Genomic DNA, 57,671 nt, shown 5'->3' with positions numbered 1-57,671 from the left:
GCTGGGCTTCGTCGGCGCGGGGCTGATCATCTTCCTGCTCGGCGTGGTGCTGTGGCGCGCCTGCCGGATCGCCCGCGACTCGACCGAGCTGTACGGCACGATCGTCGCCGCCGGAATCGTCGCCTGGTTCGCCTTCCAGACCTTCGAGAACATCGGCATGACCCTCGGCATCATGCCGGTCACCGGCCTGCCGCTGCCCTTCGTGTCGTACGGCGGCTCGTCGATGTTCGCGGTGTGGATGGCGGTGGGGCTGCTGCAGTCGATCAGGGTGCAGAGGCCCATGTCGGCGTAGGCCTCCGGCGGTTGCGGCGGGAACGGTGCGGGCGGGTGGGGGTTGCGGCCCTGGGGGCTGTGCCCCAGACCCCCTTCGGCCTGAACGGCCTCGTCCTCAAACGCCGGACGGGCTGGGGCCGCGCCCCCTGTCGTACCAGTTCCGCAGCAACTAGATTCGGTTCATGGCGGACACAAAGCGGGAGATCGAGCGGAAGTACGAGTCCGACGACAGCGGCCTGCCCGACCTGACAGGCGTCGCCGGTGTCGACGCGGTCGTCGACAAAGGGGTCGCGCATCTGGACGCCACCTACTACGACACCTCCGACGAACGCCTCGCCGCGTCCGCGATCACCCTGCGCCGCCGCACCGGCGGCGCCGACGCGGGCTGGCACCTGAAGTTCCCGGTCGCCCCCGGCGTCCGCGACGAGATCCAGGCGCCGCTCTCCGACACCGTCCCGCGCAGCCTCGCCGGCCTGGTCCGCTCCCGGGTCCGCGACGCCGAGCTGCTGCCCGTGGTCCGGCTGCGCTCCGACCGCGACGTCCGCGACCTCGTCGACGCCGGGGGCCGGCTGCTCGCGGAGGTCAGCGTGGACGCCGTACGCGCCGAACGGCTCACCGGCGACGGCGGTTCGGCCCAGTGGACCGAGCTGGAGGTGGAACTCGCCGACGGCGGCGACCCCGCCTTCCTCGACAAGGTCGACAAGCGGCTGCGCAAGGCGGGCGTACGACCCTCCGCATCGGCCTCCAAGCTGGCCCGGGCCCTGGCGGAGACCGCGCCGAAGAAGAAGCGCAGGAAGAAGCAGCAGGTGAAGCCGCCGGTGACGGCCGGCGACCACGTCCTCGCCTACGTCCGCGAGCAGCGCGACGCGATCATCGAACTCGACCCTGCCGTACGCCAGGACGTGTACGACTCCGTGCACCGCATGCGCGTCGCCACCCGCCGTATGCGCAGCGCCTTCCGCTCGTACGGCAAGGTCCTCGACCGGACCGTCACCGACCCCATCGGCGTCGAACTGAAGTGGCTGGCCGGCGAGCTCGGTGTGGACCGGGACCGGGAGGTGCTGACCGAGCGGCTGTCGGCGGCCCTGGACGAACTGCCCAGGACACTGCTCTCCGGGCCCATCCGCACCCGGCTGCGCACCTGGATGAACGCCCGCCGCGGCGGATCGCGCCGCCGTCTGACCGGCGTCCTGGACTCCCAGCGCTATCTGAAGCTGCTCGACAGCCTGGACGCGCTGGTCGCGGACCCGCCGGTGCTGGAGGCGGCCGCCGGAAAGCCGGAGAAGGTGATCGCCAAGGCCGTACGGAAGGACTTCGCAAAGCTGTCCGAGCTGGTCGAGCAGGCCATCGCCCTGGAACCCGGCCACGAACGCGACCTCGCCCTGCACGAGGCCCGCAAGAAGGCCAAGCGGACGCGGTACTCGGCGGAGGCCGCCACACCGGCCCTCGGCAGCCCGGCGACCGCGCTGACCAAATCGATGAAGTCCCTCCAGAACCTGCTCGGCGACCACCAGGACAGCTTCATGACCCGCCAGACCCTGCGCGAGCTGTCCGCCGTGGCCCACGCGGCGGGGGAGAGCTCGTTCACGTACGGAGTGCTCTACGGCCGCGAGGAGGCGCGCGCCACGGCCGTGGAGACACAGGTGCCGGGGGCCTGGCGGGAGGTCAAGGACGGGATGCAGGTCTGAGCGGTCGGGGCGGGTGCACGGCCGCGTTAGGCTAGATGGTCACCCCTGTCAGTTCAGGTCGTCCCATCAGCCCATTCCCACGAAGGTTCGAGATGTCTGCCGAAGTCGCTGCGGCCGCCGAGTCTGTGTTCCCGCAGCTCGAAGCTCTGCTCCCGCATGTGCAGAAGCCGATCCAGTACGTCGGCGGAGAGCTCAACTCCACGGTCAAGCCGTGGGAGTCCTGTGACGTCCGCTGGGCGCTCATGTACCCGGACGCCTACGAGGTCGGGCTGCCCAACCAGGGCGTCATGATCCTCTACGAGGTCCTGAACGAGCAGGAGGGCGTTCTCGCCGAGCGCACCTACAGCGTGTGGCCGGACCTGGAGGCGCTGATGCGGGAGCACGCCGTCCCGCAGTTCACGGTGGACAGCCACCGGCCGGTGAAGGCCTTCGACGTGTTCGGGCTGAGCTTCTCCACGGAGCTCGGCTACACGAACATGCTGACGGCGCTGGACCTGGCCGGAATCCCCCTGGAGTCCAAGGACAGGGGGCTCGACGACCCGATCGTCCTGGCCGGCGGCCACGCGGCCTTCAACCCCGAGCCGATCGCGGACTTCATCGACGCGGCGATCATCGGCGACGGCGAGCAGGCCGTGCTGGACATGACGAAGATCATCCGTGACTGGAAGGCGGAGGGCCGCCCCGGCGGCCGCGAGGAGGTCCTGTTCCGCCTCGCGAAGACGGGCTCGGTCTACATCCCCGCGTTCTACGACGTGGAGTACCTCCCCGACGGCCGTATCGCCCGTGTCGTACCGAACAAGTCGGGCGTCCCGTGGCGCGTGTCGAAGCACACGGTCATGGACCTCGACGAGTGGCCCTACCCCAAGCAGCCCCTGGTCCCGCTCGCCGAGACCGTCCACGAGCGCATGTCGGTGGAGATCTTCCGCGGCTGCACCCGCGGCTGCCGCTTCTGCCAGGCCGGCATGATCACGCGCCCGGTCCGCGAGCGCTCCATCACGGGCATCGGCGACATGGTGGAGAAGGGCCTGAAGGCGACGGGCTTCGAGGAGGTCGGCCTCCTCTCCCTGTCCTCCGCGGACCACAGCGAGATCGGTGACATCGCCAAGGGGCTGGCGGACCGGTACGAGGAGGACAAGATCGGCCTGTCCCTCCCCTCCACGCGTGTGGACGCCTTCAACGTCGACCTGGCGAACGAGCTCACGCGCAACGGCCGCCGCTCCGGCCTCACCTTCGCCCCCGAGGGCGGCTCGGAGCGCATGCGCAAGGTCATCAACAAGATGGTCTCGGAAGAGGACCTGATCAGGACGGTCTCCACCGCCTACGGCAACGGCTGGCGCCAGGTGAAGCTGTACTTCATGTGCGGCCTGCCCACGGAGACGGACGAGGACGTCCTGCAGATCGCCGACATGGCGATGAAGGTGATCGCCGAGGGCCGCAAGGTCTCCGGCCAGAACGACATCCGCTGCACGGTCTCGATCGGCGGCTTCGTCCCCAAGCCCCACACTCCCTTCCAGTGGGCGCCGCAGCTCTCCGCCGAGGAGACGGACGCCCGCCTCGAAAAGCTCCGGGACAAGATCCGCGGCGACAAGAAGTACGGCCGCTCGATCGGCTTCCGCTACCACGACGGCAAGCCCGGCATCGTAGAGGGCCTCCTCTCCCGCGGCGACCGCCGCATCGGCGCCGTCATCCGCGCCGTCTACGAGGACGGCGGCCGCTTCGACGGCTGGCGCGAGCACTTCTCCTACGACCGCTGGATGAGCTGCGCGGACAAGGTGCTGCCGGCCTTCGGCGTGGACGTGGACTGGTACACCACGCGCGAGAAGACGTACGAGGAGGTCCTGCCCTGGGACCACCTCGACTCGGGCCTCGACAAGGACTGGCTCTGGGAGGACTGGCAGGACGCCCTCGACGAGACGGAGGTCGAGGACTGCCGGTGGACGCCGTGCTTCGACTGTGGGGTGTGCCCGCAGATGGACACGCACATCCAGATCGGCCCGACGGGCAAGAAGCTGCTGCCGCTGACGGTCAAGAACGCAGGCCCGGCGCCCGCTTCGAGTGATCACGCGCACTGACGTGAACCCCGTCGTCTCCGTCGTCACGCCGGTGCACGGCGGCGCTGTCCGTTTCCTTCCCGACGCCTACGCCTCTCTCCTCCAGCAGGATCTTCCTGACGGGTGGTCATGGGAGTGGTGCGTACAGGAGGACGGCAGCGACGTGCGTGCACAGTCGTATCTGCCGGCCGACGATCCACGGATCCGGGTTGCGGCGTCCCGCGCCGGCGGCCCGCACGTGGCACGGACCATGGCGTTCGCGCGCTCGACCGGTGCCTATGTGAAGACGCTGGACGCCGATGACCAGCTCACCGCCGGAACTCTCGCCCGGGACATCGCCGTGCTGGAGGAGGACGCCTCGGTCGGCTGGACCACGTCGCGGGTCGTCGATCTCCTCGAGGACGGCAGCACCGTCTCGTTCGAATCGAGCGACCCGCAACCGGGCCGGCTCCCCAGGGGAAGCGAGTTCGGCTTCTGGGCCGAACACCACCGGCCGCAGGTCCACCCCGCCACCCTGTGCGTGAGGCGCTCCCTGCTGGCGCTGCTGGGCGGCTGGATGGCCCTGCCCGCCTCGGGCGACACCGGGCTCCTGCTCGGTCTGGACGCCTTGGCGGACGGATGGTTCATCGGCGAGACCGGACTTGCCTACCGCAAGCACGGCGGCCAGATCACCGCCCACCCCGACCATCGCAGCGGGGCGGAATGGGAGGCCCGTATGTCCCTGATCCGTGAGCATGCGGAGGCCATCCGGGCGTGGGCCGACACCGGGGTTCAGCTGTCGCCGGAGCCCGGGCCGTAGAGCGCAGCGATGTCCTTGGACGATGCCCACCGGCTGTAGGTGGGGGACTGGGGCCAGCCCTCGGGAGAGTCCTGCCATTCCTCCTGGCGGCCGTACGGGAGGAGATCGATCAGCGCGAAGCTGTGACCGATCTGCTCGGTGCCGCGGCCGTTGGTGTGCCAGGTGCGATAGACGGTGTCGCCGTGGCGCAGGAAGACGTTGACCGCGAATCCGCCGCCGGGCGGTGCGCCGACGTCGGTCCCGAAGGAGCTGTCGGCGGTCGAGTACCAGGCCATGCGGTTGCCGACGCGCCGCTTGTAGGCGAGTGCCTCTTCGATGGGGCCCTGGGTGACGACGACGAAGCGCGCGTCGTAGTTGTCCAGGAACTCCAGGCGGGTGTACTGCGAGGTGAAGCCCGTGCAGCCCGGGCACTGCCATTCCTGGCCGGCGAACCACATGTGGTTGTAGACGATCAGCTGCCTCCTGCCTTCGAAGACGTCCGCCAGCCGGACCGGGCCGTCCTCGCCCTCGAGGGTGTAGTCGGGCATCTCGACCATCGGCAGCCGTCGGCGCTCGGCGGCGATGGCGTCGAGCTCCCGCGTCGCGGCCTTCTCCCGGGCGCGCAGTGTCTGCAGCCTGTGCTCCCAGGTGGCGGCGTCGACGACGGGTGGTAGTGCGTGGGTGGTCATGGTCCCCTCACAGAGCTCGCGCGTGACTTTCGCTGGTGTGGAGGTAGACCCCGCCGGGCTCCGGAACTCATCGGCGCTCCGACGAGGGATCCGGACGGGCGGCCCCGGCGTCTGTGGGGGTATGGATCTGCAGAAGCCGCCCGCCGAACACCCCGGACAGCAGCCCGCGCGACAGTCGCCCGAAGGGTGCCTCGTCGTTGCGATCCGCCTTCCCGTGCGGATCGTCGTGCTTGTGCTGGTCGTGCCGGTACGGATGGCGTGGGATGCGCTCGTGGTCGCCGGGCGGTTTCTGAACAGCACCGTGTTCCGGCCGGTGGGACGGGCGTTGTTGTGGGTGGCGCGGGCCGTGTTCGTATGGCCCTTCGTGGGGCTTTGGCGCTATGTCGTCGTGCCGCTCGGCAGGGCGTTGGGGTGGCTCGGGAACGTGCTCGTGGTTGTGCCGCTGAAGTGGTTCCACCGCTACGCCCTGACTCCGTTGGGGCAGGCCCTGGTGTGGGTGTACGCGCGCCTTCTCACGCCTGTCGGGCATGGCGTGATGTGGGTGCTCAGCGGGATCGGGGCGGTGCTCGCCCTGCTCGGGGCCGGTGTGTACGCCGGTGCCGCGTGGCTGGTGCGGTATCTCGTCGTCGTTCCCGCGATGTGGGTGTACGAGTGGGTGCTCGCGCCGGTCGGCCGGGCGATCGCCTGGGTCGCGCGCACCGTCGCCACCGGGGTCGGGATCGGGCTGTACTGGGTGGGGCGGGTGCTGTTCGTGCTGCCCGCGCTCGCGCTGTGGCGGTGGGTGCTGGTGCCCGTCGGGCGGTTCCTCGCCGTCGTCGGGCGCGAGGTGGGGCAGGCGATCGGGCATGCCTGGCGGGTGGCCGGGCGGATCTCGCTCGCCGTGGGGCGGGCTCTCGGGACCCTCTTCCGGTGGATCTTCGTGGAGCCGGTGCGCTGGGTCTACCGGACCGTGCTCACTCCCGTCGGACATGTCGTACGGGATGCCGTGCTGCGGCCCGCCGCCGAGGCGGCGCGCAGTGTGGGGCGGGCCACCCGGCTGGCGCTCGCCTCCGCCCGGGAGTCCGCGCGACAGGCGCGCGCCGAGTTCCGGCGGATGCTCTTCGGGGAGCCCGATCGGACCGAGGCAGTGGACCGGCGGGAACCTCCGGGCCGCGAGACACGTACTCTTGGTAGCAGTACGACCGCTCTCACGAAGGACTGAACGACACTGGGCAAGCGACAGCCCGAAGGCCCGCCGCCCGCACCCGCGGTGCAGCGCATCCGACTGCGCTACACCAAGCGCGGCCGCCTCCGGTTCACCAGCCACCGTGACTTCCAGCGCGCCTTCGAGCGTGCGCTGCGCCGTGCCGAGGTGCCCATGGCGTACTCGGCGGGGTTCACGCCGCATCCGAAGGTGTCGTACGCCAATGCCGCACCCACCGGCACGGGCAGTGAGGCGGAGTATCTGGAGATCGCCCTCACCGAGGCGCGGGATCCGGAGAAGTTGAGGATCCTGCTCGACGAGTCGCTGCCCGCCGGGCTCGATGTCGTCGACGCGGTCGAGGCCCGGATGTCCGGGCTCGCCGACCGGCTCACGGCTTCCGTGTGGGAGCTGCGACTGGACGGCGTGGACCCGGCCGAGGCGGAGCGGGCCGTTTCGGCCTTCAACACCGCCGAGGCCGTCGAGGTCCAGCGCATGACCAAGAACGGCGTGCGGACATTCGACGCCCGCCCCGCGGTCGTACATCTTGAAACGCATAGTGATCCGGCTGATAGGCCGACCGACCAGCCCTGTGCGATACTGCGGCTGGTTGTTCGGCACGTGACGCCTGCCGTACGACCCGACGACGTCCTGTCCGGTCTCCGCGCCGTGGCCGACCTGGCGCCGCCGGTCCCCGCTGCGGTGACCAGGCTGGCGCAGGGGCTGCTCGATGAAGAGACCGGCACGGTGACCGACCCGCTCGCGCCCGACCGCGAGGCAGCGACGGCCCGACCCACGGCCGATTCCGCTGCCGCCGCGAAGGCGTCGGCGTAAGGAAGGTCCCGCGAAGGACGGACGTCGAAGCGCCGCCCTCGTACTCGGGAGCCACCTGGGTCGGGCAGCGCACCGACACAGAAGACTTTCGCCAGGCCGTATGCATTCGGTGTACGGAACCGGCGAGACAGGACACAGAGAGCTCCCGTGCGGCGCCCGCGCCCCGGACGGCGGCACCGCGCATCGCGCGAGCCGCGGACGTCACCGGCGATCAACGCCGGACCGGGCGCGGCGCCCGGGAGCCTGACGGGAGAAATGCCCGCATGCTCGAGCCGACCGAACCCACTGAGGGTTCCGAACTGAACACCCCCAGCGACACCTTGCCGCCGCGTCGTCGGCGCCGTGCCGCTTCACGCCCGGCGGGTCCCCCCGCCGCGGGCGCCTCCGAGACCCCGGAGGAGATCGTCGCGCCGGCCATACCGGCCGACAGCGACAGCGAAAAGAAGCCCGACGATTCCGAAGAGTTCGCTGAGGCGCCTGCGGTTGTCGAGGAGGCCGCGCCTGCCGGGCGTACGCGTCGTCGTGCGACCCGCCGGGTGTCCGCGCCTGCCGGGGCGACCGCTGCCGCCGAGGCCGCCGAGACCGTGGTGGCCGCTGCCGCTCCGGTCGAGGAGCGGGAGAGCGCGGCCGTCGCCGAGGTTCCTGCCGAGGCGGCCGCTGAGCCCGACGAGGACGCCGCTCCGCGTCGTACCCGTCGTCGTGCCACGCGCCGTGTGTCGGCGCCCGGCGAGGCGCCCGTGACCACCGAGGCGCCCGCCGCCGAGGACACCGAGACGACCGCCGTGGCCGAGGCGCCCGCCGCCGAGGCTGCAGAGCCGGCCGAGGACGCCGCTCCGCGTCGTACCCGTCGTCGTGCCACGCGCCGTGTGGCCACGACGGTCGAGGAGACCCCCGGTGCCGAAGAGGTGCCGGCTGTTGAGGAGCCCGTCGCCGCTCCGGCTGCCGAGCAGGCCGAGGAGGACGGCGCGCCGCGGCGTACGCGTCGCCGGACCGCCCGTAAGGCCGCCACCGGGTTCGCCGAGCCCGCGCAGACCGCCGGTGCCGCCGAGAGCGTCGAGGACGAGGGTCCGCGGCGGCCGGCCAGGCCCGCCGTCGCCGTGTTCCAGGCGCCCGTGTTCACCGAGCCGCAGTTCCAGACCCCGCAGCGCGCCGCCGCCGAAGCGGCCGCCGAGGCCGAGACCGTCGAGCCGGAGGAGCTCCCCGAGGAGCAGGCCGGGGCGCGGCGCCGTCGCCGTCGCCGCGGTGCCGCCGCCGGCGAGGAGGCCGAACCGCAGGCCGTGGAGACCACCGTGGAGGACGAGGCGGAGGAGGCCGACGAGTCGGCCGAGGACGCCGCCGAGGGCGACGAGTCGGAGGAGACCGGTTCGCGCCGTCGCCGTCGCCGTGGCGGCCGTCGCCGTCGTCGTGGCGAGTCCGCCGAGTCCGCCGGTGAGGACGAGTTGGAGGAGTCCGACGAGCTCGCCGCCGTACAGGCCGGGCGGGCCGATGAGGACGCTGCGGACACCGCCGAGCAGGTCGAGGACGACGAGGAGGACGAGGCCGGCGAGAGCGGCGGCTCCAGCTCCAGCAGCCGTCGGCGCCGGCGCCGTCGTCGTCGTGCCGGTGACACCTCCGCGGACATCGAGCCCGGCGACGGTGACCCCGAGCGCACGGTCGTCAAGGTCCGCGAGCCCCGCCCGAAGGCCGAGCCGTCCGACGAGGTGCAGTCCATCAAGGGCTCCACGCGTCTGGAGGCCAAGAAGCAGCGCCGCCGCGAGGGCCGTGAGCAGGGCCGCCGACGCGTCCCGATCATCACCGAGGCCGAGTTCCTGGCCCGCCGTGAGGCCGTCGAGCGCGTGATGGTCGTCCGGCAGAGCGGTGAGCGCACGCAGATCGGCGTCCTGGAGGACGGCGTGCTCGTCGAGCACTACGTCAACAAGGAGCAGTCGACCTCGTACGTCGGCAACGTGTACCTCGGCAAGGTGCAGAACGTACTGCCCTCGATGGAGGCCGCCTTCATCGACATCGGCAAGGGCCGCAACGCCGTCCTGTACGCCGGTGAGGTCAACTTCGAGGCGCTCGGCATGGCCAACGGGCCGCGCCGTATCGAGTCCGCCCTGAAGTCCGGCCAGTCCGTGCTCGTCCAGGTCACCAAGGACCCGATCGGGCACAAGGGCGCGCGTCTGACCAGCCAGGTGTCCCTCCCGGGCCGCTATCTCGTGTACGTCCCCGAGGGCTCGATGACCGGCATCAGCCGCAAGCTGCCCGACACCGAGCGGGCCCGGCTGAAGACCATCCTCAAGAAGATCGTCCCCGAGGACGCGGGCGTCATCGTGCGCACCGCCGCCGAGGGCGCGAGCGAGGACGAGCTGCGCCGCGACGTCGAGCGACTGCAGGCGCAGTGGGAGGACATCCAGAAGAAGTCGAAGAACGGCAACGCCCCGACGCTGCTGTACGGCGAGCCGGACATGACCGTCCGCGTCGTCCGCGACATCTTCAACGAGGACTTCACCAAGGTCGTCGTCAGCGGCGACGACGCCTGGGAGACCATCCACGGATACGTCTCGCACGTCGCACCCGACCTCGCCGACCGGCTGTCGAAGTGGACCAGTGAGGTCGACGTCTTCGCCACGTACCGGATCGACGAGCAGCTCGCCAAGGCCCTGGACCGCAAGGTCTGGCTGCCCAGCGGTGGTTCGCTGGTGATCGACCGGACCGAGGCGATGGTCGTCGTCGACGTCAACACCGGCAAGTTCACCGGCCAGGGCGGCAACCTCGAGGAGACCGTCACCAGGAACAACCTGGAGGCGGCCGAGGAGATCGTCCGCCAGCTGCGGCTGCGCGACCTCGGCGGCATCATCGTCATCGACTTCATCGACATGGTGCTCGAGTCCAACCGGGACCTGGTGCTGCGGCGCCTGCTGGAGTGCCTGGGCCGGGACCGTACGAAGCACCAGGTCGCGGAGGTCACCTCGCTGGGCCTGGTCCAGATGACCCGCAAGCGGGTCGGCCAGGGCCTGCTGGAGTCCTTCTCCGAGACCTGCGTCCACTGCAACGGCCGCGGTGTCATCGTGCACATGGAGCAGCCGAGCGCCCCCGGTGGCGGCGGCAAGCGCAAGAAGCGCGGGCGTGGCGGCGACGGGCACGTGCACGAGCACGAGGCCGTGGCGGCCGTCGAGGCTCCGGAGGCCGTCGAGGAGACCGAGGCCGAGGTCGCTGCCGAGGCCGCGGCACCGGTCGCGCTGTCCGAGCCGGCCTTCGCGCCGGACGAGGAGCTGTACAGCAGCGTCGCCGAGGCTGAGGCCGCGGTCGGCCGTGGCCGTTCGCGGCGCCGCGCGAGCCGTCGTGCGTCCGCTCCGGCGGGTGCGCCCCGGCGTGAGGCACCGCGTTACGAGGAGGCCGAGGCGCCGACCGCTCAGGACGTGACGGTCGAGGCTGAGGTGGAGCGTCCGGTGCAGCCGGAACCCGCCGCCGAGGCGCTGGCCGAGCCCGCTGCCGTCGAGGACGCGGTCGTCCAGACCGCCCCCGCCGAGGCTCCGGCCGTCGAGGAGGCCGCGCCCAAGGGGCGTACGCGCCGTCGCGCGACCCGCAAGGTGTCCGCGCCGGCCGGGTCGCCCGCGGGCGCCGAGGCCGCCGTGGTGACGGTCGCCGAGACGGCCCCCGTGGCCGAGGCTCCGGTGGTGGCCGAGGCGGAGACGGCGGCCGAGACGCCCGCCGAGAGCGCCGCTCCGGCCCGCCCGCGGCGCCGTGCGGTGCGCAAGGAGACCGCGCCGACCGCGTCCGAGGAGACGGCCGTCGTGGTCGTCCCGTCGGGTGCGGAGGAGCCGGCGGCCGCGGAGGAGAGCGCCGAGGAGGCGGCTCCGGCCAAGAAGACGGCCGCTCGCAAGACGGCCAAGAAGGCCACCGCGAAGAAGGCCGCCACCAAGAAGACCGCGGCCAAGAAGACGGCAGCGAAGAAGGTCACGGCCAAGAAGGCGGCGACGACCGCCAAGACGGCCGCGGCCAAGTCGACGGCGAAGAAGACCACGGTCTCGGCCGCCGCCGACGAGAGCTGAGCAGTGCCGCGTGCGGCCGGTCCCTGTGACCGGCCGCACGCGTGCGGGGCCCGGCCCGGTTTGACCCCTCCGGCCACGGCCCCGTAACCTTGACCGTCGGCGTGTCCTTGGATATGGGCGCGCCACATCCCCGTAAACCTCATTCCTCCAGGGCACTGGGTGCTCCGGAGAGGCTGCCCGTGCCGGGTGGCTGGACTGCGGGGGTGCCGTTCCCGAGCGAGAGAGTGAGATCCGCGTGTACGCCATCGTGCGCAGCGGTGGTCGCCAGCACAAGGTTGCTGTCGGCGACATCGTTGAGGTTGACAAGATTTCCACTGCCAAGGTTGGCGACACGGTCGAGCTCTCGACCCTGCTCGTTGTCGACGGCGAAGCTGTCACCAGCGACCCGTGGGTGCTGGCCGGCATCAAGGTCCAGGCCGAGGTCGTGGACCACCACAAGGGCGTCAAGATCGACATCCTTCGCTACAAGAACAAGACCGGCTACCGCCGTCGTCAGGGCCACCGCCAGCAGTACACGGCGATCAAGGTCACTGAGATCCCCACGGCTGCGAAGTAAGGGACTGAGGAGAGATGGCACACAAGAAGGGCGCATCGTCCACCCGGAACGGTCGCGACTCGAACGCCCAGCGGCTCGGCGTGAAGCGCTTCGGCGGTCAGGTCGTCAACGCGGGTGAGATCCTGGTCCGCCAGCGCGGCACCCACTTCCACCCCGGCACGGGCGTCGGCCGTGGCGGCGACGACACGCTGTTCGCGCTGAACGCCGGCGCGGTGGAGTTCGGTACCCACCGTGGCCGCAAGGTCGTGAACATCGTTCCGGTCGCCTGAGTCTGTTCCTGATTCAGGGCTGAAGCCCGAACGCTTCGCGAGGCGGACCTCACTTCCCGTGTGGGAAGGCGGGTCCGCCTTTCGCGTGTTGACATGAGTAACACCCGTACGTAACTGGAGGCACCAACCATGACCACCTTCGTGGACCGCGTCGAACTGCACGTCGCCGCGGGTAACGGAGGCCACGGCTGTGCCTCCGTCCACCGTGAGAAGTTCAAGCCGCTCGGCGGACCCGACGGCGGCAACGGCGGGCGCGGCGGTGACGTCATCCTCACCGTCGACCAGTCCGTGACGACTCTTCTCGACTACCACCACTCCCCGCACCGCAAGGCCACCAACGGCAAGCCCGGTGAGGGCGGCAACCGGTCGGGCAAGGACGGCCAGGACCTCGTGCTGCCCGTGCCGGACGGCACCGTCGTCCTCGACAAGGCCGGCAATGTGCTCGCCGACCTGGTCGGACACGGCACCTCGTACGTCGCTGCGCAGGGCGGCCGCGGCGGGCTCGGCAACGCGGCGCTCGCCTCGGCGCGGCGCAAGGCGCCGGGGTTCGCGCTGCTCGGCGTCCCCGGCGATCTGCAGGACATCGTCCTGGAGCTGAAGACGGTCGCGGACGTGGCGCTGGTGGGGTACCCGAGTGCCGGTAAGTCCTCGCTGATCTCGGTGCTGTCGGCCGCCAAGCCGAAGATCGCCGACTACCCGTTCACGACCCTCGTCCCCAACCTGGGTGTCGTGACGGCCGGTTCCACCGTGTACACCATCGCGGATGTGCCGGGGCTGATCCCGGGCGCCAGCCAGGGCAAGGGGCTGGGGCTGGAGTTCCTGCGGCACGTCGAGCGGTGCAGTGTGCTGGTGCATGTGCTGGACACGGCGACGCTGGAGTCCGAGCGGGACCCCGTCTCCGACCTCGATGTCATCGAGGAGGAGCTGAAGCAGTACGGCGGGCTCGACCGGCGGCCGCGGATGGTCGTACTGAACAAGATCGACGTACCGGACGGCAAGGACCTCGCCGAGATGGTGCGGCCGGATCTGGAGGCGCGCGGGTACCGGGTCTTCGAGGTGTCGGCCGTCGCTCATCTCGGGCTGAAGGAACTGTCGTTCGCGCTGGCCGACGTGGTGGCGAAGGCGCGCGCCGCGAAGCCGAAGGAGGAGGCGACGCGGATCGTCATCCGGCCCAAGGCCGTCGACGACACCGGCTTCACGGTGACCCGCGAGGACGACGGGCTGTTCCGGGTGCGGGGCGAGAAGCCCGAGCGCTGGGTGCGGCAGACCGACTTCAGCAACGACGAGGCCGTGGGCTATCTCGCGGACCGCCTCAACCGCCTCGGTGTGGAAGAGGAGTTGATGAAGGCGGGGGCCCGGTCGGGCGACGGTGTCGCCATCGGACCCGAGGAGAACGCCGTCGTCTTCGACTGGGAGCCGACGGTGATGGCCGGGGCGGAGATGCTGGGCCGTCGCGGTGAGGACCACCGGTTCGAGGCGCCCAGGCCTGCGGCGCAGCGGCGTCGCGACCGGGACGCGGAGCGGGACGAGGCCCTCCGGGAGTACGGGGGCTTCGAACCCTTCGGTGAGTAGGCGCTCCGCGGGATTGGTGCCGTCTGGGGGCTCCGCCCCCAGGCCCCGGTCGGCCTGAACGGCCTCGTCCTCAAACGCCGGACGGGCTGGAGGTAGTTGCCGCCGGGAGACGTGCCACGTCGTTGAGGGCCCCTCACTCATCGGCAGTGTGGCGGCGGCCGGTCAGGTGACCGTGTTGAAGGGCGGCGCGTCCGGGCTCACCGGGACCTGTGCCGGTGCCGTGGCCTTCGACCAGAACACCGCGGGCGTGCCGGGCACCGCCGAGCAGAACGACTTCTTCGGGCGCAGCACCGTCCTGGTCGACACCGACCAGAACGGCCGTGCCGAGCTCTACGTGCGCCCACCGGGCGAAAACGTTTTCGACGGCGCCGTCTGCGCGCCCTCGGCACGTTCGCGGCCGACTCCGGACTCGGCTTGAACTTCGCTCACCGAACAGCCTCCTGCCCAGTGTCAATTGAGGGCATGTAAGGCCCGTTGCGGCAAAATCACGTTCGTCGTGTTGTTCCCGTGTCGCAACGGGTCTTCTGTTGTCTGCCCATTTGTCATGCACGCGAAGGCCTCCGTTCAGCGGGTGGACCGCCCGGCTGCGTGAGCTTTCACGTGTCCAAGAGGCTTGCGAGACAGGGGAGTTCGCGATGACCGGAGCAATCTCGCCCGACCGACGCCGCTTTCTGACCGCCGGTGCCGCCGTCCTCGGCGCCGCCGCGTCCGCCCAGCTCTGGCTTCCGGGCACTGCACGCGCGGCCGAAGCCACCCTGCCCGACGGCGTGTTCAGCCTCGGCATCGCCTCCGGCGACCCGCTGCCCGACGGCATCGTGCTGTGGACCCGGCTCGCCCCCGATCCCCTGAACGGCGGCGGCATGCCGGACACCGCGGTGCCGGTGGAGTGGGAGATGGCCGAGGACGAGCGGTTCAGAAAGCCCGTGCGCCGGGGCGTCGCCCAGGCCCGGCCCGAGTACGGGCACAGCGTTCACGTGGACGTACGGGGCCTGCGCCCGGACCGCTCGTACTGGTACCGCTTCCGCACGAGCGGCCAGATCTCGCCCGTCGGCCGCACCCGCACCGCCCCGCACCCGCACAGCCGGGGTGGCTCGCTGCGTGTCGCTCTCGCCTCCTGCCAGAACTGGCAGCACGGCTATTTCACGCCGTACGCCGACATGCTGGACCAGGACCCCGACGTCGTTCTGTTCGTCGGCGACTACATCTACGAGTCCACGCCGTCGTCCACGGGCGTGCGCAGGCACGAGGGCACGGGGGAGCCGTACACCCTGGAGCAGTACCGCAACCGGTACGCGCAGTACAAGACCGACCCCGACCTCGCCGCGATGCACGCGAACACTCCCTGGGTGGTCACCTTCGACGACCACGAGGTCGACAACGACTGGGCCGGGGAGATCCCGCAGGACCCCGACAAGCAGTCGCACGACGCGTTCGTGGCCCGGCTGACGGCGGCCTTCCAGGCGTACTACGAGCACATGCCGGTCCGTGCCTCCGCGATCCCGAACGGCCCGCACATCCAGATGTACCGGCGGCTGGAGTTCGGCCGTCTCGCCCGTCTGAACGTCCTGGACACCCGGCAGTTCCGCAGCGACCAGGTGACCAGCCAGGCGGCCGCCGAGAACCCGGCGCTCACGATGCTCGGCGCGGAGCAGAAGGAGTGGCTCCTGGACGGGCTGCAGGACTCGCCGGCCCGCTGGAACCTGATCGCCTCGCAGATAATGATGGCCGAGACCGATCTGCAGATCGGCGAGGGCAAGCTCTGGTACTACGACGCCTGGGACGGCTACCAGGCCGAACGCAACGCCCTGCTCGAGGACTTCGCCGACATCCGCAACCCGGTCGTGTTCAGCGGCGACCGCCACCTCACGATGATCAGCGACCTCAGGACGGACTACGGCGACCCGGACTCCGACGTCGTCGGCGCCGAGTTCGTCGGTACGTCCATCTCCAGCAACGGCGACCAGGACCAGGCCGCCTTCCATGCCGAGTGGGACCCCCGGATGCCGGACAACCCGCACTGGAAGCTGATCGACGCCCACCGCGGCTACCACCTCTTCGACATCGACCGCGACGGCATCGACGCTCAGGTGAGGGTGGTGGACACGGTCCGGCAGCCGACGGCGACGGCGAGCACGCTGGCGCGGCTGCGGGTGGAATCGGGCGAACCCGGCGTGCGGCTGGTCTGACGGTCCGCACCGGCCCCGTGGGACTCACCGGAGTCCCACGGGGCTCTCAGGTAAGTCCCAGGTAAGTCTCTTACCGTCCGTTGACCATGGAGACGGACTGCACGACCACCCCCGCGCCGCTGCCGCACGGCACCCGGCTGCTGCACATCGGCCCGCACAAAACCGGGACGACCTCGATCCAGGGTGCGCTGTTCGCCGCGAAGGACCGACTGCCCGCGCACGGCGTCGAGTTCCCCGGCCACACCCGGCACCCCATGGAGGCCGCGCTGGCCGCCTGCGCGCGGCCCGCGATGATGGGCGACACCGTGCCCACCGACCGGCACTGGACGAAGCTGCTGCAGCAGGTGCACGCCACCGACGGGCGCACCTTGGTGGTCAGCAGCGAGTTCTTCGCCGACGCCGAGGGCGACGACACGATCGGGCGGATCGTCGAGCAGCTCGGCGGGGACCGCGTGCACATCCTCGTCACCCTGCGCCCGCTGACGAAGATCATGCCCTCGCAGTGGCAGCAGTACGTGCAGAACGGACTGCGGACGGGCTACGAGGACTGGCTCGGGCACATGCTGAAGAAGGCGCCCTACGAGCAGCCCACCCCCAGCTTCTGGCGCCGGCACCGGCACGACCGGCTGGTGGAGCGGTGGGCGCGGGCGGTCGGGCCGGAGCGGGTCACCGTCGCCGTGGTGGACGACCGGGACCGGGGCGGACTGATGCGCACCTTCGAGGCGCTGCTGGGGCTGCCGGAGAATCTCCTGCAGCCCGTTCCGGACACGGCGAATCGATCCCTTACCCTCGCCGAGACCGAAATGCTGCGGAATCTTAATAGGGAATTCCGGGGCAATGGACTGCCGGACGAGCTGTATTCCACGCTCGTTCGCAACGGCGCGGTCATGCATATGAAGAACGCGTGCAGCCCGACGCCGCAGGACGTGAAGATCCCGACACCGCAGTGGGCGGTGGAGGCCGCCGCCGGGATCGGCGCCGAGATGGTTGACCGCATCGCTCATACGGGCGTACGGGTCCTCGGCGATCCGGCGTTGCTGTCCGCCGTGCCCACGTCCTCCGGTCAGGGGCCCCGCGAGCCGCGCATCGATCCCGAGGTGGCCGCCCAGGCCCTCTACGGCGCCCTCGCCGCGGCCGCCGCGGTGCCGGTGCGGCACAGCACCCCGGCCAAGGCCCGCACGGTTCATCAGACGCCTTCTGTGGAACTCGTGAAGGTGCTCGGCCACCGCTGCCTGAAGAAGCTGCGGCGGCACTGAACCCCTGTGCAGTTACTCACAGCAATTCCGAGGGAGCTGAGGGAGGCGGTCCCACCGTCACCAGCAGTGCCAGGTGAATGACAGGTAGCGCGCACATATGCAGCGAACGGCGCTCACCTTGCACAGCGGTAACCGCAAGTGGGACCATTTCCGCGTTCCCTGTCGCCCCAAGGTAGGTCCTCTGTGTCCCAGCACATAGCCAAGCCCCGTACCACCGCAGTCGTCCTGGCCGGCGGTACCGGCCAGCGTGTGGGTCTTTCGATCCCCAAGCAGCTGCTGAAGATCGCCGGCAAGGCAGTCATCGAGCACACCCTGACCACCTTCGAGAAGGCCGACTCGATCGACGACGTCATCGTGCTGATGGCGCCGGGATACGTGCCCGACGTCGAGAAGATCGTCGCCAAGGCCGGGTTCAAGAAGGTCAAGAAGATCATCGAGGGCGGCTCGACCCGGAACGAAACGACCGAGCGCGCCATCGAGGCCCTCGGCGAGGGCCTGGCCGAGGGCGAGGACCTCAACGTCCTGTTCCACGATGCCGTACGCCCCCTGCTCGCGCAGCGCGTGATCGACGACTGCGTGGTCGCGCTGGAGCGCTACCAGGCCGTCGACGTCGCCATCCCGTCCGCGGACACCATCATCGTGACGCGCACGCACGGCGAGGACGGCGAGTTCATCACCGAGATCCCGGACCGCTCCCGGCTGCGCCGCGGCCAGACCCCGCAGGCCTTCAAGCTGTCCACGATCAAGCGCGCCTACGAGGTCGCGGCCGGCGACCCCAACTTCCAGGCCACGGACGACTGCTCCGTCGTACTGAAGTACCTGCCGGACGTGCCGATCCACGTCGTCGCGGGCGACGAGTACAACATGAAGGTCACCCAGCCGGTCGACGTCTTCATCGCCGACAAGCTGTTCCAGCTCGCCTCCACGGCCGCGCCCGAACAGGTGAGCGAGGAGGCCTACCGCGAGCTGCTGACCGGCAAGACGGTCGTGATCTTCGGCGGCTCGTACGGCATCGGCAAGGACATCGCCGAACTCGCCGAGTCCTACGGCTCCAAGGTGTACGCGCTGGGCCGCTCCACCACCGGCACGCACGTGGAGAACCCGGAGGAGGTCGACGACGCGCTGTCCAAGGCGTACGCGGAGACCGGCCGGATCGACTACGTCGTCAACACCGCGGGCGTGCTGCGCATCGGCAAGCTGGCCGAGACCGACAACGCGACCATCGAGGAGGCGCTGAAGGTCAACTACCTGGCCCCGGTGCAGATCGCTCGTTCCGCGTACAAGTACCTGGCGGAGACCAAGGGCCAGCTGCTGCTGTACACCTCCAGCAGCTACACCCGCGGCCGTGCCGAGTACAGCCTCTACTCCTCGACCAAGGCCGCCATGGTGAACCTCACCCAGGCCCTGTCCGACGAGTGGGCCGGTGACGGCATCCGCGTCAACTGCGTCAACCCGGAGCGCACCGCGACGCCCATGCGCACCAAGGCCTTCGGCCAGGAGCCCGAGGGTTCCCTGCTCTCCTCCGAGGCCGTGGCCCGCACCTCGCTGGACGTGCTGCTGTCCGAGCTGACCGGCCATGTCATCGACGTCCGCCAGCAGGACCCGACGGCGGGCGCGGCCAAGGCCTCCGGCTTCGAGCAGGCGCTGGCCTCGGTGCTTGACCGACAGGACGGCGTGTAATAATCGACGGGAATTAGTCTTCCGTTATTCAGGCCTCTGCTTTCCGGTGTCAATGCAGTGTATTGACCGGGTGCTCGCAGGGGCCTGAATCCGTACACCCGACGAATTCCCATCGAATTGCCACAAATCCTGCGCACTCCAGAACAAAACCGGCACTCCCCCTCTCAGAGCAGGTTCTCCGTGATATCCACCGCTATTCGCGTCGCCCGGGTGGGCAGCGCGGCCGAGCTGGCCGCGGCGGTCCTCATGATGCTGGGCTTCCCGGCGATCATGGTGGCCGCGCTCGTCCCGAGCGTCTACGCCTTCGCGGCAGCGGCCGCCGTGACGTACCTGGCGGACCACTATCTGCACCGCAAGGGCAGCTACCTCGTCAACCGGCTCAGCAAGGTCCGCGCCGGCCTCTCGATCCGCTTCCTGATCCGAGAGCTGCTGCTGATCCTGCTGCTGGCCCGGCTGTCCCTCGCGGACAACCTGATCTACTACGGCGCGGTCGCCTGCTTCATCGCCTTCTACGGCCTCCAGGCCCCGCACGGCGCCCTGGTCACCCTGATCCGCAACCGCCGCCGGATGCCGGTCGCCACCCGCAACGTCGACCTGGCCTCGCGCATCCGCATCCCGGACGCGCCGCCGCGCGTGCTGCTGAACCGTTCGGCCGAGAAGATGCTCCACCTCGACCTCGCGGCCGTCGCGGGCATTCTGGTCGCCGCGGCCATGGAGTCGTCCGTGCCGGGCTTCATCGGCATCGGCATCACCATCTTCCTGGGCTGCCTGTACGTCCTCGCACTGGTGCCGTACGTCCGCGGCAACAAGGTCCCGCCGAACGCCGAGAAGGTGCTGGCGGCCGTCGACGACTGGCTGCGGGAGTACAAGCCGGAGACGGTTCTGTACTTCTCGGGCTCCAAGGACTCCGCGTACCAGGTCAACATGTGGCTGGAGACGATGGAGCAGCTCGGCTCCAAGCCGCTGGTCATCCTGCGCGAGCGGGTCATCCTGGCCAACCTGGCGCCCACCACGGCCCCCGTCATCTGCGTGCCCGGCGGTGTGCACCTGATGAACATGGACCTCAGCAACGTGCGCGTGGCGCTGTACGCGGCGAACGTCGGCAAGAACATCCACCTGCTGCGCGTCCCCACCATGAAGCACGTCTTCATCGGCCACGGCGACAGCGACAAGCTCGCCAGCGTGAACCCGTTCAGCAAGGTGTACGACGAGGTGTGGACCGCGGGCCGTGCCGGCCGCGACCGCTATGCCATAGCCGATGTCGGCGTCCGCGACGAAGACATCGTGGAGGTCGGCCGCCCGCAGCTGGCGCCGATCCAGGGGTGGCAGGGTGTGTCGGAGGGACGGATCCCCACGGTGCTGTACGCGCCGACCTGGGAGGGCTGGGACGGCGACCCGGGCAACACCTCGCTCGTGCTCGCGGGCGAGAACATCGTGAAGAGGCTGGTGAAGGCCGACCCGCCGGTCCGCGTCCTCTACAAGGCGCACCCGTTCACCGGCACCGTCAGCAAGGAGGCCGGCGCCGCGCACCGTCGCATCGTCGCGCTGGTCGAGAAGGCCGCCGCCGCCCGTGCCGCCGACTCCCGCTTCACCGCCGACGCGGCCGAGCAGACGAAGGCCAGGGCCGAACTCGCCCGTGTCGAGGCCCGCCTCGCCGAGCTGTCCGGCGCCGCGAACGACCGGGGCGACGAGGCCGAGGCCACCCGTGACGGCGTGGTCGACGTCGCCAAGCACGAAGAGATCGCCCGGCTGCGGGCCGAGTGGAACGACGCGTACTGGCGCTCCTTCTCCGCCTGGGAGCACCGCGTCATCACGGGCGCCGAGCCGCGCCTGTACGACTGCTTCAACGTCTCCGACGCGATGGTCTCCGACATCTCCAGCGTGGTCTCCGACTTCATCGCGAGCGGCAAGCCGTACGCGGTCACGGACTCCGCCGAGCTGGGGGTCGAGGAGTTCAAGCGGCAGAACACCGCCGTGCGCGCCGCGGTGATCCTCTCCAACAGCGCCGCGGAACTGGGCGAACTGCTGGCCGCGGTCCGCGACCCGGCCGCCGACGCCCTGGCGGAGGACCGCAAGGAGCTGAAGCAGTACCTGCTCGGCCCGGACGACCCGACGTCCATCGAGCAGTTCAACACCGCGGTGGCGAACCTGACGCTCAAGGCCGACACCCGCAACCTCGGCCAGGAGTCCAGGGCCGTCGCGGCCGGGACCCCCGGCGCGGACGAACTGTCGGACGCGCTGTCGGCGAAGCCGCCCACCGCGTGAAAAGGCCGCCGCCCGCGGTGTGAAACGGGTGAGAAGGGCCCGGTTTTCGAGGAGTGATCCTCGAAAACCGGGCCCTCTTACGTACGTTCATGTGTCCGTACCTGTCCGTTCGCCATGTGAACTGAGTCACGAAAACCCGGTCATAGGGCAACCGCTTGCCCGGGCCGGCCGTCTTCCAAGTAGCGAATGAGGCGATACGGGGGAAATATCCCGTTGACGAGGGGGAAATAGTGACCGTGACGCAGCCTGATGTGAGCGTCGTCATCGGGGCGTACGAAGCGATGCCGTATCTGGTCGAGTGCCTGGCGTCCGTCGAGGCACAGACCATCGACCCGGAGCGCATCGAGGTCATCGCGGTGGACGACGGCTCCACCGACGGGTCGGGGGAGTACCTGGAGGGGTTCGCGGCCCGCGTGGCGATGTCGGTCACCGTGATCAGGCAGGACAACTCCGGCGGCCCCAGCGGCCCGCGCAACGTCGGCCTGGGCAAGGCCGCCGGTCGCTATGTCTTCTTCCTCGACGCCGACGACCGGCTCGGTCCCGAGGCCCTGGAGCGCATGGTCGCGATGGCCGACCGCAACGGCACGGACGTGGTCCTCGGCCGCGTCGAGGGCATCAACCGCAAGCCGCCGCAGTCGATGTGGGGCAAGACCCTCGACCGCACCGACGTCTACTCCTCCAACATCAAGTTCACGCTGAGCGCGCAGAAGCTGTTCCGCCGTGAGTTCCTGGAGCGGCACGGCATGCGCTTCGACGAGTCCCTGTGGACCGGCGAGGACGCGCTGTTCACGATGGAGGCGTATCTGCGGGCGAACGGCGTCTCCGTGCTCGCCGACTACACCTGCTACTACCTGGTGGGCCGCGAGGACGGCAAGCACGTCACGAAGAGCGGGGGCTACACCCTGCGGTTCGACTCCGCGCGCGCCCTCATGAACCTGATCGCCGAACTCGTCCCCGCCGGGGACAAGCGCGACATGCTCCTGGTCCGCCCCTTCCTGATCACGCTGCTGCCGCAGTTCGGCCCGAAGTACCTCACGGACAGCGAGAAGGTGCGACGGCACAAGTTCGAGCTGGCGAAGCCGCTGATGGAGGAGTTCTGGAGCGAGGGCGTCGCAAGCCGCCTCAAGGTCGAGGAGCGGCTGCGGCTGCACCTGGTCGCCGAGCAGCAGCCCGAACTCCTCGTCCCTGTCGTGGAGTTCGTGAAGGCGAAGAAGCAGGCGGCGGCCCTCCTGGAGAAGAAGGGCCGGGCGGTCTACCTGGTCTACCCGCACTTCCGCGAGGCGAAGGCCGCCATACCCGACTCGGTCTACCTCGCCGCACCCCGCGAGGCCCGGGCCTTCCACGGCTACCGCGAACACTCCGCCGGCTCGGTCCTGAAGCGGGCGGTACGGAAGGCGCGCCGGGTACTGAAGGCACGAGCGGGCGGGGGCGGGACACGAACCCCGGGTGGGACCGCAGCGGCGGCCTGACGGCTGGGAGATCCGGCGGGGGCGCGGGGCTGTATCCATTTGCGGCTCCGCCGCCGCGGCACATCCCACGGAGTGGGGGGAGCAGGCGCTATTGCCTGCCGGACTGCAGCGCCCGTCGGATCGGCCGCCCCACCACCCGCCGGGCCCGCCGGTAGACGGACGCCGACGAGCCCGCCGTGCCGGCCTTGGCGGCGCCCCGCTCCAGCTCACGCTTCAACTGGGCGTTGTCCAGCGACAGTTCGCTGATACGGCTCTGCAGCCAGCCGAAGCGTGAGGTGAGCGAGGCCAGATCGGCGTCGTTCCAGGGGCGGACGCCGGCCGGGAAGGCCAGCGAGCGCATACGTGCCTCGAAGGCCGCGCCGCCGTCGCCGTGCGTGAACGTGTTCTCCAGGCCGTTTCGGTCCAGGAACGCCGTGAACCGCTCGAAGCGCTCCGGATGGCCGCCGGCCAGGCCGCTGAAGTCGGCCTCCTCGTACAGCTGCGCCGGGTCGAGATCCGGGGGCAGCCTGTCGAGGCGGCGGTGCGGGATGTCGAAGTAGCGGCACAGCTCCAGGGTCCGCGAGTCGCCGCACAGTACGGTGGCGGGCGTGCCCGCGAGCAGCGCCGCGATATTGCCGTGGATGCGGGAGCCGAACGAGAAGTCGTAGCCCCGCAGATCGTCGATCCAGGTCACCGGGTCGATGTAGACCCGGACCTTGTCCTCCCGGTACATCGGATGGTCCGGGTGGGTCGGGATCGCCGTCACCGCCGCGTTCGGGTGGGACAGGTCCCGCCAGTGCAACTGGCGCGCGTCGCTGAGGTTCTGGCCGATGAACGTCAGGTGCGGATAGCGGGCGTGCGCGCGGTCGATGACCTTGTCCAGGCCCTGCTTCTGCACCGCGCTGTGCGAGCCGTTGACCGCGATCCGGGAGCGGGGGGTCAGCTCCGGCGCCCGCTTGTGTACGGCGAGTTCCTTGCCGTGGAGGAAAAGGGACGGGCAGCCGATGACCTCTACATCGCTGAACCCCAGGTCCTTGAGGTACTTCTCGGTGAACTCGCCCCGCACCCCGATCGAGGCGCTGCGGTCGAGCACCGCGGAGACGAACTCGCGCACCGACTGCTCCATCGGCTTCAGCCGCGCCGCGTTGTAGCTCAGCCCCGCCTGCGCGCCTATGCCCAGCACCACGACCGGGATCCGCAGCCTGCTGATCAGCCGCGTCAGCCGCTTCAGCTGCGGCTCGAACGACGGCCGGAAGGCATTGGCCAGCGGTACGACGAAGGCGTCGTACTCCTCGTTGATCCGGCCCGCCGCCGCCACATCGGTCCGAATGCCGTTCGAGACGATCTCGGTACCGGGAGTCTCGAGGATCTTGTGGGAGGCGTCACTGAAGATCAGATTGCCGGAGTTGGTGGCGATGACGTCCTGGTGGAGGGCCTCCTCGACCGGAAAGACGTCGTACGGGCTCTTCCCGGAGCGCAGGAGTATGCGCTTGGTGCGGCGGACTTCAGGGCGATCTTTAGGTGGCACAGCGTTCAAGTTAGATTTACCTGGGCTTTGTTTTCTATACGCAACCAGTGCAACCTTTTTGCCGTATGCAACGCGTGAGCAAATGATTACGTGGCGCCTGTCCGGAGACTGGACCGGCGCGCGGGGCACGGTCCCCTTCGCGTAGATTGCCGGGCGGGGGAGCCTGAGCGTGCGAGGGGACGGAAGAACAAGGTGGCAGGGGCAAGGCAGGCCGTGAGCGAGGCCCGCAGGATCGTCGTCAAGGTGGGTTCCTCGTCGCTGACCACCGCGTCCGGCGGTCTGGACGCCGACCGGGTCGACGCGCTCGTCGACGTCCTCGCCAAGAGCCGCAGCGGCGGGGAGAAGGAGATCGTCCTGGTCTCCTCCGGCGCCATCGCCGCGGGGCTCGCACCGCTGGGCCTGCGCCGCCGCCCCAAGGACCTCGCGCGTCAGCAGGCCGCGGCCAGCGTCGGCCAGGGCCTTCTCGTCGCCCGTTACACCGCCTCCTTCGCCCGCTACGGCGTCCGGGTCGGCCAGGTGCTGCTCACCTCCGACGACATGAGCCGCCGCGCCCACCACCGCAACGCCTCCCGCACCCTCGACAAACTGCTCGCGATGGGCGCGTTCCCGATCGTCAACGAGAACGACACCGTCGCCACCGACGAGATCCGCTTCGGCGACAACGACCGCCTGGCCGCCCTCGTCGCCCACCTGGTCCACGCCGACCTGCTGGTGCTGCTGTCCGACGTCGACGGCGTGTACGACGGCGATCCGAGCAAGCCCGGCACCTCGCGGATAGCCGAGGTACGCGGGCCCGAGGACCTCGCGCACGTCGAGATCGGCAGCGCGGGCAAGGCCGGCGTCGGCACCGGTGGCATGGTCACCAAGGTCGAGGCGGCCAGGATCGCGGCCGCCGCCGGCATTCCCGTCGTCCTGACCAGTGCGATCCACGCCGCCGAGGCCCTGCACGGCGGTGACACCGGCACCTACTTCCACCCCGCCGGCAAGCGCTCCGCCGACCGGCTGCTGTGGCTGCAGCACGCGTCCACCCCGCAGGGCTCCCTCACGCTGGACGACGGGGCGGTGCGGGCGGTCGTCGAGCGGCGCAAGTCGCTGCTGCCGGCCGGGATCGCCGCCGTGGAGGGCGAGTTCGTCGCCGGGGACCCGGTCGAGCTGCGGGACGCCGAGGGGCGCGCGGTGGCCCGCGGCCTCGTGAACTTCGATGCCAAGGAGATCCCCCAACTGCTCGGCCGCTCCACCCGGGAACTGGCCCGCGAACTGGGCCCGGCCTACGAGCGCGAGGTCATCCACCGCGACGACCTGGTGCTCCTGCATCCCTGACGCACTCCAGGCGGCTGCATCCTCCCGCGGGCAACCCTCGGGACCCCGGCTCCTGCTTTCTCCCGGGGGGAGGGCGCCGGGGCTGCTGGTTGGCGTTTTCTCCCGGGGGCGGGCGTGGGGGCTGCTGGCCGTTGTTTCCTCCCGGGGGAGGAAACAATGGGGCTGTCGGCTGCTGCTTTCTCCGGGGGACAGTCCCGGGCCCCGGGCGCTGCTTTCTCCCGGAAGACGCCCTCCGCCTCTCGGGCGAGTGCGTTGGCTCCGGGGGATGCTCTTCGGCTCTCGGGCGAGTGTTTTGCCTCCGGGGCTGCTCTATCAGCGCTCGGTCGAGTGCGTGGCCTCCAGGGGGACGCCCTCCGCTTCCGGCCGACTGTGTTCCTCCAGGGGGACGCCCCCCCCGCTTCCGGCCGACTGTGTTCCTCCAGGGGGACGCCCCCCGCTTCCGGCCGATTGCGTTCCTCCATCGGGACGCCCTCCGGCTCTCGGCCGACTCCGCTCCCTCCGGGGGGACGCTCTCCGGCTTCCGGCCGACTGCCTTCCCTCCGGGGCACCCCCCGGCCCCCGGAGGACTGTCTTCCCCCTGGGGACACCACAGGCCCCCGGCCGACTCCGCAGCCCTCGAGAGACCGCCACGCCCCCGGCCCCGACCGACTCCGTCCTCCAGGGGCCCTGCCCCCCGGCCGACTGTCTCCCCCCGAGACCCCCCGACGCCCGCCCGGCCGAAAACAAGGGGAACGCCCTGAAAATCGGCCCGTCCTGAGGTGGACGTTCCGCAAAACCGCCCCATGAGCCCTTGCGGCCTGCTCAACTTTGTCTCAGGGATACATTCCGCACGTCCGCCAGTCGATCACTGCGTGAAGGAGGCCGTCGTGAGACGAGTGCGCCCTGGGGCGGCGGCGTCCCGCGACGGCGCCCCCTCCCGCGCGGCCGGCGAGGAGCGCGCCCTGACCAGTGTCGCGGCCGGCGACCGGTACGAGGAGCCGGCCGACCTGCCGCGCCTGTGGCATGTCACCCTCAGCGTCTCCGGCGAGGAGGCTCCCCTGCACGAGGTGCGGCGCGGCCTCGAGCAGCTCGCCCACGACCACCCCTTTCTGCTGACCAGTCGGTACGCGGGCGACCACGCGGAGATCCGCTACTGGGAAGAGGCCCGCGACCTGCACGACGCGGCCGCCGTCGCCCTGCGCCTGTGGGGCGAGCACCGCCAGACCGCCAAGCTGCCGCCCTGGGAGATCGTCGGCCTGGAGGTCATCGACCGCGAGACCTACCACCAGCGGATCGCCGAGGGGTACGGCCCGGCGCCCGCAACGCCTGTCGGCGTACATCCCTTTTGATCCGACCACGGACCGTAACCACTAATTGAGGAACCCCCACGGCGAGCAACCACATCCGCGAGAGCGGCGCCGGTTTAGGCGCAAAAGTCGCGCGTCTCGGGGTTTGGAATGCGCGGTGGACGGGCCCCTCCGGCGCACTACCCTTCCTTCATGACCACGCTTTCGCCGTACGACTCCATGTCCCCGGTCAACCGGGCCGCCTACCGCGCCAAGGCCGCCGCCGCCGACCTCGCCCCGCTGCCGCGCGCGGTCAAGGACGACGCGCTGGCCGCCATCGCGGACGCCCTGGAGGTCCGTACGAGCGAGATCGTCGAGGCCAACGCCAAGGACATCGCCAAGGCCCGTGAGGCCGGCACCAGCGAGGCCATCATCGACCGGCTGACGCTCACCCCGGAGCGGGTGCGTGCCATCGCCTCGGACGTGCGTGACGTCGTCGCCCTGCCCGACCCGGTCGGCGAGGTCGTCCGCGGCTCGACCCTCCCGAACGGCATCGACCTGCGCCAGGTCCGCGTCCCGCTCGGCGTGGTCGGCATCATCTACGAGGCCCGCCCGAACGTCACCGTCGACGCCGCGGCCCTCTGCCTGAAGTCCGGCAACGCGGTCCTGCTGCGCGGCTCGGCCTCCGCCTACGAGTCGAACACCGCCCTCGTCCGGGTCATCCGGGACGCCGTCGGCGGCGCCGGTCTGCCCGCCGACGCCGTACAGCTCGTACCCGGCGAGGGCCGCGAGAGCGTGCGCGAGCTGATGCGCGCCCGGGGTCTCGTCGACGTGCTGATTCCCCGGGGCGGCGCCTCGCTCATCCAGACCGTCGTCTCGGAGTCCATCGTCCCGGTCATCGAGACCGGCACCGGCAACTGCCACGTCTACGTCGACGCCCACGCCGACCTCGACATGGCGATCGACATCCTGATCAACTCCAAGGCCCAGCGGGTCAGCGTGTGCAACGCCGCCGAGACCCTCCTGGTCCACCAGGACATCGCCCCTGAGTTCCTGCCGCGTGCCCTGGACGCCCTCGCCGAGGCCGGCGTGACCGTGCACGCCGACCCGCGCGTGCTGGCGTACGCGAAGGACTCCAAGGCGACCGTCGTCGAGGCGACGCCGGAGGACTGGGACACCGAGTACCTCTCCTACGACATCGCCGCCGCCGTCGTCGACTCCCTGGACAAGGCCGTCGAGCACATCCGGCTGTGGACCTCCGGTCACACCGAGGCGATCGTGACGACCTCGCAGCAGGCCGCCCGCCGCTTCACCCAGCTCGTCGACTCCACCACCGTCGCCGTGAACGCCTCCACCCGCTTCACCGACGGCGGCCAGTTCGGTTTCGGTGCGGAGATCGGCATCTCCACGCAGAAGCTGCACGCACGCGGCCCGATGGGGCTGCCGGAGCTGACGAGCACCAAGTACATCGTCACCGGCGACGGACACATCCGGCGCTGAGACCGAGCCCTCCCGGGCGGGTGTGCCGCACGAGAGGTGTCTCACAAGGCGGATGAATTTCCATACCGTCTGCCCAAATTGACCCCCCAGGTCTACTCTGGATCCCGTGCCGGAGGACGTGGGGGGCACGCCGTTCCCTGACGGCTGGGAGCCCGACGACGACCACGACCGCGGGGTGTCGGACGAAGAGTTCGCCTCCGTGGTCTTCGACGAGGCCTTCGTACGGGCGGCCGTGGTGCACGAGCCGACCGCCGTCGAACGCCTCCTTGCCGCCGCGCAGGCGAGAGCGGAGGCCTCCGAGGCGGAAGCGCGCCGGGCCCACGGCAGGGGCGAGCGGTACGAGGAGGGATACGAACCCTCCGGTTTCGGCCATGATCCCGAGCTCGACGACCCGGACGACACCGACATCCTGGAAGGCCGCTACGGCGCCCCGGGGACGTACGGAAAGCAGGTCCGCTGGCACCGCCCCGTCGCCTGGGTGCTCGCCCTCGTGATGGGCATAGGCATGGTCGCGCTGGCCTTCACCGCGGTCTACCGCGGCGCCTCCTCGGGCAGCCGGGACCAGGTGCCGCCGCCCGCCTCGACCGGCCTGGAACAGGGCAGCGCCGCGCCGCCCTCCGCCTCCGCCGACAACTCTCAGCCGGCGCTTTCGGTCATCCCGCCGACTCCCTGAGCGGCGGCGCGAACGCCCCCTTCGCGCTCACTTTCGAACCTGGTGAGAACCTGTCAGAACTTGTCGTGTACCAGGGCGTTTACCGGGGCTTCCGGCGACCTACCCTGAATATATGGGAGGGCCTGGAGAGCCACCTGAGGGGACACCCGACGGCGCCCCCGGCGGTGGAGGAGAGGACGAATACCGATCCGTCGTCTTCGACGAGTCGTTCGTCCGCGCTGCCCGCCTCCAGGAGTTCTCCGCGCAGGAGCGCATGGCCGACCACGCGCCCGCCGTGCGCCGCCGCCCGCCGCTGCGCAGAGGCCTGTCCCGCCAGGCGCTGGTCCTGGTCCTGCTGATAGCGGTGGCCTTCGGCACCGCCATCTACATGGGTGTACGGCACCCCTACCAGAGCTCCGCCGCCCGGCAGCCCGTCGAGCCCCTGCGGATGACCGTCATACCGCTCTCCCCACAGGGCAAGGTGCCGGGCGCGGCCGATCCCGAGTACCTGTACGCGCACAGCCCCGCCGCGCAGTTCCGCATCGGCGCCGAGGGCATACCGCTGCCCGCCGCGCGGCGCACCGCGCACTTCTCGGACAGCCAGGTGGTGGCCGCCCTGACCACCGCCAAGGACTACATAGTCCGTTCCTCGCTCTACCCCGAGGTGCTCAGCAGCCAGGACGTCCGCGCCGCACGCGTCCTGCTCGACGGCAGCCAACTCGACCAGTTCGACCAGAGTTTCGAGCGCCCGACGGCCGACGGCCGGCACCAGCCCACCGGATGGCTGGTTCGCTTCGACCAGACCCGCGCCCAGCTCGCCGACGGCAGGATCCGGGTCCAGGGCACGCTGCAGGCCGCCGAGACCGACTCCGCCACCCTCGAGGTCAGCGCCGACCACACCTTCGTGTACGCGCTGAAGCCGACCGGCGCCGACGCCAAGGCCCAGGCCTCCCTGTTCACCGTCCGGCGCGAGCTGCACTTCCGCTTCGACCGAGAAGACCTGCGCCTGCACCAGGCCCAGCTCGTCATCTCCTACGTCCAGGCCGGCCCGCTGTCCTGCGCCGAGGACTCCACGAACCACTTCCACCCGCTGCTCGCAGGACAGACGGCCAAGGCGGGCGGCCCCGCAGGCACCGACCCCTACGCCACAGGCGGCGCCACGGCCCTGTGCGGCTCACTCGCGACCAGCGCGCAGCCCAAGGTGTGAGCGACCGGCGGGGCGCCGCGGTCCCCGCCGGCCTCGAACCGTCGGGTCAGTCCTCGTCCCGGGGCGGTGTGTCCGTGGGCGGCTCGTCCTGCGGCGGCTGCTCCTGCGAGGGAGCCGAGCTCGTGAAGCCGTCGAACCCGCGCCGCACCCGCCCGCCGATGCCCCCGGCCCCGCCGGCGATGTCGCTGACCAGCTTCATCAGCGGGTCCTTGGAGCTCTTCACATTGCTGGCGTAGCTGGCCGCGGACTCCCGGAACGAGTCCGAGACCGAGGTGTCCTTGTCCTCGGTGCGCCGCGGGTAGTGGCCGTCCATGATCCGCTGGTAGTCCCGGGACTCGGACCACTTCTTCAGCTCGGCCGCCCGGATGGTGGTGAACGGGTGGGACCGCGGCAGCAGGTTCAGGATCTTCAGCACGGAGTCGCGCAGGTCGCCGCCCTCCTCGTACTCCTCGGCCTGCTTGAGGAACGCGTCCACGTTCATCTCGTGCAGATGGTTGCCGCCCGCGATCTTCATCAGGCCGCGCATCGAGGCCTGCAGATCCTGGCCGGCCAGCAGCCCCGCCCGGTCCGCGGACAGCTCCGACTTGCGGAACCACTCGCGCAGCGCCGTCACGATCGCCATGATCGCGATGGTCCCCAGCGGGATCCAGGCGACCCGGACCGCCAGGTTGGTCAGGAACAGCAGGATCGTGCGGTACACCGCGTGCCCGGACAGGGCGTGGCCCACCTCGTGGCCGACGACCGCCCGCATCTCCTCCTCGTCGAGCAGCTCGACGAGCCCGGTGGTGACGACGATGATCGGCTGATCCAGGCCGATGCACATCGCGTTCGGCTGCGGATCCTGGTTGACGTACATCGGCGGGACCTTCTCCAGATCCAGGATGTAACAGGCGTCCCGCAGCATGTCGTTGAGGTGGGCGAACTGCTGGTCCGAGACGCGCACCGAGTCGGACAGGAACAGCAGCCTGAGGCTGCGCTCGGGCAGCAGCCCGCTGAGCGCCTTGAACACCGTGTCGAAGCCGCTCAGCTTGCGCAGCGCCACCAGCGCGGAGCGGTCCGCCGGGTGCTCGTACGCACGCGAGGAGATCCCGGGGAAACGCCTGCGCTGCCTGCTCGGTACGTTCTCGTGTCCGTTGTGCTCGTGGCCGTCGTCGGACATGTCTTCCCCCATGTGCGTGTAGTGGCCCTTTGCGGACCCTTGTGCGGCCCTTTGCGCCCCCGAAGCGAGCCCCAGCCTAGGCGGAGTTACCGTGGACGGGCACTACACCGAAGGAGTCCAAAACCATGGAGCACACCCCCGCAGCCTCCTGGCTCGCCGAGGCCACGAGCGCCGCCCAGCACCAAGGGCCGGGGAATCTGCTCCGGGTCGTACTCATCGTGATGATGGTGGGTTGTGCGCTGACCGGGTGGTTCCTGTTGCGGGGCTACAAGCAGAAGGACGACTGACGATCGCCCGGGGTTCCCCGACAGCGGAGTCGGGGTGATCGCCGCTTCGGCCCCCGCTTACGATGGGCCGAACTCTTTATCCCGCCCTCACCGGATAGGTCCTGCCGAAGATGAGCTTCCACAGCGCCGCAGCCCAGTTGGTCACCCTTGCCGCAGAGGGCGAGGAGCACGGCGGCAACCACGAGAGCCTCAGCCCCTACGTCACCGGCGGCGGAGCCCTGTTCATCCTGCTGCTCCTGCTGTGGATCACCACCCGATTCAACCGCGACCGCTGAGGCACCCGGTGCCCATAGCCGGGCACTCCGGGCATCCTCGGGCCGGTGCCCTCAGGCCGGGCCGGTAGGGTCTGCACGCATGGGAGAGCAGGACATGCCTACCGGTCCGGCGAAGGACGCGGCGATCGGCACGGAACACCGCCCGACGAGCGGCCCCGGCAACGGGCCGTCGAACCCGGGCAAGCGCCGCCTGGGCGTCATGGGCGGAACGTTCGACCCGATCCACCACGGGCACCTCGTGGCGGCCAGTGAGGTCGCCGCGCAGTTCCACCTGGACGAGGTGGTGTTCGTCCCGACCGGACAGCCCTGGCAGAAGTCCCACCGCCATGTCTCCCCGGCCGAGGACCGCTATCTGATGACGGTCATCGCGACCGCCGAGAACCCGCAGTTCTCGGTGAGCCGTATCGACATCGACCGCGGCGGCCCCACCTACACGGTCGACACCCTGCGCGACCTGCGCGCGCTCAACCCCGACACGGACCTGTTCTTCATCACCGGCGCCGACGCCCTCGCCCAGCTGCTGACCTGGCGGGACAGCGAGGAACTGTTCTCCCTCGCGCACTTCATCGGGGTCACCCGCCCCGGCCACCACCTGACCGACCACGGTCTCCCGGAGGGCGGTGTCTCTCTCGTGGAGGTTCCTGCACTGGCCATCTCCTCCACCGACTGCCGTGCGAGAGTCGCCAAGGGGGACCCCATCTGGTACATGGTGCCGGACGGAGTCGTGCGCTACATCGACAAGCGCGAGCTGTACCGCGGCGAGTGAGCCGAGAGGGGCACCGGTGAACGACCGATACGACGCGGGCTACGGCGGCGACCACGAGGACCAGTACGAACTCGTCGGCTACGACGAGTACGGCCGGCCCGTCTACCGGCAGACCGCGCCGCAGCAGGCTCCCCAGCAGCCGTACGACCCGTACCCGCAGCAGCAGGGCTACGGGTACGACCCCTACGCCACCGGCAGCCAGCAGCCGGTCCCCCAGCAGTACGACCCCTACGGCACGGGCCAGCAGCCTCCCGTGCCCTCCTACGACCCCTACGGCACCGGTTCGCACCACAGCGGTGCGCCGGGGGCGCCGTACGACCCCTACGGGCAGGCCGCGGCCAGTGGTCAGCAACCCCGGGTCGTCGCCGAGCAGACCGCCTACATTCCGCAGCAGGCCGGCCCGGCCGAGCCGGCCCAGAGCGAGAAGGCCCCGCTCCGCCCCGACCGGGACTACCGCACCGAGCAGTTCGCCTTCGTCGAGGACCCCGACGCCGACTCCGAAGACGTCATCGACTGGCTGAACTTCACCGAGAACCGCACCGAGCGCCGCGAGGAGGCCAAGCGCCGCGCCCGCAGCCGCATGATCGCCCTCGTCGTGGTCCTGGCGCTGGTCGCGGTCGGCGGCGTCGGCTACCTCTGGTACGCCGGGAAGCTGCCGGGCCTGTCTTCGCCCGACTCCAAGAAGGGCGGCACCGCGACGGCCGCGGGCGCCCAGAACCGCGACGTGATCGTGGTCCACCTGCACAACACCAAGAAGGGCGGCACCTCCACGGCGCTGCTCGTCGACAACACCACCACCAAGCAGGGCACCACCGTCCTGCTGCCCAACTCCCTTGCCCTGACGGACGACGACGGCAACACCTCCACCCTCGCCAAGTCGGTCGACGACGACGGCTCCTCCGGCACCCGCGACGCCCTCGACACCGTCCTCGGCACCAACATCGAGGGCACCTGGCGGCTGGACACCCCCTACCTGCAGAACCTCGTCGACCTCGTCGGCAACATCGACGTCGACACCAACGCCGACGTACCCGACCCGGACGCGACCAAGAAGGGCGCCGCGCCCCTCGTCCACAAGGGCAGGGACCAGACCCTCAGCGGCAAGATGGCCGTCGCCTACGCCACCTACCGTGCCTCCGGCGAGGCCCAGAACGCCCAGCTGGAGCGGTTCGGCCAGGTCATGCAGGCCACGCTGCGCAAGCTGTCCTCCGACCCGACGGCGGCGACGACCACCGTGCAGACGCTGGCGCAGATCCTGGACCCGTCCCTGACCGACAAGGACCTCGGCACCTTCCTCGCCAAGCTCGCGGACCTCGCCAAGGGCGGCGACTACAAGACCGCCCTGCTGCCGGTCCAGAACGACGGCACGATGAGCGAGCAGGCCAGTGCCAGTGTGGTCAAGGACGTCCTCGGCGGCACCGCGAAGAGCCCCGACCAGGGCGCCGCGGTCCGGGTCTCCGTGCAGAACGCCAGCGGTGTGAAGGACAACACAGAGAAGGTCCGCGTCGTCCTTCTCAACGGCGGCTTCACCTTCCTGGAGGGCGGCACCGCCTCGGCCCCGTCGGCCACGTCCAAGGTCGTCTACGCCGACGCCGCCGACAAGGAGAACGCCACCGAGGTCGCCAAGACCCTGGGCCTCCCCGCCGCCTCGGTCACCAAGGGCAAGGTCACCGGCAACGCGAACGTCTCCGTGATCCTCGGCCAGAACTACAAGCCGTCGTCGTCCTAGCCGACCGGGGCCGCCCCACGTGATCCCTTAATCACGTGGGGTGCTGTCGGCGGTCCGTGAGACCCTTGGTGTCAAGTGACCGCCGACCGGAAAGCCACGTAGTGACCGCCACTGACCGCTCTCTCGAGCTCATCACCACCGCCGCGCAGGCGGCCGCCGACAAGCTCGCGCACGACATCATCGCCTACGACGTCAGCGACGTCCTGTCGATCACGGACGCCTTCCTGCTGGCCTCCGCACCCAACGACCGCCAGGTCAAGTCGATCGTCGACGAGATCGAGGAGCGGCTCGCCAAGGAGCTCGGCGCCAAGCCGGTGCGCCGCGAGGGCGACCGCGAGGCCCGCTGGGTCCTGCTCGACTACGTCGACATCGTCGTCCACGTCCAGCACAGCGAGGAGCGTGTCTTCTACGCCCTGGAGCGGCTGTGGAAGGACTGCCCCGAGCTGGAGCTGCCCGCCGACGCGAAGGCCACCCGCGGCAAGGCAGAGGAGCACGCCAAGCTGCAGGCTGCCGAGGAGGCGGCCGACCTGGGCGGTGAGTGGTGATGAGCGCCACCGGTGAGGTGTCCGCCGGCCGGGCAGGCCGCGGCCGCCGCGTCATCCTGTGGCGCCACGGCCAGACCTCCTGGAACGTGGAGCGCCGCTTCCAGGGCAGCACGGACGTCGCACTCACCGAGGCGGGCCTCGCCCAGGCCCGCCGCGCCGCCCGGCTGCTCGTCTCCCTCAAGCCCCACGCGATCGTCGCCTCCGACCTCCAGCGCGCCGCGAACACCGCGGCCGAGCTCGCCGTGCTCACCGGCCTGGACGTCACCCACGACGAGGGCCTGCGCGAGACCTACGCGGGCGTCTGGCAGGGGCTGACGCACCAGGAGATCATCGAGCGCTACGGCGACGAGTACGCCGCGTGGAAGCGCGGTGAGCCGGTCCGCCGCGGCGGCGGCGAACTGGAGACCGAGGTGGCCGAGCGGGCCGCCCCGGTGGTGCTGCGGCACGCCGAGAAGCTCCCCGACGACGGCACGCTCGTCGTGGTCAGCCACGGCGGGACGATCCGCACCACCATCGGACGCCTCCTGGGCCTGGAGGCCCGCCACTGGGAGAGCCTGGGCGGTCTCTCCAACTGCTGCTGGTCCGTCCTGGGCGAGGGCGCCCGCGGCTGGCGCCTGCTGGAGCACAACGCCGGCACGCTCCCGGAGCCGGTGCTCGGCGACGACGACTGACGCCCCGGCGGTCCGCACACCCGGATTTCACTTTCCGGCAGGTCGCAGGCTAGAGTTCTACTCGTTCGCCCCGCCGAGCGGGACGTGACAACATGCGGCTCCGCCGCATGGCGAGGGGCTATAGCTCAGTTGGTAGAGCGCCTGCATGGCATGCAGGAGGTCAGGAGTTCAATTCTCCTTAGCTCCACAGATCGGTCGACGAAGATCCCGTCCCCACAGGGGACGGGTTTTTTCGTGTTCCGGCACCGGCTTGAGTCACTTCGGGCCCGCAGGCGTATACCTCTGCGAAGGCGCCGTGTCCGGACTGGTACTGAGGCGTCGCTGACCGTATTGGTCCGGCCGTGGCAGAATCAAACGGCCGGAAGGGGGCGCGGCCCGACGGGAGGGAGCAGTGATGCCTGCGAGCATCCTCGAGGAGGTCGGCCACCTCCTCGAAGCGGCGTCGACACGGGACACGGTCACCCGTCTGAGCTGCCCTTCCTGCGGTTCCGTCCATGTCGCCCAAGTCCTCGGCGACAACGGCGGAATCTCCTACGTGTGCACGGCCTGCGGCCACAGCTGGAGCTGATCGATGGGTGCACACAGGCGAAAGTGCGACTGGTGCGGCAGCGGTACGCCGATCGTCCGAGACATGGAGCCGGTCAACCCCGACTACCAGTACTGGTGCGAGGAATGCGCGCGGGCGCTGATCATAAAGGGCGACCCGATCGAGACGTACCGTGAGCTGGAGGGCGAGCCGATCTACGGCCGCCTCCTGGAAGAGCACTGCACGCTCAAGCGGTTCTACTCCTTCGTCACTGCTTGACGCCGTCGTCCCTGCCCGGGGCCGACGGAAACGATTTGGTGTTCCACCCGGTGGACCGTGTAATGTTGGCGTCGCCGCCGGGGGAAACCCCGGAGGACCAAGCAAGGGGCTATAGCTCAGTTGGTAGAGCGCCTGCATGGCATGCAGGAGGTCAGGAGTTCAATTCTCCTTAGCTCCACAATCAAGATCCCGCCAGATCGTTTCGATCCGGCGGGATCTTCGTGTTTTCGGGGGCAATTGTGCGGGAGGGGGGCCGCCCGGTGCGGGCGGCCCCCCTCCTGACGTCGGCTCAGCGGCCAAGTGCGCGCCGCCCGCGGCCCTGCGACAGCACCGGGAGGTTGCGGGAGGGCGCCCGGTCCCGGGGTGTCTCCTCCTCGATGCGCAGGGCGAGCGCCGGGCAACGGCGCACCGCGCGCAGGGCCTTGGCCTCCGCGTAGCGCGGCACCTGGGCCTGGGCGACGGTCGGGAAGCCGTCGGCGCCGAGTTCGAAGACCTCCGGGAGGATGTCCGCGCACAGGCCGTGGCCGCGGCACAGGGTCCAGTCGACGTAGATCTTCTGACGGCTGGGGCCGTTCTCCACGGGCTCGCCGCCGCCCGGGATGCCCGTGGGCATCTGACCGCCCTCGAAGAGCGGCAGAACGCCCTCCACGGGCCTCCCGCAGCCGTTTCCGAGGACATGCGCGGCCAGGTCGTCGGTGAACGCCTTGATGGTCGACTCCAGGAACATCGCGGAGCCGTCCGGGTGCGAGCACGCGCCGCGCCGCTTCACGTTCTTGGCGACCTGCTTGAGCGCCTCCAGGGCGGCCGGGCCGCCGCCGTTGAGGATGTCCGCCATGCCGCGCGCGGCGGCCGGCAGACCGAGGTAGCAGGGGCCGCACTGGCCCGCGCTCTCCTCGGCCAGCCACTGCGCCACGCGCAGCGACTCGCCCAGCGGGCAGGTCTCCTGACTGATCGGCAGGATCGCGCCGGCACCGAGCGCACCGCCCACCGCGTCGAGGGAGTTGCGGGAGACGATCGCCTCGTTGACCGTCGCCGCGTCGATCCACTTGCCGTGGTAGCCGCCCGTCAGCACGCCCTGGGGGACCGGCGGGGCGCCGGCGAGCTGGAGGACGTAGCGCAGCGGGACGCCCGTGGGGACCTCGATCACCATGGGGCGGGCGACCGCGCCGGAGACGGTCAGCATGACGGTGCCCGGCTCGTCGTACAGACCGGTGTTGCCGTAGCGCTCCGGGCCGATGCGGGCGGCGATCGCCAGCTGGGCGAAGGTCTCGGCGTTCGACAGCAGGGTGGGTGCGCCGCCGACGCCGTTCTGGGAGGCGCTGACCTTGCGGCCGGGCGGGATCGCCGGGCCGCCGTCGATGGAGCGGATCAGGGAGGCCGCCGCTCCGGTCACCATGCGGATGGGATTGCGCTGCACGCGCGCGCGTAGAACCGACCGGCGGCCGTTGCTCAGGCCGCGTTCGGCGAGCGCGGCCTCCATCGAGCGCTGTGTCGACTCACGGGTGACCCCCACCACGAGCGTGCGGGCACCCAGCGCCTCCGCGACCAGCAGAGCGCCGTCCAGGATGAGGTGCGGGGCACGGTTGATCAGCACCGTGTCCTTGCGGCAGGCCGGCTCGTCCTCGCTTCCGTTGACGACGACGACCGGCCGTACACCGCGCTTGATCGCCGCTTCGGCGACCGAGCGCAGCTTCTTGTGGAAGGGGAAGCCCGCGCCGCCGCGGCCCTTCAGGTTGATGTTCTCGGCGAGCTTCGCGAGCTGCTCGCCGCCGAGCGGTTCGAGCGGCCCGTGCACCTTGAGGTGCATGGGCAGATCAAGTCTTTCGACAAGGTCGAAGCCAGACGTGAGCTGCGGAAGTCCGACCACGCGGACTTCTGGGACGTCGGGCAGGGCCTCGTTCACCTATAGCCTCCGGAAGGCGTGTTCCAAGGTTCGCCCGAACCCGGCGCGTCGAACGACTCACCGGGCATTGGTTCATTGGCGGGACCGCTGTTGTACGTGTCGTTCGGGTTGTACGTGCCGTAGAGGGTGTTCGTCTCACCGGTGTCGTACATGTCACTTCCGCCGTAGCCATTGGCGCCCGGATTGCCATAGGCCGGGATGTTGTATCCGGTGTCCTGCATGGGGTCCCCGCCTGTGCCGGGACTGCCGTAGGCCGGGATGTTGTATCCGGTGTCCTGCATCGGGTCGTACGCCGACGGAGGCGCCTCGCCGACCGGCGGGGGCGTGGGGACGGGCCAGCTGCCGGAGGTGCTGCCGCCGCCGTCCATGCGCGGGATCGACTCCGTGGGCTGCATGTCCATGGGCAGGTCCATACGGGCGGTCTGGTCGGCCCCGTAGGACTGCTGGCCGCGCTGCTGGGGCGTGACGGCGCGATAGGCGGCCGCGAAGCCGTTCGCGGGCTCCGGGGTCATGGTGCGGGCGGCGGGAGCGTCGTAGTAGGGAGCTGCGGGCGTCGTCATCGTGTCGGCGGGGGACGGCTTCGGCGCCCGCGCGTTCTCGTAGCCCGGCAGTGCGGAGGAGGTCTCGCCGACCCGTGCGCGGCTCGCTTCGAGCTCCTCGGCGCGGCCCGAGCCCGGCTCGTTGCCCAGGAGCTCGGCGAGCCGGTCGGCGACCCTGCGCTTGAACGGCCGGGGAGCCGCCCGCAGGGCGAGCGCTCCGGCCACCGCGACCAGGCACAGCTCGTAGGAGATCATGAAGAACGGCTTCGCCGCGCGGCCCGCGAACAGGCCGTGGACCAGCGCCGAGCACCAGGCCGGGTAGGCCAGCGCGTGCATGGCGCGCCAGCGCGCCGCGACCGGCGCCGGGGAGGCGAACTGGTTGCGCAGGGCGCCGGTGATGCCCACGAAGATCATGAGCAGCCCGGCCAGCGAGCCGAGTCCGATGAGGCCCGCGCTGCCCTTGACGCCGAGACTGAAGGGGATCAGCGCGGCGATCAGCACCGTGTGGTCCAGCGCCAGCTTGACGGTGATGTGCACCAGCAGGAACGCGATCGAGCCGACGGCCGTCACGCGGTGGATTCCCTGGGCCAGGATCCGCTGGCGGGTGTTCAGGATGAGCCGGTCCTGAGCCACCAGTCCCCAGATCACCGAGCAGGTGAGGCAGACGAGCGAGAGGACGCCCGCACCGAAGTTCAGGAACTGTTGCAGCCAGCCGCCTCCGAGGAGCACGACGACGGGTATGAGCAGCAGTACGACAGCCGACGCCACCCCATAGGCCGACCGGCCCGGCTTGGGGAGCGAGGTGTTACTACGACGAGGGTTCATGGGGGCAACTCCGAAGCAGTTCGGGAAGGCGGTCCCGCTGCCGAACTCTAAGTGGCTCCATACCGATCGGTACGAGGTTTGAGTTATTGCGTTGTTATCTAAGGACAACGCGCTCGTTGCGATGTCCCGGTAGTGCGTGTTACGCGAAGTAACTTTTGACCTTGGTCCAGCTTTTGTCGGGTGATGACAGTGGTGCCAAGGACCCATACGGAAGCGCGTCGCATCGTGCTCAAGCGCTGCGGTACCCTAACGCCATGCGTGCTGTACGCCTTCTGCTTAGCGGGCCGCGCTGATCAGTCCCGACCACCGGGCGAATCGGATGGTCGGAATCGGCGCGGCGTCCCCTCCTGTGCGAGGGGATTTTTCGTTTCTCGAACGACACCGCTGCTGGCAGAGACGATCGATGGAGCTTAAGGATCATGAGCGAGACGAACCCCGCTGCCGCCGCCGAGGCGGCAGCGCCGCACCGCTACACGGCCGCCGTCGCGGCCGAGATCGAAGCACGCTGGCAGGACTTCTGGGACGCCGAGGGCACCTATGCGGCGCCGAACCCCAAGGGCGACCTGGCCGGTGACCCCGAGGTCGTCGCCCGGCCCAAGAAGTTCATCATGGACATGTTCCCGTACCCCTCGGGTGCGGGCCTGCACGTCGGCCACCCCCTGGGGTACATCGCCACCGACGTCTTCGCACGCTTCCAGCGCATGACCGGCCACAACGTCCTGCACACCCTGGGCTTCGACGCCTTCGGCCTGCCCGCCGAGCAGTACGCCGTGCAGACCGGCACGCACCCGCGTGTGTCCACCGAGGCCAACATCGAGAACATGAAGGCCCAGCTGCGCCGGCTGGGTCTGGGCCACGACAAGCGCCGGTCGTTCGCCACGATCGACCCGGACTACTACAAGTGGACCCAGTGGATCTTCCTGCAGATCTTCAACTCCTGGTACGACGACGAGGCGGACAAGGCCCGCCCGATCTCCGAGCTGATCGCCCAGTTCGAGACCGGTGAGCGCGCCGTACCGGGACACACGCGCGCGTGGCACGAGCTGAGCGCCACGGAGCGTGCCGACGTCCTGGGCGACTTCCGCCTGGCGTACGCCTCGGACGCGCCGGTCAACTGGTGCCCCGGCCTGGGCACCGTGCTGGCCAACGAGGAGGTCACCGCCGACGGGCGCTCCGAGCGCGGCAACTTCCCGGTCTTCAAGGCCAAACTGCGCCAGTGGAACATGCGGATCACCGCGTACGCCGACCGGCTGCTGGACGACCTGGAGGCGCTGGACTGGCCCGAGGCCATCAAGCTGCAGCAGCGCAACTGGATCGGCCGCTCCGAGGGCGCCCGTGTCGACTTCCCGATCGACGGCGAGCGCATCACGGTCTTCACCACGCGCCCCGACACCCTGTTCGGCGCGAGCTACATGGTGCTGGCCCCCGAGCACCCGCTGGTCGAGAAGTTCACCCCGGCCGCCTGGCCCGAGGGCACGCACGAGGTGTGGACCGGCGGTCACGCGACGCCCGCCGAGGCCGTCGCGGACTACCGCGCGCAGGCCGCCTCGAAGTCCGACGTCGAGCGGCAGGCCGAGGCCAAGGACAAGACGGGCGTCTTCATCGGCGCGTACGCGACCAACCCGGTCAACGGCGAGCAGGTCCCCGTCTTCATCGCCGACTACGTCCTGATGGGCTACGGCACCGGCGCGATCATGGCCGTACCCTGCGGCGACCAGCGTGACTTCGAGTTCGCGCGCGCCTTCGAGCTGCCGATCCCCTGCATCGTCGAGCCGACCGACGAGCGGGGCACCGACACCTCGACGTGGGAGAACGCCTTCTCCGCGTACGAGGCGAAGATCATCAACTCGTCCAACGACGACATCTCCCTGGACGGCCTGGGCGTCGTCGAGGCCAAGGCGCGCATCACCGAGTGGCTGGCGCGCAAGGGCATCGGCGAGGGCACCGTCAACTTCCGCCTGCGCGACTGGCTGTTCAGCCGCCAGCGCTACTGGGGCGAGCCCTTCCCGATCGTCTACGACGAGGACGGCATCGCCCACTCGCTGCCCGAGTCGATGCTGCCGCTGGAGCTGCCGGAGGTCGAGGACTACTCGCCGCGCACCTTCGACCCGGACGACGCGAACACGTCCCCGGAGACGCCGCTGTCCCGCAACGAGGACTGGGTCAACGTCACCCTGGACCTGGGCGACGGCCCGAAGCGGTACCGCCGCGAGACCAACACCATGCCCAACTGGGCCGGTTCCTGCTGGTACGAGCTGCGCTACCTGGACCCGCACAACAGCGAGCAGCTGGTCGACCCGGAGATCGAGCAGTACTGGATGGGCCCGCGCGAGGGCCAGCCGCACGGCGGTGTCGACCTGTATGTCGGCGGCGCCGAGCACGCCGTGCTGCACCTGCTGTACGCGCGCTTCTGGTCCAAGGTCCTGTTCGACCTGGGGCACGTCTCCTCCGCGGAGCCGTTCCACAAGCTGTTCAACCAGGGCATGATCCAGGCCTACGTGTACCGGGACAGCCGTGGCATCGCGGTGCCGGCCGCCGAGGTGGAGGAGATCGAGGGCGCCTACTACTACCAGGGCGAGAAGGTCTCCCGGCTGCTGGGCAAGATGGGCAAGTCCCTGAAGAACGCGGTCACTCCGGACGAGATCGCCGCCGAGTACGGTGCCGACACCCTGCGTCTGTACGAGATGGCGATGGGCCCGCTGGACGTGTCGCGGCCGTGGGACACGCGCGCGGTGGTGGGTCAGTTCCGGCTGCTGCAGCGGCTGTGGCGCAACGTCGTCGACGAGACGACCGGCGAGGTCACCGTCGTCGACACCGAGCCCGACGAGGAGACGCTGCGCGCCCTGCACAAGGCGATCGACGGCGTCCGCCAGGACCTGGAGGGCCTGCGCTTCAACACCGCCATCGCCAAGATCACCGAGCTGAACAACCACCTGACCAAGGCGGGCGGCGCGGTGCCGCGCTCGGTCGCCGATGCCCTGGTGCTGCTGGTCGCCCCGCTGGCCCCGCACATTGCCGAGGAGCTGTGGCGCAAGCTGGGCCACACCGACTCGGTGGTCCACCAGGACCTGCCGGTCGCCGACCCGGCGTACGTGGTCGACGAGTCCGTGACCTGCGTGGTGCAGATCAAGGGCAAGGTCAAGGCGCGGCTGGAGGTCTCGCCGGCCATCTCCGAGGAGGAGCTGGAGAAGGTCGCGCTGGCCGACGAGAAGGTCGTCGCGGCGCTGGACGGCGCCGGGATCCGCAAGGTGATCGTGCGGGCGCCGAAGCTGGTCAACATCGTTCCGGCATAGCCGCCCACCGTCCGAGGTGAACGCCTCGGGGTAGTCCCCTACGGGCAGGTTCGGGGTTCTTCTGGAACTCCGGGCCTGCCCGCCTCGTTTACCGTGGAAGAGCGACACGGGGAGTGTCGCGGCCGTCGGAGGAGGAGCGGTGGAAGCAGTGATCGCAGTGTTCGCCCTGCTCTTCGTGCTCTTCCTGGTACTCGGCACCTACGCCGCGGTGAAGGCCGTCGGCGCCGCCAAGCGCGGCGTGGACCGCACGATCACCCAGGCCCGCCGCACGGTCGAGGACCACACCCTGCGGGCCAAGTCCTTCGCCCAGCCCGGAGCGGCGGGCGAACTGGCCCAACTGCGGCTGAAGCTGCGCACGTCGATGCGGGCCACGCAGGACGCACTGCACGCGGGCGTGGCCGAGGACGAGTCCCTCAAGGAGTCCCTGGGCCTCTTCGAGCGCCTCAGCGCGCACGGGCACGAACTGGACGGCGAACTCAAGCGCCTGGAGGCCGAACCGGACCGCACGACGCTCGCCGAGCGGCTGCCCGCCCTGCGCGAGCGCACCGAGCGCATCGTTCAGTCGGCGGACGCACTGCGCTGGGCGGCCCGCGACCGGGCCCGCCGCTTCGCCGACGACGACCTGGACTCGCTGAGCACGCAGATAGACGTCGAGGCGGGAGCCCTGCGGCACTGGACGAAAGCGGAGCCTGCGCAGACCCCGCCGCCGTGGCCCGAGGCCCCCGCCGCCGACGCGGGGGCATCCCGGCAGACCTGGCCCGAGGGACGCCGCTCCGGGAGTGCCGAGGAGCCGGCGCGGCCCGCCATCACCCCGCCGGGAAGGCGGCCCGCCTACCCCTGGCAGAAGAAACCCCGTCCCGAGAGCACTACTTGATCCGGTCAAGGGCAGACCAGGTGAGAGGGGCCGGGCTGCCGTCCCGGCGCTACGGCAGGTAACCTCCAGCTCATGTCCCGCCATGTCGCGATCGTCACCGATTCAACGGCCTACCTGCCGCCGCGGACGATGGAGCGCCACGGCATCACAGCGGTGCCCCTGACCGTGGTCCTCGGCGACCAGGCACTGGACGAGGGCACCGAGATCTCGACGCGCTCCCTGGCCCAGGCACTCCAGAAGCGCCGCCCCGTCACCACCTCGCGCCCCAGCCCCCAGCTCTTCGCCGAGACCTACCGCAAGATCGCGGAGTCCGGCGCCACCGGCATCGTCTCCCTCCACCTCTCCGCCGAACTGTCGGGCACGTACGACGCAGCGGTCCTCGCGGCGCGTGAGGCGCCGGTGCCGGTGCGGGTGGTGGACACCGGGGCGGTCGCGATGGCGCTCGGGTTCTGCACGCTCGCCGCAGCGGAGGCGGCGGAGGCGGGCGGCACGGTGGACGAGGCCGTCACGGCCGCCGAGAAGCGGGCCTCCGGCACGTCCGCCTACTTCTACGTCGACACCCTCGACTATCTGCGCCGCGGCGGCCGGATCGGCGCCGCGCAGGCGCTGCTGGGCTCCGCGCTCGCCGTGAAGCCGCTGCTGCAGCTGGACGGCGGCCGTATCGAACTCCTGGAGAAGGTCCGTACGGCGTCGAGGGCGATCGCCCGCCTGGAGGAGATCGCGGCCGACCGCGCCGGCAGCGCCCAGGTCGACATCGCCGTCCACCATCTCGCCGCCCCCGAGCGGGCGTCGGCCCTCGCGGACCGGCTGCGGGCCCGGGTGCCCGGGCTGGCCGACCTGCATGTGAGTGAGGTGGGGGCGGTGATCGGGGCGCACACCGGGCCAGGGCTGCTGGGGGTCGTGGTCTCGCCGCGGTGACGCTTCCGCACCCGTGCGGGTGACGAAGTTATCCACAACTGGGCAGTAGTCCCCGGGAATTGAGCAAGATCATCGCGAAATCGGCGGGTGCCCGATCCTCGTCGCATGGCACTTCGATCACGTTCACGTACAGCGACCGTCTCCAGCGGCCCGGGGCGGGGACCCGCTTCCGACAGCCGGGTCCGCAACCGTCGCCCGCCGGTGCGCAGCCGAGCCCGGCACCGGCATGCATCGGCGGAGGATCTCCGTCGGCGTGCGGAGGTGTTGTTCCCCGAACGCGCCGGTGAGTGGCGGGAGTCAGGGGCGGGGCCGCCCGTGCGGTCTGTGGAGGAGGAGGACGACGAGCGCGAGGTTCCGCCACGCGAAGAAGGGGCTGCGGGCCCGGATTTTCCATGGGGCGCAGGAGCAGCCGCGGGCCCTGAGGTGCCGACCGGGGAGGTCTGGCGAGCTCGGGCCGGGCTTGCGCTGCGGGAGCGGATGCCGCTGTGGCTGCAGGCGAGGTGTGGGCTGGAGCGGCGGAGCGTGGTCGCGCTCACGGCGCTGCTCGTCGTTGCCGCGGTGTTCGCCGTTCAGCACTTCTGGGCCGGGCGGACACAGTCCGTGCGGGCGCCCGACGTGGTGCGGGCGGCGGCTCCCTTCGCCGAACGGAAGGGGAGCGGCCCGCCAGGGCCGGACGCTTCACCCGTGGCGCCGAATGCCGCAGGCACGGCCGGGGCCGAGATCGTCGTGGACGTCAGCGGCAAGGTCCGCGAGCCCGGGATTCATCGCCTGCCCGCCGGTTCACGCGTCGCCGACGCATTGCGCGCCGCCGGTGGGGTGCGTCCCGGCACGAGCACCGAGGGGCTGAACCGGGCCCGTTTCCTCGTGGACGGGGAGCAGGTGATCGTCGGCGGTCCCGCCGCCCCGGCGCCCGGTGCGGCCCCCGGTGGCCCGGCAGGTTCGGCGGCGGGCGCCGCACCCGCCGCTCCGGTCCCCCTCAACACCGCCACCGTGGACCAGCTGGACACCCTGCCGGGCGTCGGGCCCGTCCTGGCCCAGCACATCGTCGACTACCGCACTCAGCACGGCGGTTTCCGCTCGGTGGACGAGCTGCGTGAGGTCAACGGAATCGGCGACCGCCGCTTTTCCGATCTCCGGAATCTCGTACGGCCATGAGGCGCGCTCCGGATCTCCGGGCCCGGCGCGCGGCCGTCCACGCCGCCTCCTCAGGACGGCTCGGAGCCGCCCACCCCCGACAGGAAGGACCCACGGACCTGCGTCTCGTACCGCCCGCGCTCGCGGTCTGGGCGACGGCTGCGGTGATGCTGGACGCGACGGCGGTATGGGTCCTGAGCACATCGGTGGTGTGCCTCGTCGCGGCCGGTGTGCTGCTGCTCGTGCGGAGACGGGCAGCGGGCGGCGGGCTCGTGCCCGAGCAGTCGGCACCGGTGTCTGTGCCCGTCGGCCGGGTTTCGCCTGCGGGCGGTCGACCGGTGCGTGCAGCGTGGCCGCGGCTCTCCCTCGCCGCCGTTCTGCTCTGCGTCGCTGCGGCCGCCGTGTCTGCGGGGCTGCACGGTGCGGACGTCCGGCGTGGCCCCGTGCCGGATCTGGCGCGGCAGTACGCCACCGTGACCGCCGAGGTCGAGGTCACCTCCGACCCACGGCTCAGCCGGCCCCGGATCAGCGGGGACCATGTCGCACCGACCTCCGTGCTGATCGAGGGGGAGGTGCAGCGGGTGGAGAAGGCGGACGGGACGGCGGCGGTGACGCGGGCGCCCGTGTTGGTCATCGTCGACGCGGGGGCACGTGGTTCCGGAGGAGAGACCTCAGCCGAGAGGCCACCACGGTCGCCCTGGCTCGACCTGTTGCCCTCCACTCGGGTGCGGGTCGTTGCGCGGTTGGCGCCCGCTGCGGTCGAAGGCGACCGGGTCGCGGCCGTGCTGCGGGTGCGGGGGAAGACCGTGCCGGAGGCGGTGGGCGGGCCGTCGGGGGTGCAGCGGTTCGCGGGGCGGTTGCGGGCCGGTCTGCGGGAGGCGACCGACGGACTGCCGGCGGACGCCAGGGCGTTGCTGCCCGGCCTGGTCGTCGGAGACACCTCGCGGGTCACCCCGGAGCTGGACGAGGCCTTCAAGGAGACCGACCTCGCCCACACCCTCGCCGTGTCCGGGAGCAACCTCACGATCATCCTCGCCCTGCTCATCGGACCACCCGGCACGGCACAACTGGTGGAGCGCCGCGGACTCGCCCCCCGGCTCGGCATCCCGCTCAGGACGACCGCGCTGCTCGGAGGAGCGCTCACGCTCGCCTTCGTGGTCGTGTGCAGACCGGATCCGAGCGTGCTGCGGGCCGCGACCTGCGGGGCCGTCGTACTGCTGGCCCTGGCGACCGGACGCCGCAGATCGCTCGTCCCGGCCCTGGCGACGGCGGTCCTGCTCCTCGTGCTGTACGACCCTTGGCTGGCCCGGAGTTACGGCTTCCTGCTCTCCGTACTGGCCACCGGCGCCCTGCTCACGCTCGCGCCCCGCTGGAGCGAGGCGCTGCGGAGGCGCCGGGTCCCGCCGAGGCTGGCCGAGGGGCTGGCCGCGGCGGCCGCGGCGCAGGCGTTGTGCGCTCCGGTCGTCGCCGTGCTGTCGGCGCGGGTGAGTCTGGTGGCGGTGCCGTGCAACCTCCTCGCGGAGATCGCGGTGGCGCCCGCCACGGTGCTGGGCTTCGCGGCGCTGGCGACGGCGCCGGTGCTGATGCCCATGGCCAAGGCGCTCGCCTGGTGCGCGAGTTGGCCGGCGGGCTGGATCGCGGGCATCGCCCGGACGGGGGCCGCCCTGCCCGGCGGGGGAGTGGACTGGCCGGGCACTTGGAGCGGGGCGGGGCTGCTCGCCCTGGTCACGGTGACCGTGCTGCTGATCGGCCGACGGTTGCTGAGACATCCGTGGTGGTGTGCTGCCTGCGGGGTGCTGCTCGTGCTCGTCGTCGTGCAGCCGCCACCGTTGACCAGAGTGATCACCGGGTGGCCGCCGCCGGGGTGGCGGTTCGCCATGTGCGACGTGGGTCAGGGCGACGCGACGGTGCTCGCGGCCGGGGACGGCAGCGGTGTGGTGGTGGACGCCGGGCCCGATCCCACGCTCGTCGACCACTGCCTGCGCACGCTCGGCATCACCAGGATCCCCCTGGTCGTGCTCACTCACTTCCACGCCGACCATGTGGCAGGGCTGCCCGGTGTGCTGCGCGGACGCTCGGTGGGCGCGATCGAGACGACGGGCTTCGAAGAACCCGCCGACCAGGTGCAGTTCGTACGGAAGGAGGCGGCGGCACGACTCATCCCGCTCACCCACGCGGTGGCAGGGGAGCAGCGCCGGACCGGTTCGCTCTCCTGGCAGGTGCTGTGGCCACCGCCCCGCCCGGCACCGGATCCGGACGGCCCGAACGACGCCAGCGTCGCCCTGCTCGCCAGATCGGGCGGACTGCGGCTGCTGCTGCTCGGGGATCTCGAACCCCCGTCCCAGCAGGCGCTGTTGAGATCGCCGCAGGGTGCGCTGCTGGGCGGTGTGGACGTACTCAAGGTGGCCCATCACGGTTCGGCGTACCAGGACCCGGAGCTGATGCGCAGAGTGGCGCCGCGCATCGCGTTGATCAGTTGCGGGGAGCACAACATGTACGGTCACCCCGCTCCCAGCACGGTCGCGGCGCTGCGCGCCGAGGGCGCGGTGGTGCTGCGCACGGATCGGGACGGGGCCCTCGCGGTCATGGGAGAAGGCAGGGAGCTGGGGGTGGCGCGAGACTGAGGGCATGAATTCAGCACAGGTCGATGCCTATCTCCGCCGCCTGGAAGCCGAGCGTCCGCAGCGGGCCGCCGGTGCCACCGCCGACGTGCTGCGCGAGCTGCACCTGCGACACCTGCAGACAGTGCCCTTCGAGAACCTGTCGATCCACCTCGGCGAGGAGATCGTGCTGGAGGAGGAGCGGCTGCTGGACAAGGTGGTGGGGGCACGGCGGGGCGGGTTCTGCTACGAACTCAACGGGGCGTTCGGGGCCTTGCTCGGCGCCCTGGGGTTCGAGGTCACGCTGCTCGCGGCGCGGGTGCACGGGGACGAGGGGCGGCTCGGGATCCCCTACGACCATCTCGCGCTGCGGGTGCGGGCGGCGGACGGCAGCGAGTGGCTGGCGGACGTGGGCTTCGGGGCACACAGCCACTACCCCCTGGACTTCACGGAGAGGGGCGAGCAGAAGGATCCCGGCGGCAGTTTCCGGATCGTCGAGGCGGGGCCGGACCTGGACGTCGTCGTGAACGGTAGGCCGCAGTACCGGCTGGAGGTGCGGCCCCGTGAGCTCGGCGACTTCGTGGCCGGGGCGTGGTGGCACAGCACCTCGCCTGCGTCGCACTTCGTGCAGTCGCTGGTGTGTTCAAGGGTGACGGAGGACGGCGGGAGGATCACGCTCAGCGGGCGCACGTTCAAGGAGACGGGCGCCGACGGGGCGCGGGAGGAGCGGGAGTTGGGCACGGACGAGGAGGTGCTCGGGGCGTACCGGGAGCGGTTCGGGATCGAACTGGGCCGGGTGCCGACCGTGCGCAATCCCCTAGTGGTGACTGATTGAGGTCACATGGCGTCACATGGGTCGAGAGGGGATCAGTCGTTGCTACTCGTGCGTAGACACCCTGTGTTGCCTCGAAAGCCGCATCAGTGATCGAATATCTCTTCGGCAACAGAAGATGTCGAGGCGCACAGGGGTGGCGTGGATGTTCGGCCGCTGGCTGGGAAACCGAACGAACAGGGTGCAACGGACGAGTCCCCTGGCGGCGGTGCAGACCCCGCCGAGTGCCGGGGTGCTGAGCTGCCGGGTGCTGGATCCGGTCAACGAACCGGTCAGACACGCGGAGTTCGCGGTCAGCGATGCCATGGGGCGCAAGGTGGTCGGCGGCGAGACGGATCCCTACGGGTCGTTCGTGACGACGGTACCCGCCGGGGAGTACCGGCTCGCGGTGTCCGCCCAGGGATACAGGCCCTACCGCGCCAGCGCGACCGTCGGGGAGAACACGCTCGCCTCTCTGGGGGACGTGACGCTCCAGGTCGCGAGGCCTCCGGAGCTGCCGCCGGCGGGGGACTGGGAGATCGAGCCCACGCATTCCTCGATCGGGTTCACCGCGCGGCACATCGGGCTGGCCCGGATCCACGGCCGGTTCAACTCCTTCGCGGGGGCCGTCCGGATCACCGAGCCGGTGGAGCAGTCGGCGATGCATGTGGTGATCGACGCGGCGTCCATCGACACGAACGTGCGGATGCGGGACGACCATCTGCGGTCCGGTGACTTCCTGGACGTGGTGCGCTATCCGACGCTGGAGTTCTACAGCGAGCGGTTCGTGCACAAGGGCGGGAACCGGTGGGCGGTGACCGGAGCGCTGTCGCTGCACGGAGTGACGCGTACGGTCACGCTCGACACCGAGTACCTCGGGCTCGGCAACGGCATGGAGGGCGAGGTGCGGGCGGCCTGCCGGGCCACGGCGGAACTGCACCGGGACGACTTCACGGTGAGTTGGCAGACGATGCTGGCGCGGGGGATCGCGGTGGTGGGGCCGAGCATCCGGGTCGACCTCGACGTGCAGATCGTGCGCAAAGGGTGACCTGCGGCGGCCTGCGGCGGGTGCCGGACAATGACTGCCGTGAGTGATGTGAGACATGTGCTGGTGCTGCCCGATCGCGATGCTGCGGAGGCGGTGGCCGAGGCGCTCGCGGAGCGGTTCGAGGTGTCCGAGGAGCCGCAGCTGCTACGGGACGCCCTGGCCGGTGAGGACGACGCGGAGGACGCGCAGTGGCTGGTCGTGCTGCGCGACGAGGACGGGCGGCTGGATCCCGGCGAGCTGGATGAGTTCGTGGGCGCGTGGGACGGGTGGCGGGAGGAGCCGTGAGCATGTGGCCGCAGCCGTAGGCCTTGCCCCAGGAGCTTGAGCCTGCCGTGGGATCCCGTTGTCAGTGGTGCGTGCCATGCTTTACGCGATGGCCAGGAAGACTGCTGAAGACGACCCTCTCGCCCCGGTGACGCTTGCCGTGGGCCAGGAGGACCTCCTGCTCGACCGTGCCGTGCAGGAGGTGGTGGCCGCCGCCAGGGCCGCCGACGCCGACACGGACGTACGTGACCTGACACCGGAGCAGCTGCAGCCCGGCACACTCGCCGAGCTGACCAGCCCCTCGCTCTTCGCCGAGCGCAAGGTCGTGGTCGTACGCAATGCCCAGGATCTGTCCGCCGACACCGTCAAGGACGTGAAGGCCTATCTCGGGGCGCCCGCCGAGGAGATCACTCTCGTGCTGGTGCATGCGGGCGGGGCCAAGGGCAAGGCCCTTCTCGACGCCGCGCGCAAGGTCGGGGCGCGGGAGGTGGCCTGTCCGAAGATGACCAAGCCGGCGGATCGGCTGGCCTTCGTGCGCGGGGAGTTCAGGGCGGCGGGGAGGTCTGCCACGCCCGAGGCCTGCCAGACGCTCGTCGACGCCATCGGCAGCGATCTGCGGGAGCTGGCGTCCGCCGTCTCCCAACTGGTCGCCGACGTCGAAGGGACCATCGACGAGGCCGTCGTCGGGCGGTACTACACCGGGCGGGCCGAGGCGTCGAGCTTCACGGTTGCCGACCGGGCCGTGGAGGGGCGGGCGGCCGAGGCCCTGGAGGCGCTCAGATGGTCCCTGGCCACCGGGGTGGCGCCGGTGATGATCACCAGTGCGCTGGCCCAGGGCGTGCGGGCGATCGGGAAGCTCTCGTCCGCGCGCGGGGGCCGGCCGGCCGATCTGGCGCGTGAGCTGGGGATGCCGCCGTGGAAGATCGACCGGGTGCGGCAGCAGATGCGGGGTTGGACGCCGGACGGCGTGGCGGTCGCTCTGCGGGCGGTCGCCGAGGCGGATGCGGGAGTGAAGGGTGGCGGTGACGATCCCGAGTACGCGCTGGAGAAGGCGGTCGTGGTGATCGCCCGCGCTGCGCGGTCGCGAGGGCGGTAAGGGGGCGTGCCTCGCGGGGGCTTTCGGGTGGTGGCGCCGAGCGGGTTTCGCCCCCCGCCGCCCCTTCCCGTCCCGTCCCTGGGGGCTGCGCCCCCAGACCCCCGATTTCGGCCTGAACGGCCTCGTCCTCAAACTCCCCCACTGCCTTAAGGGCGTGGGGGGACCCCCAACGGGCTGAAAGTGCGGCCACGCTCAGAAGTACCGAAGCGTCCTGGGGAAGCACCGAAGGCCCCCTTCCCGCCCTGGGGAAGGGCAGGAAGCGGGGCCTTCGGTACAAGATGTCGAGCCCGTACCCGCGTGGCGAACGCAGGCCGCGTACAGGCTCTTGGTGCCGGTCGGGAGCGGATGAGAGAGGGCCCGCTCTGGGTCCTTCCGGCGGTTCGGTCCCGCAGGACCGGTCAGATCAGTAAGAGGTTCAGCCCTTGATGGAGGCGACCTTGGAAGCAAGCGCCGACTTCTTGTTGGCGGCCTGGTTCTTGTGGATGACGCCCTTCGAGACGGCCTTGTCGAGCTGACGCGCGGCAGCGCGCTGGTACTCGGTGGCCTTCTCGACGTCACCCGCGGCAGCGGCCTCGCGGGCCTTGCGGATCGCGGTCTTCAGGGAGGACTTGACGGCCTTGTTGCGCTGCCGGGCCTTCTCGTTGGTCTTGATCCGCTTGATCTGGGACTTGATGTTCGCCACTGATTGAGCCTTTTCAGGTTCAGGCACAGGGCCAGGAGCACTCCGCGTAGGAGATACGCAGGAGATACCGGGTCCCGTACCAGGTGATTTCTTGGAGTTGTGCCTCGCGCTGAGAGGGCATGAGACACAGCCACCCAGAGTACCAGCGGCGGTCCGGACGGCCCAAAACGGTCCCCGGTCGCCACCCGTGGGACCATGGAACCTACGTATCGATCCGACCCGAGGCATAAGGCGCCTCAAGAGACAGGACCCTGCGTGCCCGCGACCCCTAACAATGTGCCCGAGCCGAGCCGTACCGACCCGGCTCTGATCCGCAATTTCTGCATCATCGCGCACATCGACCACGGCAAGTCCACGCTCGCCGACCGGATGCTCCAGCTGACTGGTGTGGTCGAGCAGCGGCAGATGCGTGCTCAGTACCTCGACCGGATGGACATCGAGCGCGAGCGTGGCATCACGATCAAGTCCCAGGCGGTGCGGCTGCCCTGGGCTCCGACCCACGAGCCCGGCAACACGCACATCCTCAACATGATCGACACCCCGGGGCACGTCGACTTCACCTACGAGGTCTCGCGGTCGCTCGCCGCCTGCGAGGGGACCGTCCTCCTCGTCGACGCCGCCCAGGGCATCGAGGCCCAGACCCTCGCCAACCTGTACCTGGCGATGGAGAACGACCTCACGATCATCCCCGTACTGAACAAGATCGACCTGCCGGCCGCGCAGCCCGAGAAGTTCGCCGAGGAGCTCGCGAACCTCGTCGGCTGCGACCCGGACGACGTGCTGCGGGTGTCCGCCAAGACCGGTCTCGGCGTCGACGCGCTGCTCGACAAGGTGGTCAAGGAGATCCCGGCGCCGGTCGGCGTCGCGGACGCCCCCGCCCGAGCCATGATCTTCGACTCCGTCTACGACTCCTACCGCGGTGTCGTGACGTACGTACGAGTCGTCGACGGCCAGCTCAACAAGCGTGAGCGGATCCGGATGATGTCCACCGGTGCCACGCACGAGCTGCTGGAGATCGGCACGAACTCGCCCGAGATGCTGGGCGCCGACGGCCTCGGCGTCGGTGAGGTCGGTTACCTCATCACCGGTGTGAAGGACGTCCGGCAGTCCAAGGTCGGTGACACCATCACCAGCCTGGCCAAGGGCGCCACCGAGGCCCTCGGGGGATACAAGGACCCGAAGCCGATGGTCTTCTCCGGGCTGTATCCGCTGGACGGCTCCGACTACCCCGAGCTGCGCGACGCCCTCGACAAGCTCCAGCTCAACGACGCAGCGCTCGTCTACGAGCCGGAGACCTCGGCCGCCCTCGGCTTCGGCTTCCGCGTCGGGTTCCTGGGGCTCCTCCACCTCGACGTCATCCGCGAGCGGCTGGAGCGCGAGTTCGGGCTCGACCTGATCGCGACCGCGCCCAACGTGGTCTACCGCGTGATCATGGAGGACGGGACCGAGCACACGGTCACCAACCCCAGCGAGTTCCCCGAGGGCAAGATCAACGACGTGTACGAGCCCGTCGTACGCGCCACGATCCTCGCCCCGAGCGAGTTCATCGGCTCGATCATGGAGCTGTGCCAGACCCGGCGCGGGACTCTTCTCGGCATGGACTACCTCTCCGAGGACCGCGTCGAGATCCGCTACACGCTCCCCCTCGCCGAGATCGTCTTCGACTTCTTCGACCAGCTGAAGTCGAAGACCCGCGGCTACGCCTCGCTGGACTACGAGCCCACCGGCGAGCAGACGTCCAGCCTGGTCAAGGTGGACATCCTGCTGCACGGCGACAAGGTCGACGCCTTCTCCGCGATCACCCACAAGGACGCGGCCTACGCCTACGGTGTGCGGCTCGTCGCCAAGCTGCGCGAGCTCATCCCGCGGCAGGCCTTCGAGGTGCCCATCCAGGCAGCCATCGGCTCCCGGGTGATCGCCCGCGAGACCATCCGCGCCATCCGCAAGGACGTCCTCGCCAAGTGCTACGGCGGCGACATCTCCCGTAAGCGCAAGCTGCTGGAGAAGCAGAAGGAGGGCAAGAAGCGGATGAAGATGGTGGGTTCCGTGGAGGTTCCTCAGGAGGCGTTCATCGCCGTGCTCTCCAGTGATGACAGCGCGGGGTCGGGCAAGGGCAAGAAGTAACCGCGGGTAACAACGGGTTACGGAACCAAACCGGACACAACAGGGGCTCGTCGTACGAAAGCGCGGCGAGCCCCTACGCGTGCGTAGCGTTGCTCTCTGTACGAAGTGACAGGCCGCCGCCCCTTACGAACCGGCCGGTCGGGCTCTACCCTGATCTCTGCTCGATAGTTACTCGCGAGTTAAACAAGAGCTCGTGAGTGGATACAGCCGCAGTCAATACCGCCGCACTTGAGCCAGCCGCGCTGCCGCGGGCCCCGGAGGATGTCGTGAGCGACACACAGACACTGATCGAGAACCGTCCGCCGAGCGTGGCGACCCTCTTCCTGGAACGCGTTGCAGCCACACCGGAGGCGGAGGCCTACCGCTATCCGGTGGCGCCCGCCTCCGGTGGGGGCCCCGACGACTGGAAGTCGCTCAGCTGGGCGCAGGCCGCGGAGCGGGTCTACGCGATCGCGGCCGGTCTGATCGAACTGGGTGTGCAGCCCGAGCAGCGCGTCGCGCTCGCCGCCTCCACCCGGGTCGAGTGGATCCTCGCCGACCTCGGCATCCTGTGCGCCGGAGCGGCCACGACCACGGTCTACCCGCAGACCAACGCGGACGAGTCGGCGTTCATCCTCTCCGACTCCGACAGCCGGGTGCTGATCGCGGAGGACGCGGCCCAGCTCGCCAAGGCGATGGAGAAGAAGGCCGAGCTGCCCGACCTCACACATGTCGTCGTGATCGACCCGGCCGGCGTCGAGACCAGTGACTGGGTCCTCACCCTCACCGAGCTGGAGGCCCGGGGCGCCGCCCGACTGGAGAAGGACCCCGACCTGATCAAGGAGCGGGTCGGTGCGATCACCTCCGATCAGCTTGCCACCCTGATCTACACCTCGGGCACGACCGGCCGCCCCAAGGGTGTGCGCCTGCCGCACGACAACTGGTCGTACATGGCGAAGGCGATCGCCGCGACCGGCCTGATCAGTACCGAGGACGTGCAGTACCTCTGGCTTCCGCTCGCGCACGTCTTCGGCAAGGTCCTCACCTCGGGGCAGATCGAGGTCGGGCACGTCACCGCCGTCGACGGCCGCGTCGACAAGATCATCGAGAATCTGCCGGTCGTGCAGCCGACGTACATGGCGGCCGTCCCGCGCATCTTCGAGAAGGTCTACAACGGGGTCGCGGCCAAGGCGAAGGCCGGCGGGGGCGCCAAGTACAAGATCTTCCAGTGGGCCGCCGAGGTCGCCCGCGAGTACGCCAAGACCGCGCAGGACAACTTCCGGCGCACCGGCACGGCGTCCGTCCCGTTCTCGCTCGGCGCCAAGCACAAGGTCGCCGACGCGCTGGTCTTCGCCAAGATCCGCGAGGCGTTCGGCGGGAACCTGCGGGCGTGTGTCTCGGGCTCGGCCGCGCTCGCGCCCGAGATCGGCTACTTCTTCGCAGGCGCCGGCATCCACATCCTGGAGGGCTACGGCCTCACGGAGTCCTCGGCCGCCTCCTTCGTCAACCCGGGCGAGGCCTACCGCACCGGCACGGTCGGCAAGCCGCTGCCCGGCACGGAGGTGCGCATCGCGGACGACGGGGAGATCCTGCTGCGCAGCCCGGGCATCATGGAGGGCTACCACGGGCTGCCCGAGAAGACCGCCGAGGTGCTGGAGTCGGACGGCTGGTTCCACACCGGTGACATCGGTGAGCTGTCGCCCGACGGGTACCTGCGCATCACCGACCGCAAGAAGGACCTCATCAAGACGTCCGGCGGCAAGTACATCGCGCCTGCGGAGGTCGAGGGGCAGTTCAAGGCGGTGTGCCCGTACGTCTCCAACATCCTGGTGCACGGGGCCGACCGGAACTTCTGCACGGCCCTGATCGCTTTGGACGAGCCGTCCATTTTGCAGTGGGCTTCGGAGAACGGGCTCGCGGGGAAGTCGTACGCGGAGGTTGTGGCTGCGCCGGCCACGGTTGCCTTGATCGAGGGGTACGTCAAGGAGCTCAACGAGGGCCTGCAGCGCTGGCAGACGGTCAAGAAGTTCCGTCTCCTGCCGCGGGATCTCGATGTGGAGCATGGCGAGATCACGCCGAGTCTGAAGCTGAAGCGACCGGTTGTCGAGCGGGAGTACAAGCACCTGATCGACGAGATGTACGCCGGTACGCGCGAAGCGTAGAGGGGGGAAGGGGATCGTTCGCGACCGGACGTTCGTCGTGGCTTGTCGCGCCCACGCGGCGGAGCCGCAAATCGATACAGCCCCGCGCCCCTGAAAACTAAAAGCCGCGCCCCCTGGCTACAAGCTGACGTAGCTCTCGGACCTGTGCACGCAGTGCTGCCAGGTCCGGGGGCTCCTCCCCGTCCAGTTCGGCCTCCAGGGTCGCCAGCCTGCTGCCCACCTCCCCGTAGTCCGACTGTTCCTGTGCCAGCAGGCGTTCCAGCTGCTGGTTCTTTCTGTGCAGGTCGAGGAAGACAGTGACCTTTGCGCGCAGGACCCAGGGGTCGAAGGGCTTGGTCAGATAGTCCGCGGCTCCTGTGGCGTAGCCGCGGAACGCATAGCCGGAGTCGTCCTCCGCGCCGGTCAGGAAGATGATCGGGACGTCCTTGGTCTGGTCTAGCCGCTTGATGTTGGCAGCCGTCTCGAATCCGTCCATGCCGGGCATGCGGACGTCGAGCAGGACGAGGGCGAAGTGCCGGCGCAGCAGTGCCTTCATCGCCTCCTCGCCCGAACGTGCGCGTACCAGCGGCTCGTTGAGGGACCCCAGGACGGCCTCCAGCGCTATCAGGTTGTCCTCCATGTCGTCCACGAGGAGGATGCTGGCGCGCTCGTTGGTCGTTGCCTCAGCGCTCATGGTGAGTGTGCCTCATTCGGTATTCGGCCCTGCCGCCGCTTCCTCGGTCGTGCCCGGCTGCGGGGCAGTGGTGTCGGTGGTCTCGTCCGGGCCCTCCGGATCCAGCAGTGCGCAGACGACCGTCAGCAGCTGGTCGACGTCCACCGGCTTGGGTACGTAGTCGTTCGCGCCCCGGCCGATGGACTTCTCGCGGTCTCCGGGCATCGCCTTGGCGGTCAGGGCGACGATCGGCAGTCCGGACCAGCGGGGGGTGCGGCGGATGGCGGCGATGGTCTCGT

At 70.2% G+C, this 57,671-nt stretch carries 48 protein-coding genes and 2 tRNA genes (2 of these 50 only partly in view); 42 read left to right on the top strand and 8 right to left on the bottom strand.

The genetic code is table 11. From position 1 onward, the window contains the following. The 4 genes from rodA to IH68_RS0114540 all read left to right on the top strand — a co-directional run. Positions 1–292, top strand: the end of a protein-coding gene (gene rodA, locus IH68_RS0114555; RefSeq protein ID WP_030934312.1) for a rod shape-determining protein RodA. 908 nt of this gene lie to the left of the window's left edge; the window shows 292 of its 1,200 coding nt (coding positions 909–1,200); the start codon falls outside the window, past its left edge; its stop codon occupies positions 290–292. 163 nt (positions 293–455) lie between these two features. After that, on the top strand, positions 456–1,961 hold the full coding sequence (locus tag IH68_RS0114550; RefSeq protein ID WP_030934309.1) for a CYTH and CHAD domain-containing protein: 1,506 nt from the start codon (positions 456–458) through the stop codon (positions 1,959–1,961). 92 nt (positions 1,962–2,053) lie between these two features. After that, entirely contained in the window at positions 2,054–4,033 is a 1,980-nt protein-coding gene (locus IH68_RS0114545; RefSeq protein ID WP_030934306.1) for a TIGR03960 family B12-binding radical SAM protein, read from the top strand. A gap of 1 nt (position 4,034) precedes the next feature. Continuing rightward, complete coding sequence (locus IH68_RS0114540) at positions 4,035–4,811, top strand: glycosyltransferase family 2 protein (protein WP_037884821.1); 777 nt, start codon at positions 4,035–4,037, stop codon at positions 4,809–4,811. Here IH68_RS0114540 and IH68_RS0114535 read toward each other — a convergent pair. Further along, entirely contained in the window at positions 4,784–5,479 is a 696-nt protein-coding gene (locus IH68_RS0114535; protein ID WP_030934300.1) for a DUF899 domain-containing protein, read from the bottom strand. The two genes, IH68_RS0114540 and IH68_RS0114535, sit on opposite strands and share 28 nt — an antisense overlap. A 121-nt stretch (positions 5,480–5,600) precedes the next feature. Between IH68_RS0114535 and IH68_RS0114530 the strand changes: the two genes are divergently transcribed. The 12 genes from IH68_RS0114530 (at position 5,601) to IH68_RS0114475 (ending at position 22,780) form a co-directional block, all read left to right on the top strand. After that, the gene (locus IH68_RS0114530; RefSeq protein WP_030934297.1) at positions 5,601–6,680 is read left to right on the top strand and encodes a hypothetical protein; all 1,080 of its coding nucleotides are present in this window, start codon (positions 5,601–5,603) and stop codon (positions 6,678–6,680) included. Between the two features lie 48 nt (positions 6,681–6,728). Then, on the top strand, positions 6,729–7,493 hold the full coding sequence (locus tag IH68_RS0114525) for a TIGR03936 family radical SAM-associated protein (protein WP_030934292.1): 765 nt from the start codon (positions 6,729–6,731) through the stop codon (positions 7,491–7,493). Positions 7,494–7,756: 263 nt separating this feature from the next. Beyond that, positions 7,757–11,527, top strand: a complete 3,771-nt coding sequence (locus IH68_RS0114520) for an Rne/Rng family ribonuclease (RefSeq protein ID WP_030934289.1) — start codon at positions 7,757–7,759, stop codon at positions 11,525–11,527. A 235-nt stretch (positions 11,528–11,762) separates the two neighbouring features. Beyond that, positions 11,763–12,083, top strand: a complete 321-nt coding sequence (gene rplU / locus IH68_RS0114515) for a 50S ribosomal protein L21 (RefSeq protein ID WP_030934287.1) — start codon at positions 11,763–11,765, stop codon at positions 12,081–12,083. Between the two features lie 14 nt (positions 12,084–12,097). Continuing rightward, positions 12,098–12,352, top strand: coding sequence for a 50S ribosomal protein L27 (gene rpmA, locus IH68_RS0114510; protein WP_030934285.1), 255 nt, complete (start codon positions 12,098–12,100; stop codon positions 12,350–12,352). 129 nt (positions 12,353–12,481) lie between these two features. Continuing rightward, positions 12,482–13,924, top strand: a complete 1,443-nt coding sequence (gene obgE, locus IH68_RS0114505) for a GTPase ObgE (RefSeq protein WP_030934283.1) — start codon at positions 12,482–12,484, stop codon at positions 13,922–13,924. Positions 13,925–14,090: 166 nt separating this feature from the next. Then, positions 14,091–14,342 carry a hypothetical protein gene (locus IH68_RS0114500; RefSeq protein WP_159403677.1) on the top strand — a complete coding sequence of 84 codons (252 nt, stop codon included), beginning with the start codon at positions 14,091–14,093 and terminating at the stop codon, positions 14,340–14,342. 217 nt (positions 14,343–14,559) lie between these two features. Beyond that, a complete protein-coding gene (locus IH68_RS0114495) occupies positions 14,560–16,110 on the top strand; it encodes an alkaline phosphatase D family protein (protein ID WP_030934279.1) in 1,551 nt (516 codons plus the stop codon). A gap of 86 nt (positions 16,111–16,196) precedes the next feature. Next, entirely contained in the window at positions 16,197–17,366 is a 1,170-nt protein-coding gene (locus tag IH68_RS0114490; RefSeq protein ID WP_030934278.1) for a hypothetical protein, read from the top strand. 183 nt (positions 17,367–17,549) lie between these two features. Then, positions 17,550–19,046, top strand: coding sequence for a bifunctional cytidylyltransferase/SDR family oxidoreductase (locus IH68_RS0114485; RefSeq protein ID WP_030934277.1), 1,497 nt, complete (start codon positions 17,550–17,552; stop codon positions 19,044–19,046). Positions 19,047–19,226: 180 nt separating this feature from the next. Continuing rightward, the gene (locus IH68_RS0114480) at positions 19,227–21,311 is read left to right on the top strand and encodes a hypothetical protein (RefSeq protein WP_234341342.1); all 2,085 of its coding nucleotides are present in this window, start codon (positions 19,227–19,229) and stop codon (positions 21,309–21,311) included. A 230-nt stretch (positions 21,312–21,541) separates the two neighbouring features. Next, the gene (locus IH68_RS0114475; protein WP_030934274.1) at positions 21,542–22,780 is read left to right on the top strand and encodes a glycosyltransferase family 2 protein; all 1,239 of its coding nucleotides are present in this window, start codon (positions 21,542–21,544) and stop codon (positions 22,778–22,780) included. 88 nt (positions 22,781–22,868) lie between these two features. On the opposite strand, the gene IH68_RS0114470 is transcribed toward IH68_RS0114475, so the two are convergent. Further along, on the bottom strand, positions 22,869–24,287 hold the full coding sequence (locus IH68_RS0114470) for a polysaccharide pyruvyl transferase family protein (protein WP_063763517.1): 1,419 nt from the start codon (positions 24,285–24,287) through the stop codon (positions 22,869–22,871). A 213-nt stretch (positions 24,288–24,500) separates the two neighbouring features. On the opposite strand from IH68_RS0114470, the gene proB reads away from it, so the two are divergent. The 5 genes from proB to IH68_RS0114445 all read left to right on the top strand — a co-directional run bounded on the left by proB (position 24,501) and on the right by IH68_RS0114445 (position 30,231). Then, complete coding sequence (gene proB, locus IH68_RS0114465) at positions 24,501–25,607, top strand: glutamate 5-kinase (RefSeq protein ID WP_030934269.1); 1,107 nt, start codon at positions 24,501–24,503, stop codon at positions 25,605–25,607. A gap of 875 nt (positions 25,608–26,482) precedes the next feature. Continuing rightward, entirely contained in the window at positions 26,483–26,935 is a 453-nt protein-coding gene (locus tag IH68_RS0114460; RefSeq protein WP_030934267.1) for a hypothetical protein, read from the top strand. 150 nt (positions 26,936–27,085) lie between these two features. Next, complete coding sequence (locus IH68_RS0114455) at positions 27,086–28,372, top strand: glutamate-5-semialdehyde dehydrogenase (protein ID WP_030934266.1); 1,287 nt, start codon at positions 27,086–27,088, stop codon at positions 28,370–28,372. Between the two features lie 106 nt (positions 28,373–28,478). After that, positions 28,479–29,045, top strand: coding sequence for a hypothetical protein (locus tag IH68_RS0114450; RefSeq protein ID WP_030934263.1), 567 nt, complete (start codon positions 28,479–28,481; stop codon positions 29,043–29,045). A gap of 112 nt (positions 29,046–29,157) precedes the next feature. Continuing rightward, a complete protein-coding gene (locus IH68_RS0114445) occupies positions 29,158–30,231 on the top strand; it encodes a hypothetical protein (protein ID WP_030934259.1) in 1,074 nt (357 codons plus the stop codon). 46 nt (positions 30,232–30,277) lie between these two features. On the opposite strand, the gene IH68_RS0114440 is transcribed toward IH68_RS0114445, so the two are convergent. Beyond that, entirely contained in the window at positions 30,278–31,390 is a 1,113-nt protein-coding gene (locus IH68_RS0114440; RefSeq protein WP_030934257.1) for a M48 family metallopeptidase, read from the bottom strand. Between the two features lie 125 nt (positions 31,391–31,515). On the opposite strand from IH68_RS0114440, the gene IH68_RS57080 reads away from it, so the two are divergent. The 10 genes from IH68_RS57080 (at position 31,516) to IH68_RS0114390 (ending at position 36,646) form a co-directional block, all read left to right on the top strand. Further along, a complete protein-coding gene (locus IH68_RS57080) occupies positions 31,516–31,677 on the top strand; it encodes a hypothetical protein (RefSeq protein WP_030934254.1) in 162 nt (53 codons plus the stop codon). Between the two features lie 110 nt (positions 31,678–31,787). Next, entirely contained in the window at positions 31,788–31,952 is a 165-nt protein-coding gene (locus IH68_RS57075; RefSeq protein ID WP_006376185.1) for a hypothetical protein, read from the top strand. Positions 31,953–32,031: 79 nt separating this feature from the next. Continuing rightward, positions 32,032–32,718 (top strand): nicotinate-nucleotide adenylyltransferase, encoded by a 687-nt coding sequence (gene nadD, locus IH68_RS0114425; RefSeq protein WP_030934249.1) that lies wholly within the window; start codon positions 32,032–32,034, stop codon positions 32,716–32,718. A 16-nt stretch (positions 32,719–32,734) separates the two neighbouring features. Then, positions 32,735–34,447, top strand: a complete 1,713-nt coding sequence (locus IH68_RS0114420) for an LCP family protein (RefSeq protein ID WP_030934242.1) — start codon at positions 32,735–32,737, stop codon at positions 34,445–34,447. A gap of 101 nt (positions 34,448–34,548) precedes the next feature. Then, positions 34,549–34,992, top strand: coding sequence for a ribosome silencing factor (gene rsfS / locus IH68_RS0114415; RefSeq protein ID WP_030934237.1), 444 nt, complete (start codon positions 34,549–34,551; stop codon positions 34,990–34,992). Further along, positions 34,992–35,663: a histidine phosphatase family protein gene (locus IH68_RS0114410; RefSeq protein ID WP_030934236.1), complete on the top strand. Its 672-nt coding sequence runs from the start codon at positions 34,992–34,994 to the stop codon at positions 35,661–35,663. Before rsfS ends, IH68_RS0114410 begins: the two co-directional genes overlap by 1 nt. A 114-nt stretch (positions 35,664–35,777) precedes the next feature. After that, positions 35,778–35,850 (top strand) — tRNA-Ala (locus IH68_RS0114405). Between the two features lie 207 nt (positions 35,851–36,057). Continuing rightward, positions 36,058–36,231, top strand: a complete 174-nt coding sequence (locus tag IH68_RS55175) for a hypothetical protein (RefSeq protein WP_107057459.1) — start codon at positions 36,058–36,060, stop codon at positions 36,229–36,231. A gap of 3 nt (positions 36,232–36,234) precedes the next feature. Further along, on the top strand, positions 36,235–36,468 hold the full coding sequence (locus IH68_RS0114395; protein WP_003976229.1) for a hypothetical protein: 234 nt from the start codon (positions 36,235–36,237) through the stop codon (positions 36,466–36,468). Positions 36,469–36,573: 105 nt separating this feature from the next. After that, positions 36,574–36,646 (top strand) — tRNA-Ala (locus IH68_RS0114390). A 111-nt stretch (positions 36,647–36,757) separates the two neighbouring features. On the opposite strand, the gene IH68_RS0114385 is transcribed toward IH68_RS0114390, so the two are convergent. Both IH68_RS0114385 and IH68_RS0114380 read right to left on the bottom strand, forming a co-directional pair. Further along, a complete protein-coding gene (locus IH68_RS0114385) occupies positions 36,758–38,371 on the bottom strand; it encodes an NADH-quinone oxidoreductase subunit NuoF family protein (protein WP_030934234.1) in 1,614 nt (537 codons plus the stop codon). After that, entirely contained in the window at positions 38,368–39,735 is a 1,368-nt protein-coding gene (locus IH68_RS0114380) for a cytochrome b/b6 domain-containing protein (RefSeq protein ID WP_199931879.1), read from the bottom strand. Before IH68_RS0114380 ends, IH68_RS0114385 begins: the two co-directional genes overlap by 4 nt. Positions 39,736–40,154: 419 nt before the next feature. Between IH68_RS0114380 and leuS the strand changes: the two genes are divergently transcribed. From leuS to holA, 9 genes are all read left to right on the top strand, one after another. After that, the gene (gene leuS, locus IH68_RS0114375; RefSeq protein WP_030934227.1) at positions 40,155–43,028 is read left to right on the top strand and encodes a leucine--tRNA ligase; all 2,874 of its coding nucleotides are present in this window, start codon (positions 40,155–40,157) and stop codon (positions 43,026–43,028) included. 139 nt (positions 43,029–43,167) lie between these two features. Beyond that, positions 43,168–43,902 carry a hypothetical protein gene (locus IH68_RS0114370; RefSeq protein WP_030934222.1) on the top strand — a complete coding sequence of 245 codons (735 nt, stop codon included), beginning with the start codon at positions 43,168–43,170 and terminating at the stop codon, positions 43,900–43,902. Positions 43,903–43,974: 72 nt separating this feature from the next. Next, positions 43,975–44,820: a DegV family protein gene (locus tag IH68_RS0114365; RefSeq protein ID WP_030934218.1), complete on the top strand. Its 846-nt coding sequence runs from the start codon at positions 43,975–43,977 to the stop codon at positions 44,818–44,820. Between the two features lie 105 nt (positions 44,821–44,925). Further along, positions 44,926–45,975 carry a ComEA family DNA-binding protein gene (locus tag IH68_RS53050; RefSeq protein ID WP_199931878.1) on the top strand — a complete coding sequence of 350 codons (1,050 nt, stop codon included), beginning with the start codon at positions 44,926–44,928 and terminating at the stop codon, positions 45,973–45,975. After that, complete coding sequence (locus IH68_RS0114355) at positions 45,972–48,578, top strand: ComEC/Rec2 family competence protein (RefSeq protein WP_030934212.1); 2,607 nt, start codon at positions 45,972–45,974, stop codon at positions 48,576–48,578. Before IH68_RS53050 ends, IH68_RS0114355 begins: the two co-directional genes overlap by 4 nt. 4 nt (positions 48,579–48,582) lie before the next feature. Further along, the gene (locus tag IH68_RS0114350; RefSeq protein WP_037884818.1) at positions 48,583–49,389 is read left to right on the top strand and encodes an arylamine N-acetyltransferase family protein; all 807 of its coding nucleotides are present in this window, start codon (positions 48,583–48,585) and stop codon (positions 49,387–49,389) included. A 142-nt stretch (positions 49,390–49,531) separates the two neighbouring features. After that, complete coding sequence (locus tag IH68_RS0114345) at positions 49,532–50,413, top strand: YceI family protein (RefSeq protein ID WP_030934206.1); 882 nt, start codon at positions 49,532–49,534, stop codon at positions 50,411–50,413. 39 nt (positions 50,414–50,452) lie between these two features. Beyond that, positions 50,453–50,698, top strand: coding sequence for a hypothetical protein (locus tag IH68_RS0114340; protein WP_037884817.1), 246 nt, complete (start codon positions 50,453–50,455; stop codon positions 50,696–50,698). A gap of 88 nt (positions 50,699–50,786) precedes the next feature. Beyond that, positions 50,787–51,773, top strand: a complete 987-nt coding sequence (gene holA, locus IH68_RS0114335; protein ID WP_199931877.1) for a DNA polymerase III subunit delta — start codon at positions 50,787–50,789, stop codon at positions 51,771–51,773. Positions 51,774–52,188: 415 nt separating this feature from the next. Here the strand turns inward: holA and rpsT are convergent, their stop codons facing one another. After that, positions 52,189–52,455: a 30S ribosomal protein S20 gene (rpsT, locus tag IH68_RS0114330; RefSeq protein WP_030934199.1), complete on the bottom strand. Its 267-nt coding sequence runs from the start codon at positions 52,453–52,455 to the stop codon at positions 52,189–52,191. 255 nt (positions 52,456–52,710) lie between these two features. Between rpsT and lepA the strand changes: the two genes are divergently transcribed. Next, positions 52,711–54,579 carry a translation elongation factor 4 gene (gene lepA / locus IH68_RS0114325; RefSeq protein ID WP_030934196.1) on the top strand — a complete coding sequence of 623 codons (1,869 nt, stop codon included), beginning with the start codon at positions 52,711–52,713 and terminating at the stop codon, positions 54,577–54,579. Positions 54,580–54,845: 266 nt separating this feature from the next. Further along, entirely contained in the window at positions 54,846–56,720 is a 1,875-nt protein-coding gene (locus IH68_RS0114320) for an AMP-dependent synthetase/ligase (protein WP_030934193.1), read from the top strand. A 97-nt stretch (positions 56,721–56,817) separates the two neighbouring features. Here IH68_RS0114320 and IH68_RS0114315 read toward each other — a convergent pair whose 3' ends face one another. Beyond that, positions 56,818–57,393 carry a response regulator gene (locus tag IH68_RS0114315; RefSeq protein WP_030934189.1) on the bottom strand — a complete coding sequence of 192 codons (576 nt, stop codon included), beginning with the start codon at positions 57,391–57,393 and terminating at the stop codon, positions 56,818–56,820. Positions 57,394–57,405: 12 nt separating this feature from the next. Further along, positions 57,406–57,671 carry the 3' portion of a HAMP domain-containing protein gene (locus IH68_RS0114310; protein WP_030934186.1) on the bottom strand. Its footprint extends 3,883 nt past the window's final position, so only the last 266 of its 4,149 coding nucleotides appear in the window; the start codon falls outside the window, past its right edge; it ends in the stop codon at positions 57,406–57,408.

Origin of the sequence: Streptomyces sp. NRRL S-646, from assembly GCF_000720765.1 — a bacterium.
Lineage (GTDB): Bacteria > Actinomycetota > Actinomycetes > Streptomycetales > Streptomycetaceae > Streptomyces.
This window is presented reverse-complemented; position numbering and strand designations above follow the sequence as displayed.

Bases quoted from the DNA above. Each gene is read 5' to 3' on its own strand.
- IH68_RS0114550 (WP_030934309.1), top strand. From the start codon at position 456: ATGGCGGACACAAAGCGGGAGATCGAGCGGAAGTACGAGTCCGACGAC.
- IH68_RS0114545 (WP_030934306.1), top strand. From the start codon at position 2,054: ATGTCTGCCGAAGTCGCTGCGGCCGCCGAGTCTGTGTTCCCGCAGCTC.
- IH68_RS0114535 (WP_030934300.1), bottom strand. From the start codon at position 5,479: ATGACCACCCACGCACTACCACCCGTCGTCGACGCCGCCACCTGGGAG.
- IH68_RS0114530 (WP_030934297.1), top strand. From the start codon at position 5,601: ATGGATCTGCAGAAGCCGCCCGCCGAACACCCCGGACAGCAGCCCGCG.
- IH68_RS0114520 (WP_030934289.1), top strand. From the start codon at position 7,757: ATGCTCGAGCCGACCGAACCCACTGAGGGTTCCGAACTGAACACCCCC.
- rpmA (WP_030934285.1), top strand. From the start codon at position 12,098: ATGGCACACAAGAAGGGCGCATCGTCCACCCGGAACGGTCGCGACTCG.
- obgE (WP_030934283.1), top strand. From the start codon at position 12,482: ATGACCACCTTCGTGGACCGCGTCGAACTGCACGTCGCCGCGGGTAAC.
- IH68_RS0114495 (WP_030934279.1), top strand. From the start codon at position 14,560: ATGACCGGAGCAATCTCGCCCGACCGACGCCGCTTTCTGACCGCCGGT.
- IH68_RS0114490 (WP_030934278.1), top strand. From the start codon at position 16,197: ATGGAGACGGACTGCACGACCACCCCCGCGCCGCTGCCGCACGGCACC.
- IH68_RS0114455 (WP_030934266.1), top strand. From the start codon at position 27,086: ATGACCACGCTTTCGCCGTACGACTCCATGTCCCCGGTCAACCGGGCC.
- IH68_RS0114445 (WP_030934259.1), top strand. From the start codon at position 29,158: ATGGGAGGGCCTGGAGAGCCACCTGAGGGGACACCCGACGGCGCCCCC.
- IH68_RS0114440 (WP_030934257.1), bottom strand. From the start codon at position 31,390: ATGTCCGACGACGGCCACGAGCACAACGGACACGAGAACGTACCGAGC.
- IH68_RS57080 (WP_030934254.1), top strand. From the start codon at position 31,516: ATGGAGCACACCCCCGCAGCCTCCTGGCTCGCCGAGGCCACGAGCGCC.
- IH68_RS57075 (WP_006376185.1), top strand. From the start codon at position 31,788: ATGAGCTTCCACAGCGCCGCAGCCCAGTTGGTCACCCTTGCCGCAGAG.
- nadD (WP_030934249.1), top strand. From the start codon at position 32,032: ATGGGAGAGCAGGACATGCCTACCGGTCCGGCGAAGGACGCGGCGATC.
- IH68_RS0114410 (WP_030934236.1), top strand. From the start codon at position 34,992: ATGAGCGCCACCGGTGAGGTGTCCGCCGGCCGGGCAGGCCGCGGCCGC.
- IH68_RS55175 (WP_107057459.1), top strand. From the start codon at position 36,058: ATGCCTGCGAGCATCCTCGAGGAGGTCGGCCACCTCCTCGAAGCGGCG.
- IH68_RS0114395 (WP_003976229.1), top strand. From the start codon at position 36,235: ATGGGTGCACACAGGCGAAAGTGCGACTGGTGCGGCAGCGGTACGCCG.
- IH68_RS0114380 (WP_199931879.1), bottom strand. From the start codon at position 39,735: ATGAACCCTCGTCGTAGTAACACCTCGCTCCCCAAGCCGGGCCGGTCG.
- leuS (WP_030934227.1), top strand. From the start codon at position 40,155: ATGAGCGAGACGAACCCCGCTGCCGCCGCCGAGGCGGCAGCGCCGCAC.
- IH68_RS0114365 (WP_030934218.1), top strand. From the start codon at position 43,975: ATGTCCCGCCATGTCGCGATCGTCACCGATTCAACGGCCTACCTGCCG.
- IH68_RS53050 (WP_199931878.1), top strand. From the start codon at position 44,926: ATGGCACTTCGATCACGTTCACGTACAGCGACCGTCTCCAGCGGCCCG.
- IH68_RS0114355 (WP_030934212.1), top strand. From the start codon at position 45,972: ATGAGGCGCGCTCCGGATCTCCGGGCCCGGCGCGCGGCCGTCCACGCC.
- IH68_RS0114350 (WP_037884818.1), top strand. From the start codon at position 48,583: ATGAATTCAGCACAGGTCGATGCCTATCTCCGCCGCCTGGAAGCCGAG.
- IH68_RS0114345 (WP_030934206.1), top strand. From the start codon at position 49,532: ATGTTCGGCCGCTGGCTGGGAAACCGAACGAACAGGGTGCAACGGACG.
- holA (WP_199931877.1), top strand. From the start codon at position 50,787: ATGGCCAGGAAGACTGCTGAAGACGACCCTCTCGCCCCGGTGACGCTT.
- IH68_RS0114315 (WP_030934189.1), bottom strand. From the start codon at position 57,393: ATGAGCGCTGAGGCAACGACCAACGAGCGCGCCAGCATCCTCCTCGTG.